General features: G+C 64.9%; 54 protein-coding genes and 1 tRNA gene (1 of these 55 running past the window's edge). 18 read left to right on the top strand and 37 right to left on the bottom strand.

Going from position 1 to position 55694, the window contains the following annotated elements; translation table 11 throughout:
* From EWU68_RS03915 to EWU68_RS03870, 10 genes are all read right to left on the bottom strand, one after another.
* Positions 1-165 carry the 5' portion of an HU family DNA-binding protein gene (locus EWU68_RS03915; RefSeq protein WP_129314580.1) on the bottom strand. It extends 120 nt beyond the left edge of the window, so 165 of the gene's 285 nt are visible here — the first part of the coding sequence; it begins with the start codon at positions 163-165; its stop codon lies beyond the left edge, outside the window.
* Positions 166-233: 68 nt separating this feature from the next.
* The gene (rpsN, locus tag EWU68_RS03910; protein ID WP_048683817.1) at positions 234-539 is read right to left on the bottom strand and encodes a 30S ribosomal protein S14; all 306 of its coding nucleotides are present in this window, start codon (positions 537-539) and stop codon (positions 234-236) included.
* A 5-nt stretch (positions 540-544) separates the two neighbouring features.
* Positions 545-715: a 50S ribosomal protein L33 gene (gene rpmG / locus EWU68_RS03905; protein WP_129314579.1), complete on the bottom strand. Its 171-nt coding sequence runs from the start codon at positions 713-715 to the stop codon at positions 545-547.
* A 2-nt stretch (positions 716-717) separates the two neighbouring features.
* Positions 718-954, bottom strand: a complete 237-nt coding sequence (gene rpmB / locus EWU68_RS03900; protein ID WP_129314578.1) for a 50S ribosomal protein L28 — start codon at positions 952-954, stop codon at positions 718-720.
* A gap of 275 nt (positions 955-1229) precedes the next feature.
* Positions 1230-2087, bottom strand: a complete 858-nt coding sequence (locus tag EWU68_RS03895; protein ID WP_129314577.1) for an SGNH/GDSL hydrolase family protein — start codon at positions 2085-2087, stop codon at positions 1230-1232.
* Positions 2088-2211: 124 nt separating this feature from the next.
* Positions 2212-3192 (bottom strand): siderophore-interacting protein, encoded by a 981-nt coding sequence (locus EWU68_RS03890; RefSeq protein WP_129314576.1) that lies wholly within the window; start codon positions 3190-3192, stop codon positions 2212-2214.
* Positions 3189-4028: an ABC transporter ATP-binding protein gene (locus tag EWU68_RS03885; protein WP_129314575.1), complete on the bottom strand. Its 840-nt coding sequence runs from the start codon at positions 4026-4028 to the stop codon at positions 3189-3191. Before EWU68_RS03885 ends, EWU68_RS03890 begins: the two co-directional genes overlap by 4 nt.
* 4 nt (positions 4029-4032) lie before the next feature.
* Complete coding sequence (locus tag EWU68_RS03880; protein WP_238692308.1) at positions 4033-5109, bottom strand: FecCD family ABC transporter permease; 1077 nt, start codon at positions 5107-5109, stop codon at positions 4033-4035.
* On the bottom strand, positions 5106-6146 hold the full coding sequence (locus EWU68_RS03875) for a FecCD family ABC transporter permease (protein WP_129314574.1): 1041 nt from the start codon (positions 6144-6146) through the stop codon (positions 5106-5108). The genes EWU68_RS03880 and EWU68_RS03875 overlap by 4 nt, the downstream gene beginning before the upstream one ends.
* A 12-nt stretch (positions 6147-6158) precedes the next feature.
* Entirely contained in the window at positions 6159-7220 is a 1062-nt protein-coding gene (locus EWU68_RS03870) for an ABC transporter substrate-binding protein (protein WP_129314573.1), read from the bottom strand.
* 278 nt (positions 7221-7498) lie between these two features.
* On the opposite strand from EWU68_RS03870, the gene EWU68_RS03865 reads away from it, so the two are divergent.
* From EWU68_RS03865 to EWU68_RS03845, 5 genes are all read left to right on the top strand, one after another.
* The gene (locus EWU68_RS03865; protein ID WP_129314572.1) at positions 7499-8233 is read left to right on the top strand and encodes an HAD family hydrolase; all 735 of its coding nucleotides are present in this window, start codon (positions 7499-7501) and stop codon (positions 8231-8233) included.
* Positions 8234-8501: 268 nt separating this feature from the next.
* A complete protein-coding gene (locus tag EWU68_RS03860) occupies positions 8502-9215 on the top strand; it encodes a DUF1109 domain-containing protein (RefSeq protein ID WP_129314571.1) in 714 nt (237 codons plus the stop codon).
* A gap of 57 nt (positions 9216-9272) precedes the next feature.
* On the top strand, positions 9273-10805 hold the full coding sequence (locus tag EWU68_RS03855) for an FGGY-family carbohydrate kinase (RefSeq protein WP_129314570.1): 1533 nt from the start codon (positions 9273-9275) through the stop codon (positions 10803-10805).
* Positions 10802-11548, top strand: a complete 747-nt coding sequence (locus EWU68_RS03850) for a GolD/DthD family dehydrogenase (RefSeq protein ID WP_129314569.1) — start codon at positions 10802-10804, stop codon at positions 11546-11548. The genes EWU68_RS03855 and EWU68_RS03850 overlap by 4 nt, the downstream gene beginning before the upstream one ends.
* Positions 11545-12285, top strand: coding sequence for a GolD/DthD family dehydrogenase (locus EWU68_RS03845; protein ID WP_129314568.1), 741 nt, complete (start codon positions 11545-11547; stop codon positions 12283-12285). Before EWU68_RS03850 ends, EWU68_RS03845 begins: the two co-directional genes overlap by 4 nt.
* 7 nt (positions 12286-12292) lie before the next feature.
* On the opposite strand, the gene xylB is transcribed toward EWU68_RS03845, so the two are convergent.
* The 4 genes from xylB to EWU68_RS03825 all read right to left on the bottom strand — a co-directional run bounded on the left by xylB (position 12293) and on the right by EWU68_RS03825 (position 18275).
* Positions 12293-13681 (bottom strand): xylulokinase, encoded by a 1389-nt coding sequence (gene xylB, locus EWU68_RS03840; RefSeq protein ID WP_129314567.1) that lies wholly within the window; start codon positions 13679-13681, stop codon positions 12293-12295.
* Between the two features lie 90 nt (positions 13682-13771).
* Positions 13772-15277, bottom strand: a complete 1506-nt coding sequence (locus EWU68_RS03835) for a mannitol dehydrogenase family protein (protein WP_129314566.1) — start codon at positions 15275-15277, stop codon at positions 13772-13774.
* Positions 15278-15347: 70 nt separating this feature from the next.
* Entirely contained in the window at positions 15348-17039 is a 1692-nt protein-coding gene (locus tag EWU68_RS03830; RefSeq protein WP_129314565.1) for a dihydroxyacetone kinase family protein, read from the bottom strand.
* Positions 17040-17180: 141 nt separating this feature from the next.
* On the bottom strand, positions 17181-18275 hold the full coding sequence (locus tag EWU68_RS03825) for a zinc-binding dehydrogenase (protein WP_129314564.1): 1095 nt from the start codon (positions 18273-18275) through the stop codon (positions 17181-17183).
* Between the two features lie 141 nt (positions 18276-18416).
* Between EWU68_RS03825 and EWU68_RS03820 the strand changes: the two genes are divergently transcribed.
* The gene (locus tag EWU68_RS03820; RefSeq protein WP_129314563.1) at positions 18417-19364 is read left to right on the top strand and encodes a sugar-binding transcriptional regulator; all 948 of its coding nucleotides are present in this window, start codon (positions 18417-18419) and stop codon (positions 19362-19364) included.
* A gap of 52 nt (positions 19365-19416) precedes the next feature.
* Here the strand turns inward: EWU68_RS03820 and EWU68_RS03815 are convergent, their stop codons facing one another.
* From EWU68_RS03815 to EWU68_RS03775, 10 genes are all read right to left on the bottom strand, one after another.
* On the bottom strand, positions 19417-20175 hold the full coding sequence (locus tag EWU68_RS03815) for an SDR family NAD(P)-dependent oxidoreductase (RefSeq protein ID WP_129314562.1): 759 nt from the start codon (positions 20173-20175) through the stop codon (positions 19417-19419).
* A gap of 6 nt (positions 20176-20181) precedes the next feature.
* The gene (locus EWU68_RS03810) at positions 20182-20946 is read right to left on the bottom strand and encodes an SDR family NAD(P)-dependent oxidoreductase (protein WP_129314561.1); all 765 of its coding nucleotides are present in this window, start codon (positions 20944-20946) and stop codon (positions 20182-20184) included.
* A gap of 274 nt (positions 20947-21220) precedes the next feature.
* Positions 21221-21685, bottom strand: coding sequence for a riboflavin kinase (locus EWU68_RS03805; RefSeq protein WP_129314560.1), 465 nt, complete (start codon positions 21683-21685; stop codon positions 21221-21223).
* A gap of 12 nt (positions 21686-21697) precedes the next feature.
* Entirely contained in the window at positions 21698-23035 is a 1338-nt protein-coding gene (locus EWU68_RS03800) for a flavin monoamine oxidase family protein (RefSeq protein WP_129314559.1), read from the bottom strand.
* Positions 23036-23068: 33 nt separating this feature from the next.
* On the bottom strand, positions 23069-24673 hold the full coding sequence (locus EWU68_RS03795) for an aldehyde dehydrogenase (NADP(+)) (RefSeq protein ID WP_129314558.1): 1605 nt from the start codon (positions 24671-24673) through the stop codon (positions 23069-23071).
* Positions 24674-24729: 56 nt separating this feature from the next.
* Positions 24730-25572, bottom strand: a complete 843-nt coding sequence (locus EWU68_RS03790; RefSeq protein WP_129314557.1) for an IclR family transcriptional regulator — start codon at positions 25570-25572, stop codon at positions 24730-24732.
* 40 nt (positions 25573-25612) lie between these two features.
* Entirely contained in the window at positions 25613-26389 is a 777-nt protein-coding gene (locus EWU68_RS03785) for a 2-keto-4-pentenoate hydratase (RefSeq protein WP_129314556.1), read from the bottom strand.
* Between the two features lie 8 nt (positions 26390-26397).
* Positions 26398-26826: an ester cyclase gene (locus EWU68_RS13150; RefSeq protein ID WP_202976684.1), complete on the bottom strand. Its 429-nt coding sequence runs from the start codon at positions 26824-26826 to the stop codon at positions 26398-26400.
* The gene (locus tag EWU68_RS13145) at positions 26823-27374 is read right to left on the bottom strand and encodes a flavin reductase family protein (RefSeq protein ID WP_202976683.1); all 552 of its coding nucleotides are present in this window, start codon (positions 27372-27374) and stop codon (positions 26823-26825) included. The genes EWU68_RS13150 and EWU68_RS13145 overlap by 4 nt, the downstream gene beginning before the upstream one ends.
* Positions 27375-27411: 37 nt before the next feature.
* Positions 27412-28887, bottom strand: coding sequence for an LLM class flavin-dependent oxidoreductase (locus EWU68_RS03775; RefSeq protein WP_202976682.1), 1476 nt, complete (start codon positions 28885-28887; stop codon positions 27412-27414).
* A gap of 345 nt (positions 28888-29232) precedes the next feature.
* On the opposite strand from EWU68_RS03775, the gene EWU68_RS03770 reads away from it, so the two are divergent.
* The 3 genes from EWU68_RS03770 (at position 29233) to EWU68_RS03765 (ending at position 31796) form a co-directional block, all read left to right on the top strand.
* Entirely contained in the window at positions 29233-30735 is a 1503-nt protein-coding gene (locus tag EWU68_RS03770) for an MFS transporter (RefSeq protein ID WP_129314555.1), read from the top strand.
* A 61-nt stretch (positions 30736-30796) separates the two neighbouring features.
* Positions 30797-30928 (top strand): hypothetical protein, encoded by a 132-nt coding sequence (locus EWU68_RS13390; protein WP_274542735.1) that lies wholly within the window; start codon positions 30797-30799, stop codon positions 30926-30928.
* Positions 30929-31007: 79 nt separating this feature from the next.
* A complete protein-coding gene (locus EWU68_RS03765) occupies positions 31008-31796 on the top strand; it encodes an SDR family oxidoreductase (protein ID WP_129314554.1) in 789 nt (262 codons plus the stop codon).
* A gap of 101 nt (positions 31797-31897) precedes the next feature.
* On the opposite strand, the gene EWU68_RS03760 is transcribed toward EWU68_RS03765, so the two are convergent.
* Positions 31898-33319, bottom strand: coding sequence for an RbtT/DalT/CsbX family MFS transporter (locus EWU68_RS03760; protein ID WP_129314553.1), 1422 nt, complete (start codon positions 33317-33319; stop codon positions 31898-31900).
* Between the two features lie 425 nt (positions 33320-33744).
* On the opposite strand from EWU68_RS03760, the gene EWU68_RS03755 reads away from it, so the two are divergent.
* The 3 genes from EWU68_RS03755 (at position 33745) to EWU68_RS03745 (ending at position 36541) form a co-directional block, all read left to right on the top strand.
* A complete protein-coding gene (locus tag EWU68_RS03755; protein WP_238692307.1) occupies positions 33745-34641 on the top strand; it encodes a MetQ/NlpA family ABC transporter substrate-binding protein in 897 nt (298 codons plus the stop codon).
* Between the two features lie 131 nt (positions 34642-34772).
* The gene (locus EWU68_RS03750) at positions 34773-35831 is read left to right on the top strand and encodes a methionine ABC transporter ATP-binding protein (protein ID WP_420852870.1); all 1059 of its coding nucleotides are present in this window, start codon (positions 34773-34775) and stop codon (positions 35829-35831) included.
* Positions 35831-36541: a methionine ABC transporter permease gene (locus EWU68_RS03745; protein WP_129314551.1), complete on the top strand. Its 711-nt coding sequence runs from the start codon at positions 35831-35833 to the stop codon at positions 36539-36541. The genes EWU68_RS03750 and EWU68_RS03745 overlap by 1 nt, the downstream gene beginning before the upstream one ends.
* Positions 36542-36639: 98 nt before the next feature.
* On the opposite strand, the gene EWU68_RS03740 is transcribed toward EWU68_RS03745, so the two are convergent.
* Positions 36640-38346, bottom strand: coding sequence for a long-chain-fatty-acid--CoA ligase (locus EWU68_RS03740; RefSeq protein WP_129314550.1), 1707 nt, complete (start codon positions 38344-38346; stop codon positions 36640-36642).
* Between the two features lie 47 nt (positions 38347-38393).
* Between EWU68_RS03740 and EWU68_RS12980 the strand changes: the two genes are divergently transcribed.
* The 3 genes from EWU68_RS12980 (at position 38394) to EWU68_RS03730 (ending at position 40361) form a co-directional block, all read left to right on the top strand.
* Positions 38394-38537, top strand: a complete 144-nt coding sequence (locus tag EWU68_RS12980; protein ID WP_156265470.1) for a hypothetical protein — start codon at positions 38394-38396, stop codon at positions 38535-38537.
* 64 nt (positions 38538-38601) lie between these two features.
* Positions 38602-39333 carry a sugar O-acetyltransferase gene (locus EWU68_RS03735; protein WP_238692306.1) on the top strand — a complete coding sequence of 244 codons (732 nt, stop codon included), beginning with the start codon at positions 38602-38604 and terminating at the stop codon, positions 39331-39333.
* Positions 39330-40361: a hypothetical protein gene (locus EWU68_RS03730; RefSeq protein ID WP_129314549.1), complete on the top strand. Its 1032-nt coding sequence runs from the start codon at positions 39330-39332 to the stop codon at positions 40359-40361. The genes EWU68_RS03735 and EWU68_RS03730 overlap by 4 nt, the downstream gene beginning before the upstream one ends.
* Before the next feature lie 20 nt (positions 40362-40381).
* Here the strand turns inward: EWU68_RS03730 and EWU68_RS03725 are convergent, their stop codons facing one another.
* From EWU68_RS03725 to EWU68_RS03700, 6 genes are all read right to left on the bottom strand, one after another.
* On the bottom strand, positions 40382-42043 hold the full coding sequence (locus EWU68_RS03725; RefSeq protein WP_129314548.1) for a 2-oxo acid dehydrogenase subunit E2: 1662 nt from the start codon (positions 42041-42043) through the stop codon (positions 40382-40384).
* A gap of 23 nt (positions 42044-42066) precedes the next feature.
* Complete coding sequence (locus EWU68_RS03720; RefSeq protein ID WP_238692305.1) at positions 42067-43074, bottom strand: alpha-ketoacid dehydrogenase subunit beta; 1008 nt, start codon at positions 43072-43074, stop codon at positions 42067-42069.
* A 2-nt stretch (positions 43075-43076) separates the two neighbouring features.
* The gene (locus EWU68_RS03715) at positions 43077-44255 is read right to left on the bottom strand and encodes a thiamine pyrophosphate-dependent enzyme (protein WP_129314547.1); all 1179 of its coding nucleotides are present in this window, start codon (positions 44253-44255) and stop codon (positions 43077-43079) included.
* A gap of 95 nt (positions 44256-44350) precedes the next feature.
* Complete coding sequence (locus EWU68_RS03710) at positions 44351-45499, bottom strand: histidinol-phosphate transaminase (protein WP_129314546.1); 1149 nt, start codon at positions 45497-45499, stop codon at positions 44351-44353.
* A 36-nt stretch (positions 45500-45535) separates the two neighbouring features.
* The gene (locus EWU68_RS03705; protein ID WP_129314545.1) at positions 45536-47098 is read right to left on the bottom strand and encodes a hypothetical protein; all 1563 of its coding nucleotides are present in this window, start codon (positions 47096-47098) and stop codon (positions 45536-45538) included.
* On the bottom strand, positions 47095-47637 hold the full coding sequence (locus EWU68_RS03700; protein ID WP_129314544.1) for a hypothetical protein: 543 nt from the start codon (positions 47635-47637) through the stop codon (positions 47095-47097). Before EWU68_RS03700 ends, EWU68_RS03705 begins: the two co-directional genes overlap by 4 nt.
* Before the next feature lie 193 nt (positions 47638-47830).
* Here EWU68_RS03700 and purB point away from each other — a divergent pair, with 193 nt between their 5' ends.
* The gene (purB, locus tag EWU68_RS03695; RefSeq protein ID WP_129314543.1) at positions 47831-49282 is read left to right on the top strand and encodes an adenylosuccinate lyase; all 1452 of its coding nucleotides are present in this window, start codon (positions 47831-47833) and stop codon (positions 49280-49282) included.
* A 110-nt stretch (positions 49283-49392) separates the two neighbouring features.
* Here the strand turns inward: purB and EWU68_RS03690 are convergent, their stop codons facing one another.
* The 5 genes from EWU68_RS03690 to EWU68_RS03670 all read right to left on the bottom strand — a co-directional run bounded on the left by EWU68_RS03690 (position 49393) and on the right by EWU68_RS03670 (position 53252).
* The gene (locus EWU68_RS03690) at positions 49393-50268 is read right to left on the bottom strand and encodes a di- and tripeptidase (RefSeq protein WP_193554030.1); all 876 of its coding nucleotides are present in this window, start codon (positions 50266-50268) and stop codon (positions 49393-49395) included.
* Between the two features lie 113 nt (positions 50269-50381).
* Positions 50382-51221 carry a spermidine synthase gene (locus tag EWU68_RS03685; RefSeq protein ID WP_129314542.1) on the bottom strand — a complete coding sequence of 280 codons (840 nt, stop codon included), beginning with the start codon at positions 51219-51221 and terminating at the stop codon, positions 50382-50384.
* Positions 51218-52141, bottom strand: a complete 924-nt coding sequence (locus EWU68_RS03680) for a cation diffusion facilitator family transporter (protein WP_129314541.1) — start codon at positions 52139-52141, stop codon at positions 51218-51220. Before EWU68_RS03680 ends, EWU68_RS03685 begins: the two co-directional genes overlap by 4 nt.
* Before the next feature lie 81 nt (positions 52142-52222).
* Positions 52223-52564 (bottom strand): acylphosphatase, encoded by a 342-nt coding sequence (locus tag EWU68_RS03675; protein ID WP_129314540.1) that lies wholly within the window; start codon positions 52562-52564, stop codon positions 52223-52225.
* A gap of 10 nt (positions 52565-52574) precedes the next feature.
* Positions 52575-53252 carry an SDR family oxidoreductase gene (locus tag EWU68_RS03670; RefSeq protein WP_129314539.1) on the bottom strand — a complete coding sequence of 226 codons (678 nt, stop codon included), beginning with the start codon at positions 53250-53252 and terminating at the stop codon, positions 52575-52577.
* Between the two features lie 526 nt (positions 53253-53778).
* On the opposite strand from EWU68_RS03670, the gene EWU68_RS03665 reads away from it, so the two are divergent.
* Positions 53779-53851 (top strand) — tRNA-Thr (locus EWU68_RS03665).
* Between the two features lie 186 nt (positions 53852-54037).
* Complete coding sequence (locus EWU68_RS03660) at positions 54038-54889, top strand: HpcH/HpaI aldolase/citrate lyase family protein (RefSeq protein ID WP_129314538.1); 852 nt, start codon at positions 54038-54040, stop codon at positions 54887-54889.
* Positions 54890-55694 lie beyond the last annotated feature (805 nt).

The following is a 55694-nucleotide window of genomic DNA, read 5'->3' as shown; positions in this document are numbered from 1 at the left end:
GGTGCGCTCCACGGACAACCAACCGGGAATGGTGATCTTCTCGCCCTTGGAAACCGAGGATTCGAAAACCTGGAAAACAGCATCCAGAACGCCGTTGACGGCGGCCTGGCTCATACCCGACTTCTCGGCAACCTCGGAAACGAGTTCGCTACGGTTCTTAGCCATATCTGTGTCCCTCCTGAGACTTGAATTTTCTTGGCTCCAGCCGACTATACCGGCCTACACCCGAAAAATTACCAGCTTGACTTGGTAATTCCCGGCAATTCGCCGCGATGCGCCATCTGGCGGAAGCGGACGCGGGAGATACCGAACTTCTGGAAGGTACCGCGCGGACGACCATCGATCTGATCGCGGTTACGGACACGGATGGGGGAAGCATTGCGGGGAAGCTTCTGCAGACCCAGGCGGGCCTCCTCGCGCTCCTCCGGGGTTGCATTCTCGTCCACAAGGGTCTTCTTGAGGGCGGCACGCTTTTCCGCGTAGCGCTCAACGATGACCTTGCGCTGCTCGTTACGAGCGATCTTGGACTTCTTGGCCATAGCTCTTAGCGCTCCTCTCGGAAATCGACGTGCCTGCGGACGACCGGGTCGTACTTCTTCATGACCAGGCGGTCCGGGTTGTTGCGGCGGTTCTTGCGGGTCACGTAGGTGTAACCGGTGCCGGCAGTGGACTTGAGCTTGATGATCGGACGAACGTCCTTGGTATTCGATGCCATGCTTAAATCTTCTCCCCGCGTGCAAGGATGTCGGCTACGACGGCGTCGATCCCGCGGCTGTCGATGACCTTGATGCCCTTGGCGGACACGTTCAGCGTGACATTGCGGCGAAGGGACGGGACCCAGTAGCGCTTCTTCTGAATGTTCGGATCGAACCGACGCTTGGTGCGGCGGTGCGAGTGCGAAATGCTGTGTCCAAAGCCGGGAACAGCTCCGGTCACCTGGCAGACGGCTGCCATAGTTTCTCCTCCAAATGTTGACACGATGACGGTGCGCAGTTGTGGCTTCCACGAGGGCTGCCTTCCGAGCGCTCCGTCACCTACTTAGAGCACCGGGTTATTCGCCGGGACAGAGTGTGGAACAGGCGCCTGCGTGAGATTTTCAGGCCCTGCCCCCGCCGCGGGATAACGGTGAAGCTTTATTCGGTGCCGAGAGGTGGACTCACCACTACGACAGCGTTAAATACTATGGAATCGGCGTATCAATCGCAACCTGCGGCCCGCGGAACATGGCCTTAATCACCGGATTCCGACGCCGCGCCCGGCTCGGATTCGGTCACCGTCATGCTCTGCAATTCCGGGTATTTGGGTGACATCGAGTCCCCCGACGACGTTCCTCGCAGCCTCCGCCCGACCCAGGGAAGAGCGAATTCTCGGACCCATTCGACGTTCGCTCTGGTGGTCTGGACGCGCGAGACCTGTCGCATCTTCGGCAGGGGCTCCAGCCCCAGGTCCACCGCCGGCGTCACCTCGAGGGCTTCCAGGACCTTCCCCGCCAGTTTCCTGTGCCCGCGGGTGTTCATGTGCAACCGGTCCGGGGCCCAGTACCGGGAGTCCGAGAATTCCTTGCTCATACGCCAGTAGTCGACCAGGATCAGCCCATGACGGTCCACGATCTCCCGGAGCAATTCGTTGTAGATGGCGGCGCGCCCACGGGTGCCCTTGAAGACGCCGTAGAAGTTCTTGGCGTCGAATCCGGTGAACGTCAGGACGTGCGCGCCGCTGGAACGCAGCCTCGAGATTGCGTCTTCGTAGCCGACCATCATGTCGTCGATGTCCACGCTGGGTCGCAGGATGTCATTGCCGCCCGCGTAGATGCTCACGAGGGTCGGCTCGAGCTCGAGGGCGGCGTCGATCTGCTCGTCCAGGATCGGCGCCATGGTGCGTCCCCTGATGGCGAGGTTCGCGTACGTCGTCCGGGGGAAGCGGAGCGTGAGCTGTTCGGCCACTCGGTCGGCCCACCCACGGACGCCGTTGGGACGGTCGGGGTCGACGTCGCCCACGCCTTCGGTGAAGGAGTCGCCGACGGCCACGTACCGGATGGGATCCCTCTCTGTGCGGTCCTCGGACCCCTCCCGGCTGGCGTCGGACATGATTCTCCCTACGATGCGGTCTACGTTGTTTCCGGACCTTTCCTCATGTCGGAAAGCCCCTCATCATTGACGTTATGCCCGCGTGCAATGCTTCGCAATCCGAACGATACCGACGTCGCCGGGATCAGGACTCGGCGTGGCCCGCCTTCCAATAGCCCATGAAGGAGATGCTCGACTTCGGGATTCCGGCTTCGTTGGCGCAGACGCGTCGGGCCGCGCGCACGACCGAGGCCTCCCCGGCGAGATAGACGTATGTGCTTCCGGGGTGGTCGGCCGTCTGCCACACGAATTCCTCCGCGGGGAGCCTGACTCCGAGAGGACTGTCGGCGTCCTCCTCCTTGGGCTCGAGCTCAAGGATTTCACGCAGGGCCTGAAGGGTCAGGGCCCCACGAACGCCGTCCTCTCCCCGCTCCAGCCAATGGAGTTCGACGTCGCTGTTCTCACGTGCGCGAGCCAGCAGCGGCTCGGCATGCTCGACCAGATCGCCGTTGCCTTCCGGAACTTCCAACAGAAAACGGGCTTTGCAGCCCGTGGGCAGCGTACGCAGAACCGACATCGCCGCGGGAACGGCCGTCTCGTCCGCGCACACGATCACGGTATCGGCCTGCTCCGGCTTCCACATGGCCCAGAGCTGCCCGTCCCGGGGCGGGCCGATGAAGCTCAGGCCGTCTCCGACCCGAGCGGACGAGGCCCACGACGCCCCGGGCCCCATGGCCGGCGATTGGCCTTCTTCGTCCGTGCCCTCGGGGGGATGCAGGACGAAATCGACGTCGATCTCCACACCGTTCTTGCCCTCGGCCGAGGTCCAGGGACGCGAATCCCTCAACGTATAGGTTCGAATCCACCCACCGCGCTCCTCGGGCGACGCCGCGAACCACTCCTTCCGCCACGCGTCGTGAAGATCCGGAACCACGGGGTCCGTGCGGTCCGGGTGCGGGATGAAGAGCTTGATGTACGAATCCAGGACCTGTTCGTTGCCGTCGCCCGCGGGAGCCGCGAGCCGGCTCAGCTGTTCGGAGGCCAGGCTGATTCGCACGAAGTCGCGGCTCAGCTTCTTCGCGGCAGTGACCTCCACCTGGAAAAGCTCCATGGGAATCTTGCTCACAACATTTCCTTCCTTGGACTCGGGACGACGATGGGCGAGCCGCTCGCATCCGGCGACACGACGGCGTCGAGCCCGAAAACCTCCGCCAGGTTGTCTCGGGTGAGGACCTCTGACGGCGCACCGGACATCTTGATCTGCCCGTCCTTCATGGCCACCAGGTGATCCGCGCACCGCGCGGCGAGATTGAGTTCGTGGAGGACAAGCAGCATGGTCGTGCCGCGCGACCGGTTGAGACGGACCACCAAGTCCAGCAGGTCCACCTGGTGAGCGAGGTCCAGGTACGTGGTCGGCTCGTCGAGGAGCAGAACGTCGGTTTCCTGGGCCAATGACATCGCGATCCAGACGCGTTGGCGCTGACCGCCCGAGAGCTCGGCCACCGGGACATCGGCCAGTTGCTCGGTGTGCGTCGCTTCGAGCGCCCAGGCGACGGCGGCGTCGTCCTCGCGCGACGCCTTGGAGAACATTCCCTGATAGGGATATCTCCCGCGAGACACCAGATCCGCGACCGTGATGCCGTCCGGCGCGATCGGGTGCTGAGGCAGAAGGCCGACCCTCCTGGCGAAATCGCGGGAACCGTATTTGGAGACGTCCTTCGAGTCCAGGTGGACTCGACCGCCCGCAGGTTTGAGAAGCCTCGAGAAACCGCGCAGGAGCGTGGACTTGCCGCACCCATTGGGGCCGATGATCGCGGTCACCTGCCCCGAGGGAACCTCGAAGTCCAGGTTTTCGACGATGTTCCTGCCCCCGTAATTCAGGGTCAGGGATTCGGCGCACAGGCGGAGGCTCTGGGCCGGTTTCGACGTACTGGTCATGGTGGGAGCCTGGGTCGCGGTCATGGGGTCAAGACCTCTCTTTCTGGGCAGCGGCGACGAGCCAGAGCAGGATGGGCGCGCCCACGATGCCTGTCACGACGCCGACGGGGAGTCGGCCGCCCGGGATCAAATTGGCGGCCACGAAGTCTGCGAGCACCACGATGATTGCGCCGATCAGCGCGGACGCGGTGAGGGAATGCTTGCCGCCGACGCATTTCCGGGCGATCGGACCGGATACGAAAGCGACGAAAGTGATGGGACCCGTCATGGCGACGGCGAAGGCCACGAGCAGGACGGCCAGAACGACGTAGAGCCAGCGGGTACTCGCCACGGGTACGCCCAAGCCCGACGCCATCTCGTCCCCCACCTCGAGCGCGTGGAGATTCCTGGAAAACAGCGCGATCAGCGGCAGCACGACCACCAGTACGAGCCCGAGAACGGAAATCCGTTGCCATGAGGCCGATCCGAGGGACCCCGTCAGCCAGATCGCGGCGTCGGCGGCCTTGTAGATGTTGACTCGGGACAACAGGTAATTGGTCAGGGCGACGGCCAGCACGGAAATTCCCAGACCGATCAGGATGAACCTGTTTCCGACCATGCTCTCCCGCTGCGCCGAGAGCCCGAAGATCACCGCAACGCATGCGACCGCTCCGATGAGGCCACCCGTGGCCATGCCGGTTCCGGCGGCCCCGAACATGGAGACAGCCACCACGGCTCCGAGGCTCGCCGAGGTGTTGATCCCGATGATGTCGGGGCTGGCGAGCGGGTTCCGGAGCAGAAGCTGGAAGATCGCGCCGGAGCAGCCGAAGGCCAGGCCCGCCAGGGTTCCGAGGACGGCGTGAGGCAGTTTGTCCTGCAGGACGATGAATTTCGCTCCGGCCGCCCCAGGGATGGAATGTCCGGCAAGAATCGAGAAGAAGTCGGGGATCGCGACCGTGTAGGTTCCGAGAAGAACGCGGATCGCGAAGACCCCCACCAGCCCGATGGCGAGGGCGATGACCATGGCCACCGGGCGGACGCTCCTCCGACGACGGAGGAATCCGACCTCGCGCTGGACGGCTTCTGCCGCAGGGGCATCCGGTCGCTGATCGATTGCGGTGCTCACAGGTTCACCGCCTTCCGGGTACGAATGAGGTAGATGAAGATCGGGACGCCGACGATTGCCATGGTCACGCCGACCTCGATCTCCGTGGGAGGCAGGAGCACACGTCCGACCACGTCGGCCCACAGCAGGATCACGGGGCCGGCCCCGAGGCTGAGCGGCATGATCCACCGGTAGTCGGGCCCCAGGACGGCACGCAGGGCATGAGGAATCATGAGGCCGAGGAATGCGATGGGCCCGGCCAGGGCGACGGCCGCGCCGCACAGGAGAGTGATGCCCACGAAGATCACGAATCTCTTCAGGGCGACCTTTTCCCCGAGAGACTGAGCCATGTCGTCGCCCAGGGCGAAGTTGTTGATCGAGGAAGCGAGACCGACCGTCAGCACGACTCCGATGACGACCAGAGGCAGGACGGACAGGAGATCCCCATAGGTCGAACGGGACAGCGAACCGATCTGCCAGTGGCGGAACTCGTCGAGAGTGTCCTGGCCCTGCAGGATCATCGCATTGGTGATGGACATCGCCCCCGCGCTGAATGCGGCCCCGACCAGGGCGAGCTTGACCGGCGTCGCACCCGATCGCCCGATGCTTGCGATCGAGTACACCAGAACGGCCGCGAGTGCGGCACCGATGACAGCCCACACCGCGTAGGTCCCGGCACCGGAGGCACCGACGGTCGCAATACCGACCACGACCAAGCAGGTCGCTCCGGAATTGATCCCGAGAATCGCCGGATCACCGAGGGGGTTCCTGGTGACGCCCTGCATCGCCGCACCGGCGGCGGCGAGAACCGCGCCGATGACGATTCCGATCACCGTGCGGCTCAGGCGGTTGGCCATGAGGACGGATTCCGAGGAACCGGCATCCGGGTGGAAGAGGGCGCGTCCCGCGGTGACCGGGTCGACCGGTTTGGACCCGATGAGCAGGGACCCGATCACGGCGACGACGAAGAGCGCGAGCACGCCGACCAGGACCAGGCCCCTCCGGGACCGGCGCCTGACCGGCGTACTCTGCCGAACGGATTCGGCGGCTGCGGACATCAACTCTCGGAACTACTTCTTGCCGTTCGACACGGCGTCGGCAATCTTGTCGATGAAGTCGGTGTTGTCCACCAACCATTCGATGCCCAAGGGGGTGTTGCCCATGCCGAGACCGTTCTTCTTGTCGGAGTCCAGAACTGCCGCGTCCTTGGCGATCGCAGGGATCTGCTTGAGGACGTCGTTGGACTTGATCTTCTCGACGTCGTCCTTGGACTCGACCCAGGAGTAGATCATGTCGGAGGTCAGCTCGGAAGCGCGTTCGTTGGACCAGGTTCCGTAGAAGGTGTCGGCCTTGACGGACTCGGCGGCCTCCGAGTTCTTCATGCCGAGGCTCTCGAGGAAGTTCACCCGGCCGTCCCCCTGGGTGTACACGGAGATGCTCGGCTGGGCTTCGGAGACGGACAGGTTCGAAGCGACGAACGTGGCGTCCTTGATCTGGCTGTGCTTTTCGCCGGCCTCCTTCAGCTTGGACTCGACCTTCTTGACGACGTCGTCGGCCGTGGACGAGCGGCCGAGGGCCTTGCCGATGGTCCTGGTCGAGTCCTGCCACGGAACCATCCAGCCGTCCTTGTGGTCCTTGGAGTAGACCACGACGGGAGCGATCTCCTTGAGCTTGTCGAAGGTTTCCTGGTCCATGCTGCCGACCGCCGCGAGAATGAGGTCCGGGGAGAGCTTGGCGATCTCCTCGAAATTGATCCCATCGGTCTCAGAGAACCGCGTCGGCTGGTCGCCGCCGAGCTCCTTGACCTTGTCATCGAACCAGTCGGTCGAGTGGTTCTTGTTCTCGCCCCAACCGACGTACCCGGAACCGATGGGGACGACGCCCAGCGAGAGCGCGATCTCGGCGTTGATCCAGCCGAGCCCGACGACCTTCTTGGGCTCGGAGTCGATCTTCGTCTCGCCGAACTGGGATTCGAGGGTCACGGGGAACGCATCGGGATCCGCCGACGAGCTGCCGCCGGCCGCGGACGAATCCTTTCCGTCATTGGAGCCCGTCGAGCATCCGGCCAGGGCGAGCGCCGCGGCGGACGCGGCGGCTGCTTTCAAGAAGGTGCCACGGGAAATGGAAACCATAATGTGATGTATCTCCTAGTCAGGTGGGGCTGCGTTCGATCGAGGGAAGCGATCGCCGGGCTCCCTGGGGTGCGGATGTTCGTGACCGTCGGGTGCGAACTCGCCCCCAACATAAGGCAAGCCTCATCATACTATGGCCCAGACCGAATTAGGACAGTCATTTGTGATTGAATCCATGCCTTCGGTCGTGACAGCTCCGGCCTCGCCGCAGGCACGCGGGCAATCGCGAGCACGGACACGAAGCCTGCGGCGAGGAAATCATCTGAAATGATGGCTTCATGACTTTCTCTCGACGTTCCACACCGCTGGGCTCTTCCGTTTTCCCCTCTGACTGGGCCCCCACCGCGGTGGTCTTCGACTGCGACGGCGTCCTGATGGACACGGAGAAATCGTGGGTCACCACCATCGCGCGCGTGAGCCACGATCTGGGGCTGGCGAGCCCCGACCATCTCGCCGACCGACTGACGGCCCTTCCGGCCGCGACCATCGCCGAGGCCCTGGCGGCCGAGGAGCTTCCCGAGAACGCACCCGAAGCGGAGGTACAGGGGCGCGGTCAGGAAATCCTGTCGATGCTCTCCGCTCTGGACGTACAACGCATCGAGCGAGGCGTCGACCTCATCCCTGGCGCCATGGACCTGGTGCGCGAGTTCTCAGAGGTCCTGCCGGTCGGCGTTGCGTCGAATTCGACGCGAACGATCCTCGACGCCAAATTGGAGACCACCGGGTTCAAGAAGTACCTGGGGACCTGGGTTTCCTGCGACGACGTCGCCCAGGGAAAGCCCGAACCGGACATGTACATCCGGGCCGTGAACAACCTGGGAGCCCAGTGCGATCGGGCGCTGACCTTCGAGGACTCGACCCCGGGCGCAGAGGCGGCCGTGGCAGCCGGGACGAGAGTAACGGTGCTCGCGGAGGATGTCGACGCCGCCCCTCCGGCCCACTTCGCCACCACGAGCTTCGAGGACCCAGAATTCCGCCAGATGGTCCGCACCTGGCTCGGAACCGGGTCCTAGAGTCTCCGCTCGTCGAGCCACGGCGGGTGCACGACACAAAGCAACACCCGGCGTTGCGGGGCTCGCACTTCCTCGCATCACCGGGTGTTGCCTAGTCAGGTTATCCAACGCAGCTGACATTTCGGTGCATTGGGCCTGAACCGATCCTGAAAGGTTCTGGTCTCCAACGTATCCACAGGCCGTTACACGCGGCGCTCGGGAGGCCTACGATGGAAGAAGCAGTCGAGCCCGAGCACGAGGTGCCACGGGGCCTGAGGGGAGGCACGGAATGAGCAGCACCAGAGGCGCCGGCGGAATGCATGCCGCGGACGAGGAGCCACCCGCCTACGGGATCAGGATCAACGGCCCCGGTGGACATCACCCGGACCACCAGACCTCCGGTTCCCGTGGACCCATGGCGGGCGCGGACAACGGCTCGGCCACACCCCACCCCATTCGCCCTCGGGCCAGCGCCTACCGCCGGATGGTCGGCGGCCTTTCGTTTGCAAGTTGCATGCTGGGGATCCTGGTGGTCTTCGGCCTCGCGGCGGCCGCACACCCGCGGTGGGCCATTCTCGGGGCACTGCCCCTGGTGGTCGGAGCCGCCGGGCTGATATCGGTCCGGTGGCGGCTGGTCCCTGTCTTTCGGGACCACGAAGGCAGGCGGCAGGCCCGTCGCGGCACACGGTGGTTCTGGCTTCCAGCAGGCATGGTCGCGCTCAGCATCGTTTTCTTCGTGATCGGGTACATGGTTCCCCACTGGATGCACGGGTCCAACGACGTCCTCGTGCGGAATCATGTGGTGATGTGGACCGAGTTGGGATTCTTGTTCCTTCTCATGGCGAGCCTCGCCGCCGGCCTCGTCGCCCTCGGCCTGTGGAGCACTCCCGACGACGACGATGCGATCCTGCGGCGCACGGACTACGCCGAGCGCGACAGGAAGAAGCGGGGCGGATCGACCGGGGACCTCTACGATTCGGACTGGATCCAGGGACACGGCTGAGTACTCTCGGGCCGCGGTGAATGGCCCCGAGCTGTGATCTGTACCAATATGGTTCCCATGGCAACCAGCGCATTCTTCGGTCTCGATGTCGGCACTTCCAGTACCAAGGCGGTATTGGTGGGCCACGACGGTTCGGTCCTCGACTCCCGGACCCGGGAGCACGAGGTCGAGCGTCTCGCTCACGGAGTCGTTCAGATGGACATGACCATCTGGTGGAATGAATTCCAGGAACTCTACGGCGACCTGGTGCGCAGCAACTCCGTGCGGATCGAGGGCATCGGGGTTTCCGGAATGGGGCCCTGCGTCGGCGTCGCGAGCGAGGGCCGACCGATCGCACCTGCTGCACTCTACGGCGTGGATTACCGGGCCCGGGCCGAGATCGAGGAGCTCGCCGAGGAGCTCGGTCAGCTGGAACTCCTCAAGGGCTACGATTCCCAACTCACGTCCCAGGCGGGCGGGCCCAAATTGCTGTGGTTCGCCAAGAGGTACCCGGAAGCATTCGCGAGAGGCGCCCGCTTCTATATGCCCTCGAGCTGGATCATCCAGCATCTCACCGGCGAATACGTTCTGGACCGTCATTCGGCGAGCCAGTGCACTCCCTTGTACGATCCCCAGACCCAGGAATGGGACACCGATATGGCGGAGCGCCTCGCTCGCGGCACCGAACTGCCGCGCCTCGGCTGGAGCAACGAGGTCTGCGGCCGGACGCAAGAAATCCCCGACCTGCCGGAGCTCGAGGCCGGAATACCCGTGATCTTCGGCAGCATCGACGCCTGGGCCGAGCAGGAATCCGTGGGAGCGACCGAGAACGGCGAGTTGTTCCTGATGTACGGGACCACGCTGTTCCTCATCGCGAACTCTGGGGAAAGGCTGCGGCACGCCTCGATGTGGGGAACCACCGGAACCCGCCGGGGCACCCGCAATCTTGCCGGCGGGCTCGCCACCTCCGGCGCGCTGACCCAGTGGTTCCGGGACATCTCCGGGGTGCGCGAATACACGGCCCTCATCGAAGCGGCCGAACAGGTCGCCCCCGGGTCGGACGGCCTGCTGACCCTGCCCTACTTCGCCGGAGAGCGGACACCGATCCAGGACCCGGACGCGCGCGGCGTGATGATCGGGCTGACCCTCGAGCACGGACGGGGACACGTCTACAGGTCTCTCCTGGAGGCAACCGCCTTCGCCGTTCGGCACAACATCGAGGTCATGGAGCGAGCGGGCGCTTCCATCCACTCGATCACCGCCGCGGGCGGTGGTGTCGGTTCGGACCTGTGGCCGCAGATCGTTTCCGACGTCACCGGTCGGCCACAGCGCATCCACCGCTATTCCGTGGGTGCGGCCTACGGCGATGCGTTCATGATCGCGGAGGCCCTCGGCGTCGTCGACGACCTGGATCAATGGAACCCGGTAGAAAAGACCATCGAGCCCCGTGAGACCCCCGTGTACGACGCGCTGTACGAGGACTACCGGAGCCTGTACGAGGCAACCGCAGACATCCAGCACCACCTGGCGGGGGTCGCCGAGAGAACCGGCCACGCACCCGAACAACCCGAGCCCGACACGTCGACCACCATCACCGAGGAGCAAGCATGAGTGAGCAACCGTTCGCTGGCAGCATCGCCGTCGTCACGGGCGCGGCAAGCGGTATCGGCGCGGCCATCGCCGAACACCTGGCCGCGAAGGGCGCCCGGATTGCCGGGGTCGATGTGTCACCGTCACTCGAGGATGCGCTCGGCGCTTTGCCCGGAAGCGGTCACCACGGCTTTCGTGCAGACCTGTCCGATCCGGCGGAAGTCGGCAAGGTGACCGACGACATCGCCTCCGGCCTGGGGACACCGCAGATTCTCGTCAATTCGGCCGGGGTGGTCTTCCTCGATCCGGCCACCGAGCTCAGCGCCGGGGACTGGAAGAAGACCATCGACATCAATCTCAGCGGCTCCTTCTACATGGCCCAGGCCATCGGTCGGCTCATGACGGACGCCGGGTACGGGCGCATCGTCAACCTCGCGTCCCAGGGCGCGGTGGTCGGGCTGGACCAGCACGCCGCATACTGCGCCTCGAAGGCCGGCATCGTCGGACTGACCAGGGTCCTCTCCCTCGAATGGGCACCAAAGGGAGTCACGGTCAACGCGGTCTCGCCGACCATCGTCGAAACCCCACTCGGCAAGAAGGCCTGGGCCGGGGAAAAGGGAGAGGCGGCGAAGCGGCAGATTCCTGCCGGGCGCTTCGCCCAGCCCGAGGAAGTCGCGGCCATGGTCGGGTACTTGGTGTCTGAGGAAGCCGCCATGGTCACGGGCACCAATATGGTCATCGACGGCGGCTACACGAGCGTATGAACAGCCTCGATGGCTCCATCGCGATCGTCACGGGCGCGGGGCGCGGCATCGGTTTCGCCGTTGCGAGAGACTTGGCCTCGCGCGGCGCCTGCGTCGTCGGCGTCGGGTCCTCACGGCAGGTCGAGGACTCCGTGGCCAGGCTTCCCGGGAGCGACCACTTGGCCGTGCGCGCCGACCTGTCTGACCAGGACGCCGCCCGCCACGTGGTGGATCGGGTGGTCACCGAACGAGGAACACCCCAGATTCTGGTGAATTCCGCGGGGATCTCCAAGGTCGGTCCGGCGTCCGAAGTTCCTTCCGAGGACTGGCGGGCCGTCATGGACGTCAACCTCGGCGGCACATTCTTCATGGCGCGGGAAGCCGCACGGACCATGATCGAAGCCGGGTACGGCCGCATCGTGAACCTGGGTTCCCAGGCCGGCGTCGTCGGGCTCGAGGACCACGCGACGTATTGCGCGTCGAAGGCCGCGGTATCCGGACTGACCAGGGTCTTGGCCGCCGAATGGGGGCCGCAAGGGATTACCGTCAACACCGTCTCCCCCACCATCGTCGCGACCGACATGGGAGCAATGGCCTGGTCCGGGGCCAAGGGCGACGACGCCCGGAGCAGGATTCCCGCAGGGCGCTTCGCGGATCCGGAAGAGGTCGCGGCCATGGTCGGTTACGTCGTCTCCCCCGAAGCCGGAATGGTCAACGGGGCGGACCTGCTGATCGACGGCGGCTACAGCAACGTCTGACCGTCCGTCAGGCTGTCTCCGGGTAGATCCGATCGCGGCATTCGACGTACCGGTCGAGGAGCCACGGCGTCGGGTCGGACGTGATCTCCACGGTGTCCGCGGCCTCCCAACGGGGCGGCTCGCTCGCACCGGACAACGCCCACGCGGCTTGCCGAGCCGCTCCGAGGGCCACGAATTCTCGCGTTTCGGGCAGGAGCACCGGTCCCCCGATCACGCCGGACAATATCTGTTGGAAGGCCCGCGACTGGGCGCCCCCTCCGATCAGGAGGACGCGTTGCGCCCGTGTCCCGGTCTGCTGCTCGACCTTCCTCAGACTCTCGGCCATTGAGCATGCCAGCCCCTCGATCATCGCCCGGGCCATGGTCTCCCGCGAGAAGTCGGCACCGATATCCAAGAACTGGCCCCTGGCCTCCGGGAGGTTGGGGGTCCGCTCGCCCGCGAGGTACGGGACGAACACGGATCCGCCGGCCCCGGGCTCGACGGACAGCGCCATGTCCGAGAGTTCCTCGTGGGAGACGCCCAGCAGGTCCGCGGCCTTGTCGAAGACCTGGGCCCCGTTGAGCGTGGTCGCCAACGGCAAGTACCGTCCGGAGGCATCGGCGAATCCGGAGATGGATCCCGTCGGGTCCTGCGACGGAACATCGCTGACCACGGCGACCACCCCCGAAGTTCCGATCGACATGCTGACGTCGCCCGGCCCCATACCAAGGCCCAATGCCGCGGCGGCGTTGTCTCCGGTTCCCGGGGCGATCAGCGCACCCGTGGAGGTCTGCCCCACGGCCTGATTCGGCGAAGCCAGGCGGGGCAACTCGACCGCGTGGCCGGCCGCCCATTCCGCGACGTCCCTCAGCCACTGCTTGGACTCGGGATCGTAGTACGCCGTCCCCGAGGCCTCCCCGTGGTCCGTCCAGAGGTCGCCGGACGTGTTGAGGGTCCAGGTCAGGTAGTCGTGCGGCAACGCGATCCGGTGAATTCTTTCGGCGTTCCGCGGCTCGTTCTCGCGCACCCACCGGACTTTGGTCGCCGTGTAGGAGGCCACCGGGACGCTTCCGATGCGGCGTGCGGCCTCGGCCGGACCGCCCAACCATTCGAGCAGCTCCTCGGCCTGGGGCGCCGATCGGGTGTCGTTCCACAAGAGGGCGGGGCGGATCACGTCGTCGTTCTCGTCCAGGAGAACCATGCCGTGCTGCTGTCCGCCGACCGCCACCGCCGAAGCCCGGGGAAGGAGATCCTCGGTCACCGTCCTGAGCGCGGCGACCCACTCCGTGGGGTCCACTTCCGTCCCGGCAGGGTGAGCGGCCCGGCGTTCCTCGACGACCTCTCCGGTTGCGGCGTCAACCAGCACCGCCTTGCAGGATTGCGTGGAGGAATCCACACCCACGACGTACGTACTCATGCCGAACGCTCCTTCACGACTCTTACTGGCACCGCAAATCCCCGGCGCAGACCCATGGAATCCGCCGGGGACGCGCACACCCACGCTATATCAATCGGCCAGGAGCTTCTCCAGGGTCTTGAGGCTGCCGACCTCGTGCAATGACCGCAAGACCGCGACGTACTCCTCCGTGAACCGGGGCTGATCGACCAAGTCGCCGAAGAAGTCCTTGTCCCTCAGGAACGCGAGTTCGTCCTCCTTCTGGGCCTGGGCGGCGGCTCGGACCTTCTCCTCCGCGTTGTCCACGATCGCGATCGAGTTGCCCTGCTCGTCGATGCCCTCGGCGTAGCGCGCCCAACTGGCCACGATGGCCGCCGCCATGCGCACCTCGCCACCGCTTCTCAAGTTGTCCTGCACCACCGGAATGAGCCACTTCGGTATGCGGTCCGAGGATTCGGCGCAGAGCCGCGGCACGGTGTCCTTGACGTACTTGTTGGTGAACCGGCTGATGAGCGTGCGGGCGTATTCGTCCACGTCGATTCCCTCCACGGGATCGAGCGTCGGTTTAGCCTCGCGCATCATGTAGGCCATGAGGAAGTCGGCGATCAGCGGGTTCGACACGGCTTCGTCCACCTTGTGGTACCCCGCGAGGTGGGCGAAGTAGCACAGGCCCTGGTGCGAGGAATTCAGCATCCGGAGCTTGAGCTTTTCGTACGGCTCGACGTCGTCGACCATCTGGACCTCGACGTCTTCGTAGGGTGGCCGACCGTTGACGAAGTCGTCCTCCATGACCCACTGGATGAAGTCTTCCGTGATGACGGGCCAACCGTCCTCGTATCCGAATGCGTCTCGGACGTACTGCCTGTCCTCGTCCGTGGTCGCCGGCGTGATCCGGTCGACCATGGAGTTCGGGAAGCTGACGTTCCCCTCGATCCAGGAGGCCAGTTCCGGGTCGACGGCCCGGGCATGAGCGGTGAAAACCCGCTTGGCCATGTCGCCATTGGCCTGGATGTTGTCACAGCTCCGGACGGTGAACGGGGTGATGCCCCGCTCGCGGCGCACCTTCAGCGCCTGAGTCACCAGCCCGAAAACCGTACGCGGATGCTCCGGATCCGCCAGGTCCGCGGCCACCAGCGGGTTCTCGAGATCGTATTCGTGCGTGACCTGGTTGAAGTTGTACCCGCCCTCGGTCACGGTCAGGGACACGATCTTGATGTTCTCCTGCGCGAGGTACTCGACCGCGCCGGCCGGGTCCTCCGGGGCCCAGATGTAGTCGACGATCGATCCGATGACCCGAATGTCCTCATGTCCGTCCGGGAAACGAGCGACCAGGGTGTACAGGTAGTCCTGCTCGGCCAGGGTGTCACGCATGAACTTGTCATTCGGCAGAACACCCATGCCGCAGATCGCGAAGTCCTTCGCCTCACCCTGCGACAAGAGCTCGTCCAAGTACCTCGCCTGGTGAGCACGGTGGAAACCACCGACCCCGAAGTGAACCACGCCGACGTCGAGTTCGCTGCGGTCGTAGGACGGAACCCGGAAGGTGCTGCCTTCGGGAAGTCGTGACGTCGCAGACCGTTCGATATCCTGGAGCGTCGAATTCTTGAGTCTGACCATGATGTCGGCCTTTCGGTAGGCTGCGATCTGTTGCGACCGCTGGACGTCGTTCCGATGAATCGGGATGGAATTACAAGGATTTGCCGAGCAGTTCCAAGATCATCGCCATCGAAATCGCTCCCGGGTCAGGGTGACCGACCGACTTCTCCGCCAGGGGCCGCGCCCTTCCCTTCTGCGGACGGAGTTCGGAGGTCTTCTCGGCGCTCTCCTTGGCATCCGCGACGGCGGCCGCCCATGCCTGTCGCAATGAACCGCCGTGTGCTTCGAGGCTGTCCGCGAAAGGCAGCAACGCGTCGAGAAGGGTCTTGTCGCCGACCGAGGCGCCGCCGAGGGTGACCATCGAGTCCGCGAAGGCCCTGACGGCACGGATGAGGTCGTCGTCCGCGAAGTCCTCCGCGGCGTCGTCGATCGTGTTCGCCGCTGCCTCCAACGAGGCTCCCCACAGCACACCCGACGTGCCGCCGGCCTGCATGGCCCAGGAACGTCCCGCAGACTTCACGAGCGACGCCGGACCTGCTTTCTCCGGGGCCTCTTCGATGGCTTCCAGGGCCGCATCGCTTCCCCGGACCATTCCGCGCCCGTGGTCGCCGTCTCCCGCGTAGGCATCGATCTCCCCGAGATACGCCTCCTGCTCGTGCATCAGGTCGGCGACGGCCGAGGCCGCGGTCCTGACGCGCTGGGCAATCTCGAGCGCTGCGTCGCTGGCCTCCACGAGAGAGTCCTCGTCCAGGGCCGTCGATTTGCCTTCGTACGTCTCGTCGATGGTTCCCAGCGGAGCACCCTGCTTGCGGTAGGCCGCGGCGTAGGCATCCGCGGTCCACAACGGCTCCAGCTCGTCGTCGAGCCAGAACACGGTCAGGGACACTCCGCCCATGTCGAGACTGGTCACGAGTTCGCCGACCTCGGGGTGCACGATGTCGTACCCGGCATCGCGCAGCAGGGGCGCGATGGTCCTGTAGAGGAGGAACAGCTCTTCGTACTTCGTGGTGCCCAAGCCGTTGACGATCACGCCGATCCGACCGCCGGGTTCCTCCGGAGCATCCTTGAGGACCGTGCGGACCAGGAGCCTGCCCAGCTCCTCTGCCGACGGCCGGACATCGTCACGAATTCCCGGCTCCCCATGGATCCCGAGCCCAACGCCCATCTGGCCGGTCTTGACCTCGAAAAGAGGGGTCTTCGCGCCCGGCATCGTGCATCCCGAGAAGGCGACACCGAGGGTCCGGGTGCGTCGGTTGGCCAGGTTGCCCAGGCGTTCGACGTCGTCGAGGCTCTTGCCCGCCGCTGCCGCCGCTCCCATCGCCTTGAAGACGGTGAAGTCGCCGGCGATCCCGCGGCGATTGTCGAATTGGGGGTCGGAGGCGATGTCGTCCTTGACGACGACGACGCGGGTGTCGATCCCCTCGGCACGCAACATCTTCGCGGCGATGCCGAAGTTCATGTTGTCCCCGGCGTAATTGCCGAACGTCAGCACGACGCCCTTGCCCTGGTCTGCGGCCTTGGCCACGGAATAGACATGGGCGGCGGAGGGCGACGTGAAGATGTTGCCGACCACGGCGCCGGAGGCGAATCCCGGTCCGACGAGGCCGGCGAACGCCGGATAGTGGCCCGAGCCGCCGCCGACGATCACGGCAACCTGCGGGGTCTTGGGCGGAAGCGAAATCACGCCACCGGGCACTTGGGCCAACCGGTCCGAATACAGGTCGACGAACCCTTCGAGCTGCTCATCGGAGAATTCGGCGGGATCGTTGTAGAGCTTGGTCATGGGAGCGGTCTCCTCCTGGTGGTCGCCGAACTGCGCTCGAGCCGTCGACCTGGTCGTCCGTGGCAGGGGCCTGATGTTCGTGCCCCCAAGGGGTGGCCGAAGGGTGCGGCCCGTGGCTGGCCGGGCCGCACCCGAAGGCGGTTACTGCTGGGGGAAGATCGAGACCTTGATGGACGAGCCGGCCGAGTCGGCGACGCTGTCCAGGGCCTCCTGGAACTTCTCCAGCGGGAACTGATGAGTGCAGACTTCGTCGAGGGGCAGCTTGCCCGACTCGATGAGGCTGATGGCCTTGGGCCAGGTGTACGGCCCGAGGTGCGCGCCGAGGACGCTGAGTTCCTTGTCGTCCGAGATGATGGACCAGTCCACGGAGACGTCCTGGCCGAAGACGGAGTACTCGACGTAGGTTCCGAGCTTGCGCAGGAGGTTGAGGCCCTGACCGACCGCGGAGGGGTGACCGGTGCACTCGATGTAGACGTCGGCGCCGTAGCCGTCCGTCATCTCCTTGATCTTGGCGATCGCGTCTTCCTCGGCGATATTGATCGTGACATCCGCGCCGCACTTCTTGGCGAGATCGAGCTTGGCGTTGTCCATGTCCAGGGCAACGATCGTGAGCGGGTTCTTCTCCCGCGTACCCATGATGGCGCCCAGACCGATGGGGCCCGCACCGGCGATCACGACGACGTCCTCGAACTTGATGTTGGCCCGCTCGACGGCGTGCAACGAGCATGCCAGGGGCTCGGCGAAGGCCGCGTGCTGGGGCTTCACGTCCGAAGAAATTTTGTGCACCCGCGCCCGCTTGGGAACGAGCATGTACTCGGCCATGCCGCCGTCGAAATTGCGGAATCCGAACATGTCGTGCGGGCCGCACATCCAGTACTCGCCGCGGAGACAGAAACGGCATTCCTCACAGGGAACGATCTGCTCGACGACGATGCGGTCCCCCTCATGGACACCGTGGTAGTTGAACGCCTGGTCAGTGCCGGAAACGATCGTGCCGGTGATCTCGTGCCCGGGAATGGTGTCTTCCTTGGCCCACTGGGGACGGTTCTCGTCGCCCCAGAACTTGACGGCCCCGTGGTAGCACTTCAGATCCGACGCGCAGACACCCACGGCTTCCACCTGGATGATCATGTCGTCGGAGCCGAGCTGCGGTACCGGACGCGTCTCGAGGGTGTAGTCCTCTGGCTTGTTGCAGACGATGGCCCGCATCTCGGTCGGTAGAGCGGTGGTGCTCATGGTCACTCCTTCGTGTCGCACGTGATGTCACGCACAACACATTGTTTTAGACCTCAGCACACATGTCAAGCACAAATGTTCACACTGGGGGTGATCGGCGTTACGATGTAGCGAAACCTGAAACACGTCAAGCGAGTACCCATGGACGAGAAGAAGAATCCCAAAGACCTCTACGACGCCGACCGCCTCTATGCCGTCGCGCGGATGTACTACGAAGAGGGCAAGGGGCAATCCGCGATCGCGGAAGCCTTCAAGGTCTCGCGCCCCACCGTCAGCCGCATGCTGACCCACGCACGCACCAGCGGGATGGTCCAGATACGCATCATTCATCCCGATGCGGAGGGCCGGTCCGACCTGGCCGAAAGGCTTCGTTCGGCCCTGCACCTGGAAGAGGTCTACCTCGCCCGCGGCATGCAGCCCTCGACCATGGGGCAAGGGATGCTTCCTCCGGTCCAGCGGGCCGTGGACGCGATGCGGCTGACCTCGGGGGATGCGCTCGTGATCTCCTCGGGGATGGCTCTCTACGGCATCGCGCAGATGAGGCTTTCCCGCATGGACGGGGTCAAGCTGGTGCCGTCGGTGGGCGGCGTGTCCGAGCCGGAGGCCTGGCACCAGACCAATGAAATCGTCCGGATGCTCTCCCAGAACACGGGAAGCACCCACACCCCCTTGTTCGCGAGCGCGATTCCCTCGAAGAGCATCTACCAGGCACTGCAGAAGGACGAGTCCTTCGCAGAAGTGCGCAGGCTGTGGCGCTCTGCCAAGGGAGCGATCGTCGGCATCGGGTCCCCCACCACGGGTCGCACCTCACTGTCCTCGGCGATTCCGAAGGACAGCCTCCCCGACTCGATCGGAGACGTCTGCCTTCACTTCTTCAATCGCGACGGTCGGGAGCTGACGTTTCCCGGGTCGGACCGCATCGTGCGCATCCCGACCGAGGATCTGTCCACGATCCCGTATTCCACGGCCGTGGCCGTGGGCGAAGAAAAATGCTGGTCGATCGTCACTGCGGCGTCGATGAAGTTTTTCCGCCGCCTGGTCACGGACGAAGCGACCGCAACCCACATCCTGCGGGCGTTGCGGGTCTAGGCGCTCTCGGCGTTCGGCTGCACTCGGGCCACCCGCACCCACGAGGCGCCGATCAGTCAGGGGTGGGCAAACGAATCGTCCGGCCGCCATCGAGGACGATGACCTCGCCGCTCAGGAACCCCGAGTGGTCCCCGCCCAAATAGACTGCGAGATCCCCGACATCAGTCGGCTGGCCGAGACGTCCGACGGGGTGAAGGTCGCGAAGGGCCGAGCGAGCCTCAACCGGATTCTCCTTGGAGTCCAGGTACTTCTCGCTCAGGTCCGAGGTGATCCAACCGGGCGCAATGGCATTGCACCGGATGCCCACCGGTCCGAGGTCGATGGCCATGGCTCGGGTCATACCGTGTACCGCGGCCTTCGAAGCCGCATAGGCCGCGTGGGCCGGGTTGGTGAGCATTCCCTCGACCGATCCGATATTGATGATGCTTCCTCCGCCTCTCTTCCGGAGGTGGGCGACGACGGCCTGCGACAGGAACAGCGGGGCCGTCACGTTGACAGCTTCCATGCGTTGCCAGTCCTTCAGGGGCAACTCCGAGATGTGGTGCTCAGCCATGAGCCCGGCGTTGTTGACCAGAATATCGAGCGCCCCGAAGACCTCGGCGGCCCGGTCGACCACGTCCGCGAGTGCCGCCGAATCCGACAGATCGACCGGCACATGGGCGACGTCGGGACGCTCTTCCAGCTCAGCATCCAGACGCGAGCGTTGGGCGACGACGACGTTCGCGCCCTCCTCAAGGTATCTTTCGACGATTCCGCGCCCGATCCCCTGGCCCCCGCCCGTCACGAGCGCCACTTTGTCAGCGAGTTGCATGGATCCTCAGCTTCCCACCGGCTTCGCGCCGGTCACTTCGATAGTTTCGCCCGCGATGTACCGGGATTCGTCGGAGGCCAGGAAGAGGATGACGTCCGCTATGTCCTCTGGTTCTGCGACACGTCCCAGCGGCACAGTTCGGCCCAGGTCGTCCACAGCGCTCTCGGGGTCGAGACCACGCCGCTCGAATCCGGACCGGAGCATCGGCGTATTGATCTCGTGGGGGCACACCGCGTTGACCCGGATGCCGTCCGGGGCGTGGTCCCGGCCGAGACTTTTCGTGAACGAGGCAACGGCTCCTTTGCTCGTGCAGTACGCGATGTGACCCGGACCTGGATAGACACCCCATACGGAAGAGGTGTTGATGATTGTTCCACCATTGGCCTTCATCAGAGGAATCGCGGCGCGACAAATGTAGAACATGGCGGTCAGGTTGACGTCGAGGGCCGTGTGCCACATGTCGTCGGTCGTTTCAAGAATCGTGCCCCGGGGGATGATGCCCGCGTTGTTCGCCACGATATCGAGGCGTCCGAATTCCTTCTCGGCCAGTTCAACGAGCTTGCCGCAGTATTCGGGCTCGCGGATGTCCCCCGCCAGATGCACGGCCCGACCCTGCCGGTCTCGGATCTCCTGGGCGAGTCTGCTCGTCTTTTCTTCGGCGAGATCGCTCAACACCACGGCCGCCCCCTCGTCCGCGAGCTTCCTCACCAGGGTCTGACCGACGCCGCCCGCCGCTCCGGTCACCACAGCAACCTTGTTCTCGTAGCGCATGTCTATCCGTCTCCTTGCTCATTGAATGTCGCCAGCTGGGCCAGGCACCTTCGGGCGAGGCTCTTGCTCACGCCGGCTTGTCGCGCGATCGCCCCGATCGATTCCCGTCGGGCAGTAGCCCCAGTCCGGCGGGAGGTGTGCGGATCGGCGGTGTATGCTCCGGCACCCACCGCCGAGGCGACACGCTGTATCGCCCATCGGGGAACCCGCGGTGCTGCGCCCAGCGTTCCCTGCCGCATCTGTTGCCGTGGCTCGGGCCGGGTTCCGACGCCCGTCATCGAGGGGTGTCCGCAACCGCCGCCGCCACTGCTGCACGCCCTCCGACGGACACCGCCGCGTCGGCGCGGCCGAGGCCCCCGCAGGTCTCCCACGACTCCCGCGCCACCAGGGTGTGGGCGACGTCGCGGTGCATCTGGTCGATCAAATCCTGGACGTTGCGGAACGGAAGCTGTTCTCTCAGGAAGGCATCCAGGTCCACGCGGAGTTCGAGACCGTAGAGATCGCCCGTGTACCCGATGACATGGGCCTCCAACAACGGTTCTGCCGACCCCGAATAGAACGTTTGACGTCGCCCGATCGACACGGCGGCCGGATAAGCTGCCCCGCTGGGCAGCCGAACCGTTCCGGCCCACACGCCGTCGAGGTCCTCCCGCCCGGTGATCGAAATATTGGCAGTCGGGAACCCCAGGGTCCGGCCCCTCTGGTCCCCCGGTACCACTCGTCCGGTAATCGTGGTCATGTCGCCATCTCCTTACTGCTCGCCCTGCGGCGCGGGACCGGTTCCCTCTGGCCCGGTGTCCTGGTCGGCGTCGTCGATCTCCCGCGCGACCCGGAATCCGCTCTCGATCGCACCGTCGATGAACCCGGCCCAGATATTGGCGAAGTCCCCGCTCGCGAAGTGGACTCTGCCTTCGGCCCGGCTCATGTGTTCGTGGTAGGTCGTGAATTGGTGCGGGCGGCTGATCATCCACGTCTCCCCCGCCCATTCGTCCGACATCCAGTCGTGGCCGGTGGCCTCCAGGACCTCAAGGTCATCGCGCCAGGCCCGCACGGCCTCGCGGACCTGCTCGATGTCCTCGATGTCGAGGCGGCTCGCGTCGGCACCGAACGCGACGAGGACGGCGTCGTCCTCTCCCACGTACTCGGTACGGATCACCGACAACGGGTGTCGGGGTGTCGAATAGGCGAAGAACGGTTCGATCGGCCCTTTGACCCGGATCCAGACCTTGATCCCCTGCGAGGCGGTCTTCTCCTCGGAGGACGATTTCTTCGCGGAGGACAGCTCCGGCGAGTACTCGATGCGGTCAAGCACGTTCTGCGGCAGGGTCACGACGACGTCGCGCGCCCGGACCTCCTGTCGGTCCCCGAACTCGACGGTTGCGCCGTCGTCGTCCTGACGGATCGCACGGACAGGGCTGTCGAGCAGTATTTCGGCCCCAGATTCTTCCGCGATGCGCGCGGCCAGGGTCTTCGTCCCTTCCTTGAGACGGAAGATTGCCGTGGACTCGTGCATCAGTTTCCAGTGCCCCGCCGCGGCGGCGGTCCACCGCAACCCGTTGACGAAACTGCTGCGATCCGGCGGGCCGTTGAAGTGACCCACCCACGCCGCGGCGTTCGCGTCCTGCTCTTCGGGAGGCAGGTTGAGGGCGTCGAGCCGCTCCTGGAGAGTCACGGCATCGGCTTCGGCGAGCTTCTCGTTGGCGAGCGGAGTGTCCGGGCGCGGAATCCAATCGGTCGTGTCCTCCAGGAGCCGGGTCATTCCCGGATCGATGAGATCCATGAATTCTTCGAGGTCTCCGGTCTCCACGTGGCCTCCGGAATACCAGTAGGTCCGTTCGGCACGGGGACCGCGAGTGACTTCGAGACCATAGCGGCTGATTTCGGACCAGACGTGGGGTTGCGTCCAGTGGACCCAGGTTCCGCCGAGTTCCAGGTCCCGGCCCAGGCGGTGGTCCGTCCAGGTGCGTCCACCGATACGGTCCCTGGCCTCGAGGACGAGCACCTTCTTGTTTTTGCGTCCGAGCTCCCGCGCGGCGACCAGACCCGCGAATCCGGCGCCGACGACGACCGCGTCATATGTCTGCATCATGTTTTCCTTCTGTGCTGTTATCCGGTGGCGCTGCTATTGGTTCTCGGGCAGGACAAACTCGCCGTCGACGCGGCGGACCAGGTTCCAGGGGTTCGAATCCAGCAGGCTCTGGGGCAGGAGTGCCTCGGGCGTGGACTGGAAGACCACCGGGCGAAGGAAACGGTCGATGGCGAGGGTTCCGACCGACGTCGACCGGCCGTCCGAGGTCGCGGGGAAGGGCCCGCCGTGGACCATGGCGTCTCCGACGTCCACGCCGGTCGGCCACGCGTTGAACAGCACCCGACCGGCCGTGAGCTGAACCGCCGGGACGAGATCCTGGGCAAAACGAATGTCCTGGGCATCCTCGGGATCCAGGTGGAGCGTCGAGGTGAGCTGACCTTCCGTCGAGTCGACGGCCTGGAGCAGGTCGGCCTCGGAGGAGTATGTGATGACCAGGCAGAAGGCCCCGAAAACTTCGTCGGAGAGTTCGGGTCGGGCCCGGAAGTTCTCGGCCGTGGTCCGGTAGACGGTCGGGGCCGGAGCGTTTTCGGTGTCTCCCTCGTGCCCCCGGGCGATCAGTTCGACCCCTTCCACGTCGGCGATTCGCTTTTCCCCCTCGACGCGGGACCGGCAGATGCCTTCGGTCAGCATGGGAAGCCCACTCACACGGGAGAGCTCCTCGACAACGAGGTCGACGAAGGCGTCTCCTTCAGCGCCCTCCGGAACCCAGAGGAGGCCCGGAGCCGTACAGAGCTGACCCGCCGATCCGTTGAGGGACCCGACGAAACCCTCCGCGAGCGCGCCTGCGTTGTCTCGGATCGCGGACGGCAGGACATACACCGGGTTGATCGAGCTCATCTCCGCGTACACCGGAATCGGTACCGTGCGTGCCGCGGCCGTCTCCATGAGGGAGACGCCGCCGGATCGCGACCCCGTGAAGCCGATGGCCTTGATGCGCGGGTCCGCCGCCAGCTGCTGGCCCACGGATTTCCCTGCCCCGTAGACCAAAGAGAACGTTCCCACCGGGAGTCCCGCCGAGATCACCGCGTCCGCGATAGCCTGCCCGACGATGCGGCTGGTCGCGGGATGGGCGTTGTGAGCCTTGAACACGACGGGGCAACCCGCCGCGAGGGCGGACGCCGTGTCGCCTCCGGCGACCGAGAACGCCAGGGGAAAGTTCGAGGCTCCGAAGACTGCAACTGGGCCGAGAGGAATCTTGACCTGACGGAGATCCGGACGGGGCAGCGGTTTCCTGTCCGGAAGGGCCGGTTCGATTCGCGCTCCCAGGTAGTCGCCCGCCCGGGCCACGGTTGCGAACAGGCGAAGCTGATTGGCCGTACGGACCAGTTCCCCGGACAGTCGTCCCTCGGGGAGCCCGGTTTCCCGCTGGGCGGTTTCGACAACCTGTGTGCCCACGGATTCCAGGTTCTCGGCGATCGATTCCAGGAAGACGGCTCGCGTCTCGGGGTCCGTGGACCGGTAGGTCGCGAAGGCCTCGTCGGCCAGCCTCGTCGCTTCGTCGACCTGGTCCGAGTCCAGAAGCGAGAATTCGTCCCCGAAGGCCTGATTGGTCCGGGGATCCACGCCGCGGACGGTTCCTGCGCCTCCGGTCACCGAGCGCGTGCCGATGAGCGAACCCTGGATGGTGGTCGTGGTCATGAGTCTTCCTCCTTCGCCGGTCCCGCGGCGTCGAGAGAGGAAGAATCAGGATCCGATCATTGGCTCACTTGGATCGAGCCCTCGGAAGATTCGTTGTCTTCGTTCGACGTCGCGGAATACAGCAGTTTCTTGATGTCGTGGGCCCCGTTGAGCAGGATCCGCAATTTCTCGTTGCGGAAGCTCACGGAGTCGAATTTGTAGCTCTGGGCCACGAGGGCGAGGGCCGCAACCATCACTCCGTGGCTGTCCTGGATCGGAACGGCCAGCGAGTAGACCCCGTCCTCGAGTTCGTCCTCGATCTCTGCCCACCCGTTGCCCCGCACGGATTCGAGTTCCTTGACCAGGTCGTCGTAGTCCGTGATGGTCTTGGATGCGATCTTCTTGAGCCCCGAAGCCGCCATGGACCTGAGCTCTTGCTCCTTAAGATCCGCCAGCACCAATTTCCCGGTGGCCGACGCGTGCAACGGCCATTTCATGCCGCTCATGTCGTTGAGCCGCACGGCCATCGTTCTGGGCGACTTCTGCATGACCAGGTCGAGGTCGCCGGGCCCCTGCATCACACTCAGGGTCACGGTGTCCTCGAGGTCCTCCGCGATGCCTTGGACGATCGGTTCGACCCGGGCCGCGATGCCTACCGTCGGGTCCACACTGCGAGCGATACGAGCAAGGTCCCATCCGAGCTTGTAATGGTTGCTCGAGCGATCGACGAACCCTTCTTCCTCCAGGGTGAGGAGGATGCGGAAGACCGTGGGCCTGGGCAAGTCGACGATTCTCGCGACTTCGCTGACCGTCACGGGGTCCGGGCTGCCGGCTACGGCCCTGATGATCTGGACCGCCCGGGCCACGGACCGGTTGCCGCCCGTCGTGCCTGAGGTTGCTTCGAGGTCTTTGTCGGTCATTCTGTGGTGGCCTTCCTATCGATTACCACCAGCCTATGGCCTAGCTTCCGTATCTCACGCGGACACCACCCCATCCTTCGAACACGCCTTCCAGGTCTGTTCCGGGTTGCATCTCGATCGCTTCCAGGCAGCTGCCGGGAAGAACGACGTCGCCCTCCGAGAACGTGATCCCGTATTCCGACAGCCGCCGGCAGAGCCACGCGATCGCCGAGATGGGACTTCCATAGATTTCGGACGTATTGCCGGTCATGACCGTGCGCCCGTCGATGTCGATCCGCCCCGGCATGTCCGCAAGATTGACGTCGCTCAGGGACCTCGGTTGCGAGCCGAGAACGATCGCCCCTGTGGAGCCGGAGTCGGCCAACGTGTCGAAGATGCCGATGTCCCAGCCCCTGACCCGGGAGTCGATGATCTCCAGGGAGGGAATCACACAATCGGTCGCGCGGATGACGTCCGCGGACGTGGTGTGTTTTCCGCCCAAGGGACGTTTCAGGACGAACGCCGGTTCCAGCTCGACGAAAGGCTGAATATAGTCCTCGGACGGAAGGGTCACGTTCTCCGGATGGAACTGATGAGCCATGATGTACCCGAAATCGGGTTGGTCGATCCCGAACCGGTTCTGCATCGCTTTGGCGATGTTCCCCAGCTTGAACCCCGCCACCGCGTCCCCGCGTTCGACCTTGAGCCGGACCACTTCCTGTTGGACACGGAATGCGCGGTCGGGCGTCAAACCCGTCTCATCCGGGAAAATTCGGTCGAGCGGTTCGCGACGGTCGGTCGCGTCGACGATGGAGCGGGCGATTGTCTCGATATCCATGAAGTCTCCTATGTGGTTTGCCGCAGGAAGTCACCGAGGTGCCAGATACGCATCGAGGAGAGCAGCTCCCGCGGATCCCACACGGAGGATTCATCGATGAGCTTCCCGTCCCGGTGCTTGATGAACGATGAACCCATCACGGTCACGGTGCGCCCGGTGGGCGGCACGCCCATGAATTCACCCGTGTGTTTGCCGGTGCTGCGCCAAAGGATCGCGATGACGCCGTCGTCCTCGATCGCGTTGACCACCTCGACGGTGAATTCGCTGAAGGCCGCGGAGGACTGTCGTATCTGCTGGGTGACCTCCTCGATGCCCTCTTCGCCAGTCTTCGAATGACGCCGGTACTCGGGGGCCGCGAGGTCCTCGAAAGCCCGGGTGTCGCCATCGCCCCAGGCACGCGTCCATGCGTCGGTGACCTTGTTCAACATGTCGGTCATCGTGCTACCCCTCCCGTGTGAGCGGAATCGATGTCGATCCCCTCGTAGCGTCCGAACTTGCCACCCTTGAAGAGCAACGCGTCGCCGACGCCGGCCTCCATGACCTCCACGGAGCCGACGATGACGTAGTGGTCGCCCGCCACGACCTCGGACAGAACCTGGCAGTCGATCCACGCCAAGGAGTCCTCGAGACGTGGCGTGCCGAGTGGGCTCTCCGAGTAGGCGACGTCCTTGAACTTGTCAGTGCCCTTGCGGGACAGGGCCCGGCAGATCGGCAACTGGTCCTTGGTCAGGATGTTCGCGGTGAAGCGCTCCATGTGCCGAATGCTGGGCCAGGTGCTCGACGACTTGTCGACGCAGAATGTGACCAACGGCGGGTCGAGCGAGAGGGAGGCAAACGTACCGACGACGAGCCCCATGGGGTATCCCTCATCGGTGCGCCCGGTGATCGCGGTGACTCCCGTGGGAAGTTGCCCGAAAACCGTTCGGTAGTCCTCCTTGGTAATGACGTTCTCCGTCGCGGGGGCGGCTGAGGGTGCAGCGGTCATGATGATTTTCCTCCTTCGTGTGTTCTGTGCGGATCGATCAGGATCCCGCAGTGGACAGGGCTTGGGGCGCGGGGGCCGTGGCCAGTTGGTTCGGGTGCGTGTCCGCCCCTTGTGGTGAAACAGTGGTACGGCGGTACTTGGCCCCGGGGTGATCGCTTCTCAGATGATCCGAGGTCCCGCCGAACAGCGCCGCCCTGAGCGAGGTATCCTCACCCGGCGTCCGCATGAGACCGCGGTCGACGAGTTCGGGCACCACGTGTTCGGCGAAATCGCTGACATCCTGGTACGCCACGGCATGGGCCAGATTGAACCCATCGATCCCTGTCTCGTCGATCCATGACTGGAGCTCGTCCGCCACGGTGGCCGGACCTCCGACAATGACCGGCGAGGTCCCGCCCAACCCGATGTACTCGGCGATGTCTCGCGGCGTCCATTCCTTGGTGGGGTCCATCTTCGAGAAGAGGTCCACCATGGTCTGGCCCGCGTTCGTGTTGACGTTGGCGAGGGGAACGTCCGGGTCGAACGTATCCATGTCCAGACCGGACCAGCCGCTGTACCGAGCCATGGCACCGTCGTAGGAGACGTAGGAGAGGTATTCCTGTGCTTTGCGCTCGGCTTCTTCGTCTGTGGCCGCGCTGATCACGGTGATCATCTGCAGGACCGCAATGTTCTTCGGGTCCCGACCGTTCTCGGCGGCACGGTGTCGCAGATTGTCGACCTGCTTCTTGAGCCCGGCCTTCGAGGTGGCATTCATGAACACTGCCTCGGCCGTTTGGGCCGCCAGCTCCGTACCCCTGCTGGACCCGCCGGCTTGGAAGATCACCGGCGTACGTTGCCGGGAAGGCTCGCAAAGATGGATTCCGGGGACCGAAAAATGCTCTCCCCGGTGTTCCACGGGATGAATCTTGTCCGGGTCCGCGTACATGCCGTTGCTGCGGTCCGCCGGGGCCGCGTCGTCTTCCCAGGAACCTTCCCAGAGTTTCAGGGTCACATCGATGAACTCTTCGGCCCTGGCGTAACGCTCTTCGTGACCGAGGTGGTGCTCCCCCATTCCGTGATTCCTGGCCGCGCTGTCCGAGTAGGACGTCACGACGTTCCATCCGACGCGGCCGTCGGTCAGGTGGTCGAGGGTCGTGAACTTTCGCGCCAGGGAATACGGATTCTCGTAGGTCGTGCTCGCCGTGACCCCGAACCCCAGACGAGAGGTCACGGCGGCCATGGCGGGGATAACGTACGTCGGATCGTTGGCAGGCAGCTGTGCGCCGTCCTTGAGCGCATCCTTGACGGAGCCCTTGTAGACATCGTGGTAACCGACGTTGTCCGCGAAGAAGATTCCATCGAACCCGGCGTTCTCGAGCATGGTCGCGTACTCGGTCCAGTAGCGCACCGAGGTGTACTCGTCCCCGCGGTCCTTCGGATGCCGCCAGAGTCCGGCAGACAAGTGAGCGGGGCCCGTGAAATCGAAGGCAAAGAGCCGAATCGGCGTGTCCATCTCGCACTCCTTCGTGTTCATCTAATGAACGTATCGTTTACTGAATGACTACAACCTACGGTAGTCCAAATCACAGGGTCAAGAGCTTTCTCGGTCGAAATTTTGGTGACCCGCAGTGGCAGTGTGCGAGCAAAAAATGGTAAGCACCCTGATTTGTCAGCGTTCTGACCCATCAGGCCCCAAAATATCCGAACCGACCACAAAGTTGACCGGACTTCTTGACCTGTGACCCAGGGCACCCTACGATGATGCATCAAGCACCAACAACGTCCATCTAATGAACATTTAAAAGTTGTTGCTTCGGCGACCCCTGGGACCCTCGACCGGATCGCCACCCCCCCCAACTGCATCCGAAGGAGTCAAAAGATGGCGCAGCAGGAGAACACCGAGTCACCATCGGCCCCGCCCCTCGTGGGGCGTGACCTCGAAGTTGGCGACGTGGTCATCGTGGACCGGAAGAAGATGAAACAGGCTCAGATCGGCGCCGGCGTCGGCAACTTCATGGAGTGGTACGACTTCGGAATCTACGGGTACCTCGCGGTCACCATCACGACCGTCTTCACCCATGGGATGGATGAGAGCATCGGCCTCCTGGTGACACTGGCCGGGTTCGCCGTTTCCTTCATCATGCGCCCCTTGGGCGGCATGGTCCTCGGTCCGTTGGGAGACAAGATCGGCCGACAGAAGATCCTCTACCTGACCATCACTCTCATGGCCTGTTCCACGGCCCTGATCGGCCTCCTCCCCACCTCTCACACCATCGGATTGGGGGCGCTGATTCCCCTGTACCTGCTGAAGATGATCCAGGGCTTCTCCACGGGCGGCGAATTCTCGGGTGTGGCAACGTACGTCTCGGAGTTTTCGGCGGACAAGAAGCGCGGCATCGCGACGTCGTGGCTCAACAGCCAGTCCATGTTGGGATTCGCGGCCGGTGCCGGCGTCGTCGCCATCACGTCCACGGTGACAACCCGCATCTGGGGCGAGGACGCGATGCTCGACGGCGGCTGGCGCATCCCGTTCCTCGTCGCCATCCCTCTCGGTGCCGTGGTCATTTGGTTCCGCACGCGGACCCCCGAGACTCCAGCCTTCGAAGACGAATACAACAAGTCCGTGACCATTCCGCCCGGATCGATCTTCCGTCGGTACGGCTTGCTCGGCATCATCAAGAACTTTTGGCCTGCGGTCCTGATCGGCTGCGCCCTGACCGCGGCGGACAGCTCTCTGTCCTACATCCTGACCAGCTACATGCCCACATACCTCGAGACGGAGGTGGGCGTCACCTCGGTGGGCGCGGCCGTGGCCACGGTCCCGATCCTTGTCCTGGTGGCTGCGGGCATCCCATTCGTCGCCCGCTTCTCGGACATCGTGGGCAGGAAGCCCGTCTATCTCATCGCCATCGCTTCGACCTTGATCCTGCTGATACCGGCCTTCGCCATCGTGCACCGAGGCACGGAGTGGTCGGTGTACGTAGCCATGTTCCTGATAGCAATTCCGGTGACCGGATATCTGTCGCTCACCGCATCCGTGCTGCCCGCGCTGTTCCCCACGGCATCCCGCTACGGCGGAATGGGCCTCACCCACAACGTTGCACTCTCGGCCTTCGGAGGGACGGCCCCCTTCTTCAGCCAAGGGTTGATGCAGCTGACGGGAAGCCCCTATTCCCCGGCCTTCTACGCAATGTTCTTCGCGCTGCTCGCGCTGGTGGCCCTGTTCTTCATGAAGGAGTCGGCCCGCCGACCGCTCGTGGGATCCGTGCCCGTGGTCGAAACTGCCGATGAGGCCGAAGCGCTGGTCCGCGACCAGAACCGCGACGAGAACCTGGACACCTCGACCATGCCCATCTTTCTCCCCGTGAACCGGGCTCACTGAGGCCTCTGATTCCCGAACCGATCACAAACACGTCCGATACAACACACCCCAGGAGGACACCATGTACTCGACCTCAGCACCCCAGACCACGCTTGCCTCCCTGGACGCCTACCCCTCGGCGTCCACGTTCTTCGGGAACATCCGATCCCTGCCTTGGGAGGGACTGATCCTCGACGAGCGCCCTGAATGGTAAACCAACGGCTCGGGCCGGGGCCGATCATGTCGGCCCCGGCCTCGGTGCGTCCGCCCAGGGTGGGCGACAAGGAGGACTCATGGATTATGGAATAACGGGCCGCTGGGCCATCGTCTGTGCCGCGAGCAGAGGACTCGGCTACGGCTGCGCAGAAGCTCTCGCGCGACACGGTGCGAACGTGGTGATCAACGGAAGGGACCGAGCGTCGCTCGAAGAGGCCGCCGAGAAGCTGCGGGCCGTCGCCCCGAAGAGTCAGATCCTGCCCGTTCACGGTGATGTCACCGACGACGATGTCCAAGGAACACTGATCGACTCCTGCGAACAGGTCGACATTCTGGTCACCAATGCCGGAGGCCCGCCCCCGGGAGACTTCAGGAACTGGGGCACGGGCGAGTGGGCGTCGGCCCTGAAGCAGAACATGCTCACCCCGATTTCACTGATCAAGGCGACCGTCGACCACATGGCCGAACGAGGATTCGGAAGGATCGTCAACATCACCTCGTCCGCCGTCAAGGCGCCCATCCCCGAGCTGGGGCTGTCCAACGGAGCACGGGGAGGGCTCACGGGGTTCGTCGCCGGTCTGGCCAGGCAGCCGCGTGTCGCTTCCCGCGGAGTCACCATCAACAACCTGCTGCCTGGCACATTCGCGACCCAACGCCTCATAGACACCCTTGATGCCCAAGCCGAAAGCAGCGGCAGGAGCCGAAACGAGCTGGACGAAGAGGAGAAAGCCGCCATACCGGCAGGCCGGTACGGAAATCCCGAGGAATTCGGGGCAGTCTGCGCCTTTCTCTGCTCCGAGGATGCCGGGTACCTCACTGGCCAGAACATTCTTCTCGACGGAGGCGCCTACCCGGGCACGCTCTGAGGTCGCACCAACGACGACGCCCCCGCGACAACCGAAGCGGTTGCGCGGGGGCGTCGTCGTCAGTGAAAGTCACCGCGACCGCTCAATCGCGGTCCGGACAGTCAGTCTCGACTGGTCGAGTCCTGAATGGTCACGTGATTCTCATTGGCCTCCTGGATCGCGAGGGCCTGAGTATCCGCTTCCTTGATCTTGCGGCGGTGCTCCGGGTCGTCCTGCTCGGTACGCAGGTGGCCGACCATGATGAACGCGCAACCGTAGAGGGCGACGAATGCCCAGATCACGGTCGAGTTCTGGGCGAAAGTGCTCATGCCCATGGCTCCCGTAATGTTGAGGACCACGGCAACCACGGCCGTGCCGAGGAACGTCGCGCCACCGGCCGCCGTCGTGTACATCGCCATGGCCGCACCCCGGTGTTCGGGAGCATTGGCCGGCATGATCGCCCCCATGGGAACGAACCCGGCCAGGAAGATGCCGTAGCAAATACCGGCGATCACGGAGAGGATGTACCCCCAGTTCGATCCCGCGGGCACCATATGGGGCACGTACCACCAGGCCAGCAGCGAGACCGCCGAGGCGAACACACCGAACCAGCGCACCGTGGTGACCCAGCCGAGCCGGTCGCCCAGGTTGCCGAAGAACGCGTTGAACAGAATGTTTCCCGCGTAGACGCACACCGTCATCGCGAGCCATCGGGACTGGCCCCACCCCAGCGTCGTGCTGATGACCGCCGGCATGATGATGAACATGCCGAACTCCGGCGCGGTGTTGATCAGTCGGACCAGGAAACCCTGGAGGACCTTCGTGTTGGTGAAGGTCAGGCGCAGGCCCGAGAAGATCACCTGGGAAGCGGTTTCTCCCTCGGGAGCGATGCGACGCTTGCCCTTCGAATCGTGGCACCCGAACCAGACCAGCAGGAAGCCGATGACGTTGAGGAGGCAGGAGAAGATGATTGCCCCGGTCTCGCCGATGGTTCCCCCACCGAAGGCGGGGATGGCGCCGATTGCCACCAGCGAGCCAAGGGTCGGCAGACCACCGGTGAACATGACGTAGAACCAACCGATCGCCGTTCCCGCCTTGGACTTGAGCGCCGTGATGTTGACCCACACCAGGAACGAGAAGGTGAACAGAGGCATCCCGAACCCGCGCAGGAAGTAGGTGACCGCAACGAGCCAGAAGATCCCACTGGCCATCGCCAGGATGAATCCGACCTGGAAAACGGCCCAGACCAGGAAGCCGATGAGCATGACCCTCTTGGGTCCGATGAGGTCGGACAGCGCTCCCGAGAGGTAGCTGCCCACGGCCACGGCGAGCGAGTACGAAGCGATAATGCCCGCAACCGCGCTCTCGGGGCTGTGCAGGACTTCGACGAGGTGAGGGGTGAGGATGTTCGACTCGACACCCAAACCGGTCATGAACAGGAGGACTCCGAGGAAGCCCCATTTGAGGACCGAAGGTATGCCGATACGGTCGAGGTAATGCCCTTCGACCTTGAGAGGTACCGAAGAATCGGCAGTGGAAGACATAAGGTGCTCCTTCTTGGGGCTCGACGCTCGTCCCCGTTGACAAACTCCGCGGTGAGTCGCTCGTCATTCACGAAGAACCGAATGACGTGAGACGTCCCACACGCATGCGGTTAGCCTAAACGCGAATTGCGACATCGCACAACCGTTCTGAACATATGTTCATGGCTTCGTCGCACCCAGGATGCCGATCCGGCGAAAAATTCGCATGCCGCCTCGGGCATCATCTCGGGAGCGAATCCCATCCCCCACCAAATATTTCGCATTGTGACGTGGCGCGTAAGGCGGCGCTACACATCCCCGCGACTGGTGGCGCTGGGGACGACGCGTGATGTAATTGGGGCTGACAGGCGGGCACTCCGGGCCACCGGTCGCGCCCCGTCGAATCACCCCGCAGATCATCGCACCGAGTAGAGAGATTCATAGCCGTGAAGAAAAAACTTGGCGCCCTCCTGGCGATCGTTCCCTTGGCCCTCGGGCTTGCCGCGTGCGGCGGCAATGACACACCCAGCGGCCCGGAGACCAAAGACGGAAAGACGGTCGTGAAGATCGCCATCGCCAAGGAGATGGAGGTCAACAAGGTCCTGAAGGAAGAAGCCGCAAAACAGGACATCGACATCGAGTACAAGGAACTGGACAACTACACCGAGGCCAATCCCCAGTTGACGCAGGGGCAGGTGGACCTCAACTGGTTCCAGCACATCTCCTACCTGGCGAACTACAACGTGGACAACGATGACGACCTCCAGATCGTCGGACCCACCGCGATCTTCCCCATGGGTCTCTACTCCAAGAACCACAAGTCGGTCGATGAGATCCCCGAGGGCGGCAAGATCGCCATCCCGAATGACGCCGTCAACGAGGCCCGTGCCATCAACGTTCTCAAGTCGGCAGGCCTTCTGAAGCTCAAGAGCGATACCCTGCAGCCGACCGAGAACGACGTCGACAAGGACAATTCCAAGGTCAACGTCACCGCGGTCGAGGCGAACCAGACCGTCGCATCGATGTCGTCGGTCGATGGCTCCGTGGTCAACAACGACTTCCTTGACGACGCCAACCTGGACCCGAAGAACGCACTGTTCCAGGACGATGCTTCCCAGGATTCCGCCCTTCCGTACGTCAACCTGTTCGTCGCCCAGAAGGGCCAGGAGGACAACGAGACGTACAAGAAGATCATCGACATCTACCGCAGCCAGCCCGTTCAGGACGCACAGCAGAAGTCGTCCAAGAACACCGCCGTGGTCGTCGACACCGACGTCCAGAAGCTGCGCGATGTCCAGAAGAAGCTCGAGGACGAGAACAAGGACAAGGAAAAGGACAAGTAGTCGTTCCTTCGTCCCAGGATTCCTCCTCCGCGTTCGACGCCGGTCAGGCAGTGCCGCTGCCGACCGGCGTCGAACGCGCTCACGGCACCGCAACCACGCAGGCCGAAACAACCGACAAGCAAGGAAAGCACATGACCGAGCACACGAGTCCCGTGTCCGAGGCGCACTCCTCGGACATGGTGGTCCTCGATCACGTCACCAAGGTGTTCAGGACCGGGAAGACCCCCGTCAGAGCCGTGGACGACGTCTCGCTCAGGATCGGGCGAGGACAGATCTACGCGATCATCGGCTATTCGGGCGCGGGGAAATCCACCCTGGTCCGCCTGATCAACGGCCTGGAATCGACGACATCCGGGACACTGACCGTGGAGGACACCACGATCTCGGGAGCCAAGGAACCCGAGTTGCGCAAGGCCCGAACGAACATCGGCATGATCTTCCAACAGTTCAATCTGATGAATTCCAAGACGGTCGCCGGCAATGTCGACTTCCCGCTCAAGGTCGCCGGGTGGCCTGCTGCCCGGCGCAGGAAGCGGGTCCAGGAACTGCTGGAATTCGTCGGACTGGGTTCGCGGGCCAAAAGCTATCCCGAACAGCTCTCGGGCGGCCAGAAGCAGAGGGTCGGCATCGCCCGTTCGCTCGCGAACGAGCCGTCGCTGCTGCTCGCCGACGAATCGACGTCCGCCTTGGACCCGGAGACCACCGAGGAAGTCCTGGGGCTGCTCAAGAAGGTCAACGAGGAGCTCGGGATCACGGTCGTCGTGATCACGCACGAAATGGACGTGGTCGCGTCCATCGCCGATCGCGTGGCGGTCATGGAGAACGGGAAGGTCGTGGAGGAAGGAAACGTCTACGACGTCTTCTCGAACCCGCAGACCGCCCCGGCACGCCGCTTCGTCTCGACCACGGTCAAGCCGACGCCCTCGGGCGACCGCGCGTCGGAACTGATCGAACGGCACAAGGGGTACCTCGTGAGCGTCGAGGTCACGGACCACACCGATCTCGGCGACGTCCTGTCGAAACTCGGTGACCGCAAGGTGCGTTTCAACATTGTCGAGGGCGGGCTCGAAACCCTTCAGGGCCGCACCTACGGCAAACTCACTCTCGAGCTGTTGGGCGAAATCTCCGCGGTGGACGCCGCCGTCGAACAGCTCAAACTCGTGACCAACGTCCAGGAGGTGCGCGCCTGATGACGCTGAACTCCCACTCCCTCATCGCGGCCACGCTCGAGGCGAAGCCCAAGACCGACTGGGCTGAAGTCCGCCCGGAGCTGCTCCAGGCCACGCTCGAGACCATCCAGATGGTCGCCATCACCATGGTCATCGCCGGCATCGGAGGCTTCCTGATCGGGCTGCTTCTGTACACGACCCGGCGCGGGAACATCCTCCAGAATCGGCCGTTGAATTTCGTGCTGAACCTCGTGGTCAATTTCGTGCGCCCGATCCCCTTCATCATCCTGCTGGTCGCGCTGGGACCGGTCATGCTGGCCACGATCGGAACGACCATCGAAATGAAGGCCGCGGTCTTCGGCATGGTCGTCGCGGCCGTCTTCGCGGTGGCCCGCATCGTCGAGCAGAACCTGGTCTCGATCGACCCCGGTGTGATCGAGGCGGCCAGGGCCATGGGTGCGTCCAAGGCGCGCATCATGTTCTCGGTGATTCTTCCGGAGGCCCTCGGCCCGCTGGTGCTGGGCTACACGTTCCTGCTGATCGGCGTCGTGGACATGTCCGCGATGGCCGGTTACATCGGTGCCGGCGGACTCGGTGACTACGCCCTGTCCAAGGGGTACCAGCGGTTCAACTGGGACATCACGATGGCGTCCGTGCTGATCATCATCGTGATGGTCCAGTTCGTGCAGCTCTTCGGCAACTGGCTCGCCCGCAAGATCATGCGGCGATAGTCCACCTGGGGACGCCTCCCACCGAAGCACGAGGCCCGCGGCACTTTCCGAGGAAGGTGCCGCGGGCCTCGTTCCGTTCCGGCCGTCTGCCGACCTGATCAGAGCCTGTCCAGAACCAACGTCCTGACTTCCCGCCGCAGGGTCTTGCCGAGCATCGAGCGCGGGAAGTCCTCGACCTCGACGATGCGCCGGGGAACCTTGTAGCGGGTCACCTTGGTGTAGCAATGCTGACGCAACGCATCGACGTCGAGGGCGTGTCCCGGCGCCATGATGACGGCCGCGACGACTTCTTCGCCTCCGCCGTCAGCCGGGATGCCCACCACGGCGGCGTCCTTGACCGTGTCGAAAGTCTTCAGGGCCGTCTCGACCTCGCTCGGTGTCACGTTGAACCCACCGGTGATGATGATTTCCTTGAGACGGTCGACGACGAACAGGAACCCGTCCTCGTCCATGGTCACGACGTCGCCGGTCCGCAACCAGCCGTCCTCCGTGACGGTCGACCGGGTGGATTCTTCGTTCTTCCAGTAGCCACGGAACCTCTGCGGCCCCTTGACCCACAGCTCTCCCGATTCCCCGCGGGCGACGTCCTGGAGCGATTCCGGGTCGACGATGCGGATCTCGGTCGAGGGGAACGGGGTACCGATGGACCCGGCCCGGCGGGTGTCGTTGAGCGGGTTGCAGGCCACGAGCGGCGCGCATTCGGTCAGGCCGTAGCCTTCGACCAGGTATCCGCCCGTCTTCGCTTCCCAGTCGGCAACGAGCTGGGGCGGCAGATTCATGGCCCCGGAGACCGAGTAGCGGATCCCGGACAGGTCGGTCCCCTTCTCGTTGGCCATGTCCAGCATGCGTTGGTACACCGGGGGCACGGCCGGGAGGATTGTCGGCTTGGACTTCTTCAGGGCGGCGAACACCAAGTCCAAGTCCACGGTCGGGAAGAGCACGAGCTTGGCACGCACCGCAATGGCGACGCCCAGACCGAGAGTCATGCCGTACGCGTGGAAGAGCGGCAGAAGACCGTAGATGACCTCGTCGTCGTCCGGACCGATCCATTCCTGCCCCATACGGGCGTTGGATTCCAGGTTCCGGTGGGTCAGCATCACGCCCTTGGGGTCTCCGGAGGTGCCGGACGTGTACAGAAGAAGCGCCGTGTCATGGGCGGTGGGCCGGTGGTGGTCCTCTGCGATCGGATCGTTCTTGAGGAGGGTCTTCCACGGTGTGGTGCGCGGGGCGGAACCCGCCAGCTTCCCGCGGGAGGCACGGGATTTCTTGAGGGGAAGCTTGAGGGCAAGCCGGAGGTGACCCGGCATCGCCTCGATCAGGTTGACCGAAACAACCTGGCGCGGGCGCAGGTCATCTGGCTGATTGGTGATTTTGTCCGCGATCTTGTCCCAGACGAACGCGACCTTCGCCCCGTGGTCCTCGAATTGGTGGCGCAGCTCGCCCTCCGTGTACAGGGGATTGTGCTCGACGACGACGGCGCCCAACCTCAGCGTCGCGTAGAAGGCGACGACGTGTTGCGGACAATTGGGCAGGATCAGCGCGACACGGTCACCGGCCTGAACCCCCATGAGCCGCAGCCCTTCGGCCACGCGCGAGACCTGTTCTCCGAGGCTCGTGTAGCTCGTGGTCGCGCCGAAGAACTCCAGAGCCGTACGGTGTCCGGCCTCCCTCACGGATTTCTCCAGGACGTGAACCAGAGAGGTCTCCGGAAGATCGAGAGCAGCGGAGGTGTACGAGTTGTAATTCTTGAGCCACGGCCGCTGCATCGTCTGGGGCTCGGGGTTCTGCTCCTGAGGTTCTGCCATGTACGAGATTCTGCCATGCCGCCTCCTGACCTGGAATACTGGCCATCATGAGTGCACGCCGCAAATCACAATGGACGGAAGAAGAAGTTCGCGAGGTACTGAGGGAGATCAACAAGAGGATGCTGATCGGCGTCGGCATTGCCGTGCTGGTCGGGGTGGTCATCATCGGACTCGTCGCGATCTTCTCCTGAGCGCCGCTCCATTGCCCCTTCCCCACTCGGGCGCACCTGCTGCGGCCGGGAAAGGCTCGACCGAATGAATGAGACCGTAACCAGCCACGACGACCTGACCATGCGGGAACGCATGCACGCCGGTCTTCCCTACCGCGGGTCGGGCACGGCGAACGAGACCAACAATGAGCCTGCCGGCACGTCCCGCACGTCGGCCGAAGCAGCCCGCATGACGGATCGTTACCAGCGCCTGGACCTGGACGACGACCCCGCTGCCCAGGAACTCCTCGGAGATCTCCTGGGGAGCATGGGCGAGGCAGTCCGCATCCGGCCCCCGTTCTATGTCGACTACGGGTACAACATTCACATCGGCGACAGGCTCTTCGCCAACTTCGGGCTCACGATCCTCGATGTCTGCGAGGTCCGGATCGGCAACGACGTGCAGATCGGGCCCCACGTGCAGATCCTGGGTCCGACCCACCCGCTGAACCCCGTCGACCGCGCCCGGGGGTGGGAAGGCGGCTGCCCCGTCACGATCGAGGACAATGTGTGGCTGGGCGGCGGAGCGATTGTTCTGCCCGGCGTCACCGTGGGTCACGACTCCGTGATCGGCGCGGGTTCGGTGGTCAGCAAGGACGTTCCGCCCTTGTCCGTGGCGGTCGGATCGCCAGCCAAGGTGGTCAAGACCCTCCACCCGGACGAGCGTTCCGGCCAGTATGCTGTCGAGAACTTCCCCAAGGAATACCGACAACAGATCGCAACGGAATTGCATCCTAGGGAGAACGACCGCACGAGGACGAGCGAGGAGCTTTCATGACGCAACGACCAACGGAACCCTGGGACGACCCGTACGGCGAGGATTCGGCCGCGAATCGCACGATGCCTCTGGACGGGGACGCTACCGAGGTGCTCGACGATCGTGGGGCACGCGGACTCGATGAGGACCGTACCGAAGTCCTGGACGGCGGCAGGACGGAGGTCCTCGACGACCGCACGGACATCCTCTCTGCCGCAGACCAACGCACGCAGGTCCTGGACCACGGGTCCTGGGGGTCGGCGACGCAGGACTCGAATGCGACCCGGCCGCTGCCATCCTACGGTGAAGGTTCTTCCGCCCCGAGCGCGCAGAAACGTTCGGGCCTCGAGTACGACGAAGAAACCGACCGCACCGGGGGACCCCGCAGCTTCCGGCCGACCTCGCCGGAGGACGCCCCTGGCGCGTCGACCGGAAGGCCCGGCTACGCCAACGGCCCTGCAGGGCAGGCCGCGGCACCGTCCGGTCCCGACCTGCGCGGCATGGTCATCAGGCGGCAGAAGGCGGAGTACGGCCGGCTGCAACTGCTTCCCGGTCTGCTCGGGTGGCTGGTCGCGACGGCGCTGGTCGGATTCCTGACGTGGGCGCTCGGAGTCCTCGCCCCCATTGCGGGCGCATCGGGCCTGCCGACGCACTTGGGGAACTCGGTCAGGGACCTGGCCGATGGTTCGGGTCACGGGGCCTTGTGGTGCGGCGTCTTCGGCGTCGTGTTCTTCGTGTCCTACGTCGTCGGCGGGTACGCGGCGGGCCGGGCCGGGCGCTTCTCCGGTGCCAAGCAGGGCGTGGCCGTGTGGCTGTGGCAGCTCATGGGTACCGCGGTCACCACGGTGCTGACTTTGTTCTTCGCGGACAGGATGGGCGAGAGCGTTCCGCTCGGCTCGGTCCAGTCCCTGGGCGGCCCCTCCTTCGTGTGGGGACTGGTCGCGGCGGTCTGCGTGCTCGTGATCGGCCTTCTCGGCGCGATCCTCGGTGGGCTCTGGGGCACCCGGTTCCACCGGAGCGTCGACCGCTGGGGCTTCGAGGGGCGCTGAGCCCACAAATCCTCTTGTGCCTACATGTCCAGCAGGAGCGCGGGCTCCTCGAGGACCGAGGCCACATCGGCCACGAACCTGGCCGACAGGTCGCCGTCGACGATGCGGTGGTCGAAAGATCCTCCGAGCGTCGTGACCCACCGGGGGATGACTTCGCCGTCGACGACCCAGGGCTTCTGCTTGATGGTGCCGAACGCGAGGATTGCTGCTTCCCCGGGGTTGATGATGGGTGTGCCCGTGTCGATGCCGAGGGCGCCGATGTTCGTGATGGTCAGCGTTCCACCGGACATGTCGCCGGGCTGGGTCTTTCCTTCACGCGCCGTCTTGGTGAGCGCATTCAGGGCCACGGCCAGCTCGCGCAGGGAGAGGTCCTGGGCGTCCTTGATGTTCGGGACCATCAGGCCGCGCGGAGTAGCCGCCGCGATGCCGAGGTTGATGAACCTCTTGATCAGGATCTCGGAATCCGTCCACTGCGAGTTGACCTGGGGGTTCCGCGCCGTCGCCCAGATCACGGCCTTGGCCAGGATCAGCAGCGGCGTGACTTTGACGCCCTCGAAGGTCGGCGAGGACTTGAGCCTCTTGACGAATTCCATGGTGCGCGTGGCATCCACGTCCACGAAGATCGACACGTGCGGTGCCTCGAACGCGGACTTGACCATGGCCTTGGCCGTCGCTTTGCGCACTCCCTTGACCGGAACACGTTCGATCCGGTCTTCCTGGCTGCCCTGTTCGACCCAGAAGTTCGAGGGCTTGTGGCTCTCGACGTCCTGCGCGTGGGCGGCGTAATTGACCAGGTCCCTCTGGGTCACCTGGCCGTTGGAGCCGGTGGCCGGCACGTCCGCGAGGTCGATCCCCAGGTCCTTGGCCGCTTTGCGTACGGGAGGCTTGGCCAGGGCGGGGCGACGAGGCGGTTCCGAACCAACGGTTCGGTGCGCTTCCGCCTGCGCCATGGGCTGGTCCGCGGCACGGCCCGGGAAACGCTTGAGCGCGCCACGGCCTTCCTCGGCCAATTTTCTGGCGCGTTCGGCGATCCCCGAACCAAAGGTTCCGCCCTGGAGCGGCGCACGGTTCAGGATCTGGGTCAGGAGTTTCTCCGACGGCTGCGTGGCACCGTCCGCGGCGTGAACGCTCTCTTCGCTGCGGCCCGATGCGGCACCCCCGGAGGACCGTCGCTTGCGGGCCCGCCTCTTGACCGGATCGGCCTTCGGTCCCGACCCCACGAGCGCGGCCGTCTGCGCATCGGACCCTTCGCTCGCGGACGCGTTGTCGGGGACGGCCGCCTGGTCGACGTCGCCCGCGGCCGGAGCCGCCTGCGCGGCGAGGCTGTCGGCTTCCTTCTCCGCCACGGTGGTCGTGGAGTCGACGTCGTCGGCGGGCAGCTCCGGCCCCGAGGCCGGCCCGGTGGTGTCCGCTTCCGGTTCGGACTCCGACCCGTCGGCCGAGGCCGTGACGGTCACGGAAACCAGTGGGGCGCCGACTTCGACCGTGACGCCCTCCTCGGCGATGATCTTCTCCACGGTGCCGGCGAACGGTGAGGGCAGCTCGACCACGGATTTCGCCGTCTCGATCTCGACGAGCACGTCATTGATCTGGACCGGGCTTCCCGGGCCGACCTTCCACGACAGGATCTCTGCTTCCGTCAGGCCTTCGCCGACGTCCGGGAGGTTGAAAATCGAAGACATAAGGGCTCCTGAGTTCCGGCTGACTAGTAGGCCAGCGAACGGTCAATGGCCTCGAGCATGCGGTCGATGCTCGGGAGGTAGTCCTCCTCGACTCCGGCCACGGGGTAGGGCATGTGGTATCCACCGACCCTGAGAACGGGGGCTTCCAAGCTGTAGAAGCATCGTTCGGTGATGACGGACGCCAGCTCGCCGCCGATTCCGCCGAAAGTGGGCGCCTCGTGCGTGACGACCAACCGGCCGGTCTTCCGCACGGAGGCCTCGACCGCGTCGAAATCGAGGGGGGAAATGGACCGCAGATCCACGACTTCAATGCTCATTCCGTCCTCGCGCGCGGCGTCCGACGCCGCGAGCGCAACGGGGACCAGGGGGCCGTACGCGGCGAGAGTCACGTCGCGCCCTTCCCGAACGATCTGCGCGCGCTGCGTGGAGGGTGCGGATACCGAGCGGTCGACGTCGCCCTTGAGCCAGTAGCGGCGTTTCGGCTCGAGGAAGATCACCGGGTCGTCGGATGCGATGGCTTCCCGCAGCATCGTGTAGGCATCCTGGGCATTGGACGGTGACATGACCCTGAGGCCCGCGGTATGGGCGAACAGGGCCTCCGGGGATTCCGAGTGGTGTTCGATGGAGCCGATGTTGCCGCCGTAGGGGATCCGGATGACCACGGGCAGTTTGACGTCGCCCTGAGTCCTGGCGTGGATCTTCGCGAGCTGCGAGGTGATCTGGTTGAACGACGGGAAAACGAATCCGTCGAACTGGATTTCGCAGACGGGTCGGTATCCGCGCATGGCCAGGCCGATGGCGGTACCCACGATTCCGGCTTCGCCGAGAGGGGTGTCCATCACGCGCTCGGGCCCGTATTCCTCCTTGAGCCCCTGGGTCACGCGGAAGACGCCGCCCAAGGTCCCAATGTCCTCGCCCATGAGCAGGACGGCTTTGTCTTCGCCCATGGCATCGGACATGGCCGCGTTGAGCGCCTTGGCCATGGGCATCGATTCGACCGGCATTGCGATGTTCTGTGAAACGTCGCTCATGATCAGCGACCGCCCTCCTGCGTCTCGGCATCTTCGAAGCCGGCTTCGTACTCGTGGAACCAGGCTCGTTCTTCTTCGACGAGCGAGTTCTCTTCGGCGTACACGTGGTCGAAGACGCCGTCGAGGGTCGGTGCTTCCATGGCGAGGACGGCTTCGCGGATCTCCGCACCGTACTCCTTGGCCCGTTGATTGGCCTCTTCGAAGAAGTCGTCCCCGACACCTTCCAGCCGCAGGTGCTTCTCAAGGCGGACGAGAGGATCCTTGGTGGTCCATTCGTCCTCTTCGTCCCGGGTCCGGTACTTGGTCGGGTCGTCGGCCGTGGTGTGTGCGCCCAGGCGGTAGGTCTCGGCCTCGATGAGGACGGGTCCTTCGCCCCGATGGATCTTGTCCATGGCGTAGGCGGTGACCGCCTGGACACCCAGTAGGTCATTGCCGTCCACGCGGATGCCTTCGAAGCCGTAGCCCGCGGCCCGTTCCGCCAGCGGAAGGCGGGACTGCGTCGAGAACGGCACGGAGATCGCCCACTTGTTGTTCTGGACGAAGAACAGTACCGGAGCGTCGTAGGAAGCGGCAAAGACCATGGATTCGTGAGCCTCGCCCTCGGTCGAAGCTCCGTCGCCGAAGTAGACGACGGTCGCCTCGCTGCCGCCGGCCTCGGCGTCGTCCGAGTGCTCTTCCTGACCAATGCCCAGTTGCCGGTCCAGCTTCTGCCCCATCGCGTAGCCCACGGCGTGAGGGATCTGCGAGGCCAGCACGAAGGAGTAGAGGTTGAAGCGGTGTTCCCTGGGGTCCCATCCGCCCGGCGCGTAGCCGCGGAACACCCTCATCATGTCCCTGAGATCGACGCCCCGTTCATACGCGAGCGCGTGCTCGCGGTAGGAGGGGAAGATATAGTCGTTCTTCGGGATGGCGCGAGCGGAACCCACCTGAGCAGCCTCCTGTCCCTTGGACGGGACCCAGAGGGCAAGCTTTCCCTGGCGTTGCAGCGACGTCGCTTCGTCGTCGAAGCGCCGGACCGTCAACATGGTGGCGTACGAGCTCTTGAGGTCGTCGAGGGTGACGTGCTCGATGTAGGGATCGAAGTCCGGGTCCGATCCACGGTGCCCGTTCTCGTCCAGAATGGTCACCCGGTTCAGACGGCCCTCGGTAGCCCCGGGGTGTGGGGTTTCCGCGGTTTCCATGAGTCCTCCCATGTGGCTAGGTTGTCCGGCACCCGGTTGGTCCGCCGGAGCACGGTGTGCAGAGGTGCCCGCGGATCAAAAAATACACCCCTAGCCTACCTGCCCGATCCGTCCAAGAATTCGCCGGCGATCCTGATGAATCGCGTGTTGGCTTCGTCTTCCCCGATGCTGACTCGAACCCCTTCGGGGTGGAACGCACGCACCGAGAGGGCGTTGTCATCCGCCAATCGGGCGAAGTCCTGGGTTCTCTCCCCCAGCGGCAACCACACGAAGTTGGCTCGCGTGGCCGGGATGTCCCAGCCCTGGTCGGTCAGGGCATCGACGACTCGTGTTCGCTCCGAGACGAGGTGCCGCACCTGGTCCGCGATCTCCTCGGAGTGTTCGAGCGAAGCGATCGCGGCCTCTTCGGCCACTTTCGTGACGGCGAAGGTCGTCGCGGAAACCCGCAGGTACTGGGTGATCTCCGGGTGGGAGATCGAATATCCGACGCGCAACCCCGCGAGACCTGCGGCCTTGGAGAAAGTTCGGAGGATCACGAGATTGTTGTACTCGCCGTAGAGATCGATTCCTTCCGCGAGGCCGCCTTCTGCGCGCTCCTGGTCGGTGAGTTCGGAGGCCAGACAGAACTCGAGGTAGGCCTCGTCCAGGACCACCACGATGTCGGAGGGGACCTTCGCCATGAAGTCCTGGACCTTCTTCTTGGTCAACGCCGGCCCCGTGGGGTTGTTGGGGGTGCACAGGATCACGACCTTCGTTCTGTCGGTGATCGCCGCGGCCATCGCATCCAGATCGTGTTCCCCGTTGGGCAGGTTGGGTACGCGCACCTCCTTTGCCCCGGCCAGGCCGGTCACGATGGGGTACGCCTCGAAGGAGCGCCAAGGATAGATCACCTCGTCCTGGCTTCCGTCCTGATTTCCCCCGGCAAAAGCGGCCAGTATCTGGCTGAGTGCCCCCAGGCTTCCGCCGCCGGTCACGATGTCCTCAGGATCGACACCGAGTTTGCTCCCCAGGGCTTCCCGAAGATCCGTGCACAGCGGATCCGGGTACCTGTTCGACGCCGAGAATTTCTGGATCACCGATTGCACCGCCGGAACCGGGCCGAGAGGGTTCTCATTCGAGGACAGCTTGTACTGCTGCAGCCCTTCGACCTTCTGCGGGGGTTTGCCCGCCGCATATTTCGGGAGGTTGCCGAACACGTGACGCGGAGTGATTTTCTGCGAGTCGGGGGTCAGATTCTCAGTCATGGATTCCACTCTATCCTTTCCATCGGGGCCGACGTGTCAGGAATCACGTCGGTGACCTGCGGCTTGTTCCGAGCCTCGTTCGGCGGCAGGTCTGCGATCATAGGTCTCCGACGACGCCTCGAAGGTCAGGGTGCGCACGGTGGATCCGGCCGGGACGGCCTCCTGGATCATGCGCAAGTGGGCTCGGCCCTCTGCCGTCCGGCCCAGTTCCCGATCGGCGGCGGCTGCTGCCTCGATGTAGGTTTCGGCCGAATGGGTCATCGGCACCGGCCCCTTGTTCCGTCCGGTGTTCCCGACGACGACGACCGCGTGCTCGTTGCCGGGAGCGATCCCTCCCCCGGTCAGGGACGGCACGGGGTCGTCGATGTCCCTGAGGTGAAGGACCTTGGTAGCGGGATCGACACCGCGGTAGGTCGACGTAGGGCTGCCCGTGGTCACGACACCGCGCACGGAGTACCTGCGCCCGAAATCCCTGTTCGTCGCGAGCCCCATGGCGGCCATGCCGCCCTGACTGAACCCCGAGAGGATCACGGGGTCATCGACACCGGCTCCAGCTTCGCGGAGGGCTCGGTCGACGAGCTGCATGAGACCTGAGGCCTCCTCCAGAGGGGTCTCCGGCGAGACCGTCACCGCGTCCAGGATGCTGCGGGCACTGTTGGGATCCGTCCGGCTCGTGAGGTTGTCGAAGTCCGTGCCCGGTATGGACACGAGGTACGACCTCGTGCCGTCCGGCCTGTCCACGACCTGCACATCGACGTGCGCGAGAGACACCTGGTTCTGCGGGCCACGTGCGGCGTCGTGCACGTCGTCGTGATCGCCCGCAGACTTCAGGCTCGTCACAACCGTCGCGACACCGGCAGGTCCGCTGGTCGTCCTGGGCTCCGAGGTCTCGACGGTACGGAAGTCCGTCAGCCGCACCAGACCGAACCCCATGCCGCGTCGATACCGCACAGCCCGCCCTATGCCCTGTCGGAGGTTCTCGAGTGGCACGCCGCTTCCGGCAATCGTCGACCGGGTGGCTGCGCCGGTTCCCCGAAGCGCCGCGTCCGCGACGAATACCGAGCCACCGACCACCGCGAAACTGCCGGCCGCGAGCATCAGGCCCAGTGGGTTGCCGCCCGAATGCAATGCGGTTCCGAACAACAAACGGTAGGGAACCGAATGAACAGCGTTGAAGCCACTCACCAGAGTCTCGGCCAGATGTTCGGCCTGTTCGTAGGAGGTACGGGCAACGCGGAGCTTCACCGCATCGTCCGCTGCCGAGACGCCCAGGGAAACCAGAAGATCGCGAGCGTCGTCGAGGGCATGAGCGGCGGCTGCGGCCTCGGGCGCCACGTGGGCCCAGAAATGCTGGACTTCCGCGACGAGTGGGGCCGTGGCCAGCCAGACCTCACCCACGGCCTCACCCACGGCAGCAACCTCCTTCTCGAGGCGATGGATCTCTTCGGTGTCGATTTTCTGTTGCACCGACGAAGCGCGAACCATGACCGCCCCCTCGGGCACCGTGCCGAAGTCGATCGCGAATGCACCGGTCGGCCGGGCGGGGGCCATCGCAAAGATTCCCCACTCCCTGAGTTCGGGCCCCAGGACACCGCTCACCGTGAACCACCGAGCCTCGCGCCACCGATGGCCTCGACCGCTGCGCGATAGATGGAGCCGTCCACGACTTTCGCGTATGCACCGCGAGCGGTTCGAAGGTCCTCTGAGGCTTGGATTCCGAGGGCTCCGCGAGCGACTGCTTCCACCGCCTCGTGGATACCGGATTCGGCCTTCACCGCGACGCGGGCGGCGGACTCCGTCACCCGATGTTCGAGTACGTCCAGCTCACCAGCAAGATCTTCCAGCTTCTGCCTGATCTGCGCACCCGCTCTGCGCAGGTGGTGCTCCGCCCGGGTCAGGGCCTCCTCCGCCGTCAGGACCCGGGCGGCCTCACGGCGAACTTTCGCCCTGAAGAGCTCGGCCGCGGGCGACTCCCACGACGTTCCGCTCGTACCGGCCCACCGTTCTCCTGCCGTTCCGAGGTCCGCTCGGCGCCTGGCCACGCCGTTCGCCAGCTCGGCGAGCCTGTGTTCCGCCGAGATCGCGACGCCGCGCACCGCGGCGGGGGCCACCAGGCCCAAGGCCGCCACCATGTCCATGCTTCCACCTCCCCGAGAATCGATCCCGCGCTTCTCGCGGTCCCGATGGCGCTTATTCTGTCCGGTGGAAGAATGCGGCGCTCATCGTGCCGCACGGAATCGCTCTCGGTGTGGACGAGGCGGAAGCCAAGAGCCTTTCGGAAGCCCTGTGGACGAAACCGGTGCGGCGCTACGGCCATGCCACAATAAGGACATGGCCAATTCTTCGCAGAACACCAGTCCGTCCGATTCGTCGCTTCCGAACGGGCGCACCAGCTTGACTCAGGTTGACCCTCCGATCGCGCTCGGTCCCTTGGACGGTCGCTACCAGCCCCAGACGGCGCCGCTGACCGATTATCTTTCGGAGGCCGCGCTCAACCGCGATCGCGTCCACGTCGAGGTCGAATGGTTCATCTACCTGTGCCGGAACGGAGTCCTGCCCGGCCTGGAGCCGCTGAGCGAGGCCCAGGAGGCCGACCTGCGGGCCATCGTCACGAATTTCGACGGCGAATCGATCAGCGAATTGGCCGAAATCGAGGCCGTGACGGTTCACGACGTCAAAGCGGTCGAATACTTCATCGGCAATCGGCTCGAGGCCCTGGGTCTCGCACGTCTGAAGCCCCTCGTGCACTTCGGGTGCACCTCGGAAGACATCAACAATCTTTCCTACGCCGTCGGGATTCGTGACGCGGTCACCAACGTGTGGTTGCCCGCCGCCCGGGAGCTCGTGGACGGTGTCTCGGACCTGGCGTCCTCCGCACGGGACATGCCCATGATGTCCAGGACGCACGGCCAGCCCGCAACGCCGACGACGCTCGGCAAGGAGATGGCGGTCCTCGCTTTCCGTCTCCAGCGGCAGATCAAGCACGTGGAGAACCAGGAGTTCCTCGGCAAGATCAACGGCGCGACCGGAACATACGCTGCCCACTATGCCTCCGCACCCCAGGTCGACTGGCAGGAGGTCTCCCGCGGTTTCGTGGAGCACCTCGGGCTCACGTGGAACCCGCTGACCACGCAGATCGAGTCCCACGATTGGCAGGCCGAGCTCTACTCGAGCATCGCCCACTTCAACAGGATCCTGCACAACCTCTGCACGGACATCTGGTCCTACATCTCGATCGGATACTTCCGCCAGATCCCGGTCGCAGGGGCGACGGGCTCCTCGACCATGCCGCACAAGATCAATCCGATCCGTTTCGAGAACGCCGAGGCCAACCTCGAAATCTCCTGCTCCCTCCTGGACACCCTGGGAGAGACGCTGGTGACTTCTCGGTGGCAGCGTGACCTGACGGATTCGTCGTCGCAACGCAATATCGGGGTCGCCTTCGGGCACTCGATCCTGGCCATCTCCAACGTCACCAAAGGTCTGGCGTGGCTCGACGTCGCCGAGGAAGCACTCGCCGAAGACCTGGACCGCAACTGGGAAGTGCTCGCCGAGGCGATTCAGATGGTCATGCGCGCGGAATCGATCGCGGGCGTGGACGGCATGGACAATCCCTACGAACGGCTCAAGGACCTGACGCGTGGCCACCGCGTCGACCAGGCCAGGCTCATCGAATTCGTGTCCGAGCTGGGCCTCTCGCCCGAGGCCGAAGAGCGTCTGAAGAACCTGACGCCGGCCACATACAACGGCATTGCGAGCCGCCTGGTGGACTACATCCGGTAGCTCCGGGCGTTCCCGCATCGGGCGCCCGAACGATCAGCGCAAAGACGGCGCGGGCCCGCTCCCTCGTGAGGGAGCGGGCCCGCGCCGTGCGCATACCGGAAGGAGGCGTGTCAGCCCTTGGAGTCGGCGTCTCCCGAGGCGTGACCGGACGTTCCGTCCGAGGACTCACCGTGACCGCCGGCCTTCTTCGAGGAGTCTTCCTCCTTGTCGGCCCCCGCGGGCAGGTCGCCGGCGAGGACCTGGGCCTTCTTCTCCTCCTTGGGATCCTCGAACTTCGGGGCGCGCCCGTCCAGCTGGAGTGAATCGGGGAAGAGCTTGGGTGCTTGCCCGAAGGCTTCCTTCGTGGAGTGGATGACCTGGCGCCCCAGCGCCAGGTTCGCTCCCCCGCCGACAACGGCGCCGAGACCGAAAGGCAGGGCACGACCGAGCAGAGCCCCGGACTGTCGAGCCAGGAAGCGCTTGACGAACATGTTACGGATCGTCTTGGAGACGCTGAATCCCTTGTCGTCTCCCTTGCCCATCATGAGACCCCATTTGTTGGAGATCCCCGATGCCCGACCGGACTGGCCGAGAATCTGCTGCATGAGCACCTTGCCGTCGTCGCCCAGCATGAGGGCCATGACCATGGTCCGCGCCTTCTCGGGATCCTCGACGTGGGCCCCGTAGAGCTCGGCGACGGACTGGGCGTAAATAGCCGTGCGCTCCAGGTAGCCGCCGACGGCGACGATCGACAGGCCGACCGACGTCGCCGTGCCGATCCCAGGGATGAACGCCGAGGCTCCGACCGCGCCTCCCCCGACGGTCACGTCCCTCAGGTAGAGGCGCTCGAGACGGCGAGCGATCTGTTCGGGGGTCTCGTCCGGGTGCTTCTTCCGGAGCTTCTTGATCGAGGTGACGACCATGGGCCGCTGGACGCGCAGAACCGTGTCCAGGGCCTTGTTGAGAGCGGGCTTCGGTTGCCCGTTGTCATCGAATGCATTCTTCATTGCAGAGTCAAAGGGAAACTTCGGTGCCATGTTCACATCTAACCACGTGCTCATCGGGGGTCCACAGGTCTCAGCCGAGAGCGGAGAATCCCGAGCTCAGCCCGCCGAACCACTCAAGTTCCCAATTCTCCCACGAATTCCTGCGTCTGCAGAGGGTCCAGAACCTGGGCTGGGTGCGGCCCGGCGTCGAACCACCGGCGCTCGAATCCGAGGGCCCGGTCCACCAGACCGGGTCCGGCCGCGAGGATCAGGTTTCCTTCGCCCTTCCTCCTGATGAGGCCGGCATCGGCCAGCGTCCACGCCCCTGATGCGACGCCGACGCGCGGGTCCGAGCTCGCGGCGTCGGCCAGGAACCCTGCCTGTCGGGCGAAGAAGTGCAGGCCGACGTCGTCGCCCACGTTGACCACCAGAGCACCCCGCGGCGACAGGAGTTCGAGGCACTCCGCGTAGAACTCGCGGCAGGCGAGATGCTCCGGGGAGTCCCTGTCGGCAAAGATGTCGACGACGACCAGGTCGAACCCTTCCCCGTCGTCGAGGCCCGCGGCGGAGGCGAGGTGCGGCAGGGAATCCCGTGCATCATCGATCAGGAGGCCCAACCGCGTACCCTCCGGAAGTGGAAGTCGGTCCACGACGAGCGACGGCAACTCGCGCTCGATATCGACCGCCACCTGGCGCGATCCCGGCCGCGTGGCTTGAATGTATCGGGGAAGAGTCAGCCCGCCCGCGCCGAGGTGCGCCGCGGAGACCGCCTCGCCGGGCGCCGCGATCGTGTCCACGACGTTTCCGACGCGACGCAGGTACTCGTAGAAGATGCTCTCCGGGTGGTCCAGGTCCACGTGGGACTGCTCCGCACCGCCGATCTCGAGCACAAACCCGCGGTCGCTGAAACCGTCCGGCAGGATTTCCGCCTGCAGACCCGAGAATCCGAGGTGGACCCGGTGACCGCCGCTCATACGATGAATTCTCCGGCCTCGTGCCGGTAGTGGCTCTTGGGCTCCAGCTGGATCGTCGAGTGGGCGATCGAGACCTCGAAGTGCTCGGAAATGCAGTTCTGGAGGTCGCAGAGCATCTGGGCACTCTTCCCGTCCTCAAAGCACCGGTCGTCCAGGACGATGTGTGCGCTCAGGACGGGGAGGTCGGTCGAGATGCGACTCGCGTGGAGATCGTGGACCTTCACGACCTGCGGGTGGGATTCGAGATGGCGCCGGACCGCGTCCATGTCGAGCCCGGGAGGGGCACTTTCCAGGAGCACGCTGACCGATTCGCGGAGAATGAAGACGGCCCGGGGAATGATCAGGACTCCAATGAGCAGGGCCACGACGGCGTCGGCCTGCATCCACCCGGTCCACGCGATGACAAGGGCCGAGACAATCACGGCGACGGAACCGAGCGCATCGTTGACGACTTCCAGGAATGCCGCGCGCAGGTTGAGGTTCTTCTCGCCCCCGAACAGCACGGCCATCGCGGCGATATTTCCGAGCAGCCCGATCACGCCGAACACGATCAGTTCACGATCGGCCACCGGTTGCGGGTGGGAAAAGCGTTGGATGGCCTCGATCACCACCATGATCCCGACGACGATCAGCACCGTCGCCTGGACCGCGGCGACCAGGATCTCGACCCTCTTCCAACCCCAGGTCCTGTGCTCCGTGGCGGGCCTGGCGGAGAGCACCGCGGCGCCCAGGGCCATGCCCAGGCCCGCGGCGTCGGTCAGGACGTGGACGGTGTCGAAGAGGAGCGCGAGGGAACCGGTGAGCACAGCGCCCAGCGCCTGGGCGAGGAAGATCGCGATGGAAATTCCGAACGCGACGGCGAGCCGACGTCGCCCTGCGCCGGCCCCGTGCTGGTGACCGTGGTCGTGATGATTGCCCATCGGAATCCGCACCCCCATTCATAAGCATTTGCTTATATTTTAGCCAAGGGTCCGTGCCGGTGAAAGGGTGCGGACGTGCTGTTATCTCACATCGAACTCGCGGAATTCACCCGTGGGATCGGCGTCCCACCGCTCGACGTCGCTGACATGCCCCGCGGTGTCTCCCGACGTCAGCGCAGCATAGAAAGCCTGGACCCCCTCTGCGGGGCCCTCGACGACGATTTCGACGCGCCCGTCCGCCAGGTTTTCCGCGTATCCGAGCACGTCGTGCTCCTGGGCGACGCCGCGGGCCCACCACCGGAATCCGACACCTTGGACCCTCCCGGAGACCAGCGCCTCGAGGCGCGCCTCCGGGAGGTCGACGGCGGCGTCGTCCTCATCCTCTGACTGGCGTCTGCCGCGGATGGAGTTCCAGAGTCCCATGGTGCAGCTCCTAGGCCAGCTGGTCCGTGGCCGGGGCCTCCGCGATGGCCTGGGCGATCGGGGTGTCGCCATCCGTGAAGGGCAGGGCCTTGCGAATGGTCGAGTCGTCGGCCAGCACCGCAACCAGAACCCGTGCGACGTTGGCGCGGGAGGCCTTCACGTCCGAGCGTTCGGTCGTGATGGTGATCTTCCCCGACGGCTCGTCGAGGGACAGGGCGGTCGGGCCGACCAGGGTCCAGTCCAGGTCGCTTTCGCGCAGGTGCTGGTCCGATTCCGCCTTGGACTGGGCGTAGGCGTAGAAGTCCTCGCTCTCGGGGACGCCGTGATCGAAGGATGCACCCAGGTAGGAGACCATGAGGTAACGCTTGACCCCCGCGTTCTCGGCGGCATCCATCGAACGGTTCGCGGCGTCGCGATCGACCTCCCACGTGCGCTGAGGGTCTCCGCCGCCCGCACCGGCCGACCAGATGATCGCGTCGATGTTCTGATCCTTGAAGACCTCGGTCATCTGCTCCGTCGACAGGTTGGAGATGTCCTTGACCAAAGCGTTGGCGCCGGTTTCCTCGACGTCGGCGACCTGGTCCTGCGAACGGATGATCGACGTGACGGTGTGCCCGGCCTCGGTCAGCAGGGGCGCGGCCAGGAGCGCGACCTTGCCGTGTCCACCGATGATTCCAACATGTGCCATCTTCGTTCTCCTTCGCTCTGACGAGTGTCCTTGCTTCTGGTTCAACTGTTCCACACGCCGCTCTATGCCTGAAAGGGTCCGTCGGGCGGAATGCCGGGGTTGGGTGAGGGGATGGGCCAGGATGAGGCCGCGAGGTGGCAATCCCGTGCGGCCAACGCGGCGAGAGGGCAATCCCGTGCAACCGGCGCCGCGAGGTGGCAATCCCGTGCGGTTTTCGGGGCAAAAACCGCACAACTTTGCCACCTCGCGCGGATTTCCGCACGAGATTGCCACCTCGGCCGGGTTTCCGCACGAGATTGCCCCCTCGCGCCGCTGCGCAGCAGACTTCCGTCTCCCACCGCGGCAAGACCGAGCGAAGCACGACCTGATCCACCGCCCGAACCACCAGTCACCCGAATCACCCATCGCCGAGGCCATGAAGATCCCGTATTCGCCCCGTCAGCACCGGATTGGAAGCCCCCGCTCCCCTCTGCTAAAGTGGCTCTCGCGCTGATCGGCGGCCAGGTGCCGCTGTGCTGATGCGCAGGCCTCCTTAGCTCAGTCGGTAGAGCGTTTCCTTCGTAACGAAAAGGTCGCCGGTTCGATTCCGGCAGGGGGCTCTCGTTGTGAAGGCCCCGGAACTACTAGGTTCCGGGGCCTTCATTCGTACCGGCCCTGGACCGGTGGCGCAGCTCGCGCGGCGCTGTGGGATGGGCCGCGTCGGCGTCGTCCGCGGAACAAGAGGCCGCACGATGGCGTTGGGGAGAGTAGAGAACAATGTTGTCGAGACCAGAGCGAGGTAATCAGTGTCCACAGACTTCCACCGCAATGAACGTGCCGCCAATCTCCCTGCGCGGCTTTCCCGTTCGTGGTTGCTGACATCCGCCATCTCGTTGGAGTCCTACAAGCCGAACTACGAGTCCGAAGCCGATTCCGTCATCCTCGACATGGAAGACGCCGTCCCGGCCGACCAGAAGGAACAGGCGCGCAAGAACGTCGTCGAGGCGTTGGACAACGGAATGCGGGCCTGGGTCCGCATCAATGACATCAACACCGAATTCTGGGAGGACGACCTCGCCGCCCTCTCCAAGGCGGAGGGCCTCCGCGGCATCGTGCTCGCCAAGACCGAGCACCCGCACCACGTGACCCGCACGGCCATGATGTCGCGCGCCGGCACGCCGGTCATCGCCCTGATCGAATCGGCCATCGGCATCATCAACGCGGTCGACATCGCCAAGGCACCTGGCACTTTCCGTCTGGCCTTCGGCATGGGCGACTACCGCAAGGACACCGGCATCAGCAATGACCCGATGGCTCTCGCGTACCCGCGCTCCGCGCTCGTGGTCGCATCCCGCGTGGGCGAGCTGCCCGGCCCGATCGACGGACCTGCCAACGGCCTCGACGGCCAGGAGCTCCTCGACGCGAGCCGTCAGAGCGCCTCGATGGGCATGACGGGCAAGCTCACCCTCAACCCCGCCCAGACCGACACGATCAACCACGGCCTGGCGCCCTCCGAGGAAGAAATCTCGTGGGCCCGCGAAATGCTCGAGAGGGAAGAAGGCGGTTCCGTACCCAAGGACGGTTCCTACCTCCCCCGTCTGGCGCGCGCCCGCAAGGTTTCAGAGCTCGCCCAGACCTACGGTATGTGGGGTCGCTGATCGAACGACGACGCCGCCCGGCCCGCTCCGGACGACGCCACACCAATGCCCCGGCTCCGGTCTTCGGAGTCGGGGCATTGTGCTTTCCATGAGGTGCGACGCGCCGGGAGTTGGGTGAGTGCCGCGCCGGGTGGGTGTTGTGGTCGGGTGTCCGGGCCGGGTGGGCCTCGCCGCGGGTGGGTGTTGGGTGTCCGGGCGAGACTCGCGCCGGGTGGGTGTTGGGTGCCCGGGCCGGACGGGTGTCGGGTGTCCGGGCCGGGCGAGACTCGCGCCGGGTGGGTGTTGGGTGCCCGGGCCGGGCGGAATTCGCGCCGGCCACCCCGCTGGACGACCTCAATTGCCCTCGGATCCCGCCCCTAATCCCGCCTCAGATCCCGCGTTGCGAGGCGGTTGCCCGATGGGGCGCCGGTTCCCCGCGCGTGCGCGCCGTTGGCACCCCTGATTCCGCCCGCGTGAGGTGGCGGTTACCCGATTCGGAGTCATTGACCGCCCCCAGGTGGGGGTTAGAGCACCACGTATCGGGGGCAGATGCCTCTCAATCGGGCAACCACCACCCAACGGCAGCTCGATACCCGCGGCGTCGTCGACAACCCCTGCCGGATCCGCACGAAACCGCCACCTCGACCCCGAGAACCGCCCGAGGTGGCCATCCCGTGCAGACAACCGTGACGAGGTGGCAGCGTCGTGCAGAATCCGTGGCGAGGTGGCAGTCCCGTGCGGATTTTGCGTCGAAAATCGCACAGAATTGCCGCCTCGCCGAGCGGGACGCACGAGATTGCCACCTCGGCCACGCATGCCCACGCCC

This window comes from Rothia koreensis (genome assembly GCF_004136575.1).
Taxonomy (GTDB): Bacteria; Actinomycetota; Actinomycetes; order Actinomycetales; family Micrococcaceae; genus Rothia; species Rothia koreensis.
This window is presented reverse-complemented; position numbering and strand designations above follow the sequence as displayed.

Excerpts from the sequence above, each read along its gene's own strand:
- EWU68_RS03680 (WP_129314541.1), bottom strand. The coding sequence starts at position 52,141 with ATGGGCAATCATCACGACCACGGTCACCAGCACGGGGCCGGCGCAGGG.
- rpsN (WP_048683817.1), bottom strand. The coding sequence starts at position 539 with ATGGCCAAGAAGTCCAAGATCGCTCGTAACGAGCAGCGCAAGGTCATC.
- rpmB (WP_129314578.1), bottom strand. The coding sequence starts at position 954 with ATGGCAGCCGTCTGCCAGGTGACCGGAGCTGTTCCCGGCTTTGGACAC.
- EWU68_RS03855 (WP_129314570.1), top strand. The coding sequence starts at position 9,273 with ATGGCAACCAGCGCATTCTTCGGTCTCGATGTCGGCACTTCCAGTACC.
- EWU68_RS03720 (WP_238692305.1), bottom strand. The coding sequence starts at position 43,074 with ATGAGCGACGTTTCACAGAACATCGCAATGCCGGTCGAATCGATGCCC.
- xylB (WP_129314567.1), bottom strand. The coding sequence starts at position 13,681 with ATGAGTACGTACGTCGTGGGTGTGGATTCCTCCACGCAATCCTGCAAG.
- EWU68_RS03790 (WP_129314557.1), bottom strand. The coding sequence starts at position 25,572 with ATGACCGACAAAGACCTCGAAGCAACCTCAGGCACGACGGGCGGCAAC.
- EWU68_RS03710 (WP_129314546.1), bottom strand. The coding sequence starts at position 45,499 with ATGACTGAGAATCTGACCCCCGACTCGCAGAAAATCACTCCGCGTCAC.
- EWU68_RS03830 (WP_129314565.1), bottom strand. The coding sequence starts at position 17,039 with ATGACCAAGCTCTACAACGATCCCGCCGAATTCTCCGATGAGCAGCTC.
- EWU68_RS03870 (WP_129314573.1), bottom strand. The coding sequence starts at position 7,220 with ATGGTTTCCATTTCCCGTGGCACCTTCTTGAAAGCAGCCGCCGCGTCC.
- EWU68_RS03700 (WP_129314544.1), bottom strand. The coding sequence starts at position 47,637 with ATGGACATGGTGGCGGCCTTGGGCCTGGTGGCCCCCGCCGCGGTGCGC.
- EWU68_RS13150 (WP_202976684.1), bottom strand. The coding sequence starts at position 26,826 with ATGACCGACATGTTGAACAAGGTCACCGACGCATGGACGCGTGCCTGG.
- EWU68_RS03815 (WP_129314562.1), bottom strand. The coding sequence starts at position 20,175 with ATGCAACTCGCTGACAAAGTGGCGCTCGTGACGGGCGGGGGCCAGGGG.
- EWU68_RS03690 (WP_193554030.1), bottom strand. The coding sequence starts at position 50,268 with ATGAAGAATGCATTCGATGACAACGGGCAACCGAAGCCCGCTCTCAAC.
- purB (WP_129314543.1), top strand. The coding sequence starts at position 47,831 with ATGGCCAATTCTTCGCAGAACACCAGTCCGTCCGATTCGTCGCTTCCG.
- EWU68_RS03895 (WP_129314577.1), bottom strand. The coding sequence starts at position 2,087 with ATGTCCGACGCCAGCCGGGAGGGGTCCGAGGACCGCACAGAGAGGGAT.
- EWU68_RS03865 (WP_129314572.1), top strand. The coding sequence starts at position 7,499 with ATGACTTTCTCTCGACGTTCCACACCGCTGGGCTCTTCCGTTTTCCCC.
- EWU68_RS03785 (WP_129314556.1), bottom strand. The coding sequence starts at position 26,389 with ATGGATATCGAGACAATCGCCCGCTCCATCGTCGACGCGACCGACCGT.
- EWU68_RS03850 (WP_129314569.1), top strand. The coding sequence starts at position 10,802 with ATGAGTGAGCAACCGTTCGCTGGCAGCATCGCCGTCGTCACGGGCGCG.
- EWU68_RS03795 (WP_129314558.1), bottom strand. The coding sequence starts at position 24,673 with ATGACCACGACCACCATCCAGGGTTCGCTCATCGGCACGCGCTCGGTG.
- EWU68_RS03750 (WP_420852870.1), top strand. The coding sequence starts at position 34,773 with ATGACCGAGCACACGAGTCCCGTGTCCGAGGCGCACTCCTCGGACATG.
- EWU68_RS03670 (WP_129314539.1), bottom strand. The coding sequence starts at position 53,252 with ATGGCACATGTTGGAATCATCGGTGGACACGGCAAGGTCGCGCTCCTG.
- EWU68_RS03745 (WP_129314551.1), top strand. The coding sequence starts at position 35,831 with ATGACGCTGAACTCCCACTCCCTCATCGCGGCCACGCTCGAGGCGAAG.
- EWU68_RS03875 (WP_129314574.1), bottom strand. The coding sequence starts at position 6,146 with ATGTCCGCAGCCGCCGAATCCGTTCGGCAGAGTACGCCGGTCAGGCGC.
- EWU68_RS03860 (WP_129314571.1), top strand. The coding sequence starts at position 8,502 with ATGAGCAGCACCAGAGGCGCCGGCGGAATGCATGCCGCGGACGAGGAG.
- EWU68_RS13145 (WP_202976683.1), bottom strand. The coding sequence starts at position 27,374 with ATGACCGCTGCACCCTCAGCCGCCCCCGCGACGGAGAACGTCATTACC.
- EWU68_RS12980 (WP_156265470.1), top strand. The coding sequence starts at position 38,394 with ATGAGTGCACGCCGCAAATCACAATGGACGGAAGAAGAAGTTCGCGAG.
- EWU68_RS03760 (WP_129314553.1), bottom strand. The coding sequence starts at position 33,319 with ATGTCTTCCACTGCCGATTCTTCGGTACCTCTCAAGGTCGAAGGGCAT.
- EWU68_RS03825 (WP_129314564.1), bottom strand. The coding sequence starts at position 18,275 with ATGAGCACCACCGCTCTACCGACCGAGATGCGGGCCATCGTCTGCAAC.
- EWU68_RS03740 (WP_129314550.1), bottom strand. The coding sequence starts at position 38,346 with ATGGCAGAACCTCAGGAGCAGAACCCCGAGCCCCAGACGATGCAGCGG.
- EWU68_RS03820 (WP_129314563.1), top strand. The coding sequence starts at position 18,417 with ATGGACGAGAAGAAGAATCCCAAAGACCTCTACGACGCCGACCGCCTC.
- EWU68_RS03835 (WP_129314566.1), bottom strand. The coding sequence starts at position 15,277 with ATGGTCAGACTCAAGAATTCGACGCTCCAGGATATCGAACGGTCTGCG.
- EWU68_RS03770 (WP_129314555.1), top strand. The coding sequence starts at position 29,233 with ATGGCGCAGCAGGAGAACACCGAGTCACCATCGGCCCCGCCCCTCGTG.
- EWU68_RS03800 (WP_129314559.1), bottom strand. The coding sequence starts at position 23,035 with ATGATGCAGACATATGACGCGGTCGTCGTCGGCGCCGGATTCGCGGGT.
- EWU68_RS03845 (WP_129314568.1), top strand. The coding sequence starts at position 11,545 with ATGAACAGCCTCGATGGCTCCATCGCGATCGTCACGGGCGCGGGGCGC.
- EWU68_RS03810 (WP_129314561.1), bottom strand. The coding sequence starts at position 20,946 with ATGCGCTACGAGAACAAGGTTGCTGTGGTGACCGGAGCGGCGGGCGGC.
- EWU68_RS03730 (WP_129314549.1), top strand. The coding sequence starts at position 39,330 with ATGACGCAACGACCAACGGAACCCTGGGACGACCCGTACGGCGAGGAT.
- EWU68_RS03805 (WP_129314560.1), bottom strand. The coding sequence starts at position 21,685 with ATGACCACGATTACCGGACGAGTGGTACCGGGGGACCAGAGGGGCCGG.
- EWU68_RS03885 (WP_129314575.1), bottom strand. The coding sequence starts at position 4,028 with ATGACCGCGACCCAGGCTCCCACCATGACCAGTACGTCGAAACCGGCC.
- EWU68_RS03715 (WP_129314547.1), bottom strand. The coding sequence starts at position 44,255 with ATGGAAACCGCGGAAACCCCACACCCCGGGGCTACCGAGGGCCGTCTG.
- EWU68_RS03675 (WP_129314540.1), bottom strand. The coding sequence starts at position 52,564 with ATGGGACTCTGGAACTCCATCCGCGGCAGACGCCAGTCAGAGGATGAG.
- EWU68_RS03725 (WP_129314548.1), bottom strand. The coding sequence starts at position 42,043 with ATGTCTTCGATTTTCAACCTCCCGGACGTCGGCGAAGGCCTGACGGAA.
- EWU68_RS03775 (WP_202976682.1), bottom strand. The coding sequence starts at position 28,887 with ATGAACACGAAGGAGTGCGAGATGGACACGCCGATTCGGCTCTTTGCC.
- rpmG (WP_129314579.1), bottom strand. The coding sequence starts at position 715 with ATGGCATCGAATACCAAGGACGTTCGTCCGATCATCAAGCTCAAGTCC.
- EWU68_RS03685 (WP_129314542.1), bottom strand. The coding sequence starts at position 51,221 with ATGAGCGGCGGTCACCGGGTCCACCTCGGATTCTCGGGTCTGCAGGCG.
- EWU68_RS03765 (WP_129314554.1), top strand. The coding sequence starts at position 31,008 with ATGGATTATGGAATAACGGGCCGCTGGGCCATCGTCTGTGCCGCGAGC.
- EWU68_RS13390 (WP_274542735.1), top strand. The coding sequence starts at position 30,797 with ATGTACTCGACCTCAGCACCCCAGACCACGCTTGCCTCCCTGGACGCC.
- EWU68_RS03735 (WP_238692306.1), top strand. The coding sequence starts at position 38,602 with ATGAATGAGACCGTAACCAGCCACGACGACCTGACCATGCGGGAACGC.